This is a genomic window from Kitasatospora sp. NPDC051702 (assembly GCF_040681575.1).
Taxonomy (GTDB): Bacteria; Actinomycetota; Actinomycetes; order Streptomycetales; family Streptomycetaceae; genus Kitasatospora.
Genome location: NZ_JBFAZB010000031.1, coordinates 1 through 57,671 on the forward strand (window position 1 = coordinate 1; position 57,671 = coordinate 57,671).

Here is a 57,671-nt window from a genome sequence, read left to right on the forward strand (position 1 = left end):
TTGTTACTCAATAGATCGTGATCTTTCGCTAAAGCCGGGCACGGTAGCTGCCGAAGCAGACTGTGACCCTTTCCGAACGAGGAACGTTCCTCCTGAGCCGCCGCGGCGGTCCGGTCCGATCGGCTCAGTGGATGATGCCGGTGCGCAGGGCGACCGCGACCATGCCGGCCCGGTCGCCGGTGCCCAGCTTGCGGGCGATCCGGGCGAGGTGGCTCTTCACGGTGAGGGCGGAGAGGCCCATCGCCACGCCGATGGCCTTGTTGGACTGACCTTCGGCGACCAGCCGCAGCACCTCCACCTCACGGCCGGACAGTTCGCGGTAGGCGGACTGCTGGGTGCCCGGTGCACCGGGGGCCCCGTGGGCGCCCGGCGCACCGGTGGCGCCCGGCACGCCCGGCATGCCCGGACGGCGCATCCGCCCGGCCAGTCCGGCGGCGCCGAGCGGCAGGCCCGGGCGGCCGGGCATCGCGACGTTGGTGCGGGTGCCGGTGACGACGTAGCCCTTCACCCCGCCGGCCAGCGCGCTGCGGACCGCGCCGATGTCGTCGGCGGCGGACAGCGCCAGCCCGTTGGGCCAGCCCGCGGCGCGGGTCTCGGCCAGGATGGTCAGCCCGGAGCCGTCCGGCAGGTGCACGTCGGCGACGCAGATGTCGCGCGGGGTGGAGACCCGGGGGCGGGCCTCGGCGATCGAGGACACCTCGATCACGTCCCGGACGCCGAGCGCCCACAGGTGGCGGGTGACGGTGTTTCGGACGCGGGGATCGGCGATGACCACCATGGCGGTGGGCTTGGTCGGCCGGTAGGCGACCACGTTTGCGGGGTGCTCAAGAAGGACCGACACCAGGCCTCCTGCGGGGAGTGGCGGACGGAACCCCGATGGGGGCGGTCGGAGTGTTCCGCGTTCGGAAAGGGTCACAGTCTGCTTCGGCAGCTACCGTGCCCGGCTTTAGCGAAAGATCACGATCTAGTGAGTAACAATACGGACAAATCGCGCATATGACTGATGCGACATGCCTGGTATTCGCACAAAATCGATCAGATTCGTCATGAATCGGTCGGTTTCGGCCGGGTAATTGACGCAGAGCGCGACGGAAGTCACACGCTGTCAGCCCTGGGGGTGGCGTCGGACCGGCCGGTGCCGTCCGGGCCGGACGCCACTCGTCAGTGCGAGCGCGGGCGTCGCCGTGCGGGCATCGGGACCACTCCGCCGAGTGACGGCACGTCCGCCGGCGCCTGCGGGGCCGGGGTGACCGGCGGCAGGCCTGCACTGGTGCACAGCAGGTCCCCCCAGGCCGCCAGGTGCCGCTCGAACCGGCCGTCGGCCGGCGTCCAGGACGCCCGGATCTCGATCTCGGTCGAGGAGGGGCGGTCCGCGAGGCCGCCGAAGTACTGCGAGGCGCAGCGGGTCACCGTGCCGGACGGCTCCGCGTACCCGGCGCCGTGCGTCTGCAGGGCGTCCAGCAGCCAGGCCCAGCCGACCTCGGAGAGCATCGGGTCGCCGGCCATCTCCGGCTCCAGCTCCGCGCGGGTCATCGTCACCACCCGGAACTCGCCGTTCCAGGCCTCCTGCCCGGCCGGGTCGTGCAGCAGCACCAGCCGCCCGTCCGCGAGCTCCTCGCCGTCCACCTCCACCGAGGCGGTCACCGCGAACGCGTACGGGGCCAGCCGGCGCGGCGCCGGGGCGGGGGAGAGCTGGACCTCGGGCCGCAGTCGGGCCCCGTCGAGGGCCTCCACGGCGGCCCGGAACTCGCTCGGCGCCCCCTCCCGACCAGTTCCGCCACCTGCTCCGCCACCCTGTGCGGGGTGCCCGCCGACCGCTGCCATGACCCGAAGACTAGGTCGAGAACCCCGGTTAACGCCGCAACTTCCGTCCGAGCGGCGTGCCGGAACGGCAAACCGGGCCACATCTTGGAGGAACCGACGAGCCGGCCCGGAGAGAGCGCCCCGGGGCGCGTGCGAAGATTTGACCCGTGAGCGAGACTACGGCAGACACCACGGCGGCCGCCCTCGACGGCCGAACCACCCCCGCGCGCCGCGGCGCCGCGCACGACTCCGCGTTCCTGCGCGCCTGCCGGCACGAGCCGGTGCCGCACACCCCGGTGTGGTTCATGCGCCAGGCCGGCCGCTCGCTGCCCGAGTACCTGAAGGTCCGCGAGGGCATCCCCATGCTGGAGTCCTGCATGCGGCCCGAGCTGGTCAAGGAGATCACCCTCCAGCCGGTGCGCCGGCACGGCGTGGACGCGGCGATCTTCTTCAGCGACATCGTGGTGCCGCTCAAGGCGGTCGGCATCGACGTCGACATCAAGCCCGGCATCGGGCCGGTCATCGCCGACCCGATCCGCACCTTCGCGGACCTCGAGCGGCTGCGCCCGCTGGAGCCGGACGACGTCCCCTACATCACCGAGGCCGTCGGCCTGCTGGTGGACGAGCTCGGCGGGACGCCGCTGATCGGCTTCGCCGGCGCGCCGTACACCCTGGCCAGCTACCTGGTCGAGGGCGGGCCGTCGAAGAACCACGAGAACACCAAGGCCATGATGTACGGGCAGCCCGAGCTGTGGGCGGCCCTGGTCGACCGGCTGGCCGACATCACCTCCGCCTTCCTGAAGGTGCAGATCGAGGCCGGCGCCTCGGCGGTCCAGCTCTTCGACTCCTGGGTCGGCTCGCTCGCCCCGGCGGACTACCGCCGCTCGGTCATGCCGTCCAGCACCAAGGTCTTCGACTCCGTCGCCTCCTACGGCGTGCCGCGGATCCACTTCGGCGTCGGCACCGGCGAGCTGCTGGGCCTGATGGGCGAGGCCGGCGCGGACGTCGTCGGCGTCGACTGGCGGGTGCCGCTGGACGTGGCGGCCGAGCGGGTCGGCCCCGGCAAGGCCCTGCAGGGCAACCTCGACCCGGCCGTCCTGTTCGCGCCCACCGAGGTCGTCGAGAGCAAGGCCCGCGAGGTCCTGCGGGCCGCGGAGGCGCTCGGCACCAGCGGCCACGTCTTCAACCTCGGCCACGGCGTCATGCCCTCGATGGACCCGGACGCGCTGAGCCGTCTGGTCGCCTTCGTGCACGAGGCCAGCGCGCGCTGACCCCGGAACGGGCGAAGGGCCCGCCCCCCTCGGGGGGACGGGCCCTTCCGTCGTTCCGGTGGACCGCTACGGGTTCACGGGAAGGACCGGGGTGCTGACGGTCGGGATGCTCCAGCGCTGCGCGGTGGTGCCGTTGCAGGTGAAGAGCTGGAGGGTGGTGCCGGCGTTGCTGTTCGCCCAGGGGACGTCCAGGCACAGGCCCGACTGCGGGTTGTAGATGCTGCCGTCGGCCCGGTAGCGCCACTGCTGGCCGCCCTCGCCGAGGCAGTTCCAGAGGATGATCTGGGTGCCCACCGCGGTGCCGTTGGCGCTCGCGGCCACGCACTGGTTGTTGATGGTGAGCGTGCCGTTGGCGTTCAGGCTGTAGCGCTGGGCGTCGGTGCCGTTGCAGTCCCACAGCTGGGGGTGCATGCCGTTGCCGGTGTTGTTGTTCGGCGCGTCCAGGCAGCGGCCCATGTGTGCGGAGAACCGGACCGGGCTGTTCACGGTGGTCGCCGCGACCGCCGAGTTGTAGACCGCCAGGTCGCTGATCCGCCCGGTGAGGAAGTTGGACGGCGCGCTGGCGGCGCGGTAGCGGCCGAGCACCAGGTTGCCGTTCGGGGCCGGGCTGGTCGAGGCGTTGTGCTGGCCGGTGCCGGCCAGGCTGCCGTTGACGTACAGGTTCATCTGTCCGGTGGCGGCGTTGTAGCTCGCGGTCAGCTGCGTCCAGGTGTTGAGCCGGTACGCGCCGGCGGGGCCGGTGGCGTTGTCGTAGTCGTAGGGCCACTGGTCGTTGTCGCCGTTGGCGATCGCGAAGCGCCAGGCGCCGTGGTCGGCGTAGATCATGAACGAGCTGCCGTGCTGGGTGTCCTGGCTGACCACCACGCCGGAGTCGTCCTTGGCCAGGTAGGCCCAGGTGCTGATGGTGAAGCTCTGGCGGGCGTCCACCGCGTTCCGGGCACCGGTGACGGTGGACTTGTTGGCCCCGGTGCCGTCGAACACCGCGACCTTGGTGGTGCGGCCGTCGACGGTGTCGTCGGCGAAGGACACGTTGGCGGCGGTGCCGTTCTGGGCGGCCGGGTTGGCCTTGGCGTCGCCGGTCAGCGGGAACTGCACGAACGGCGCCTGGGTGGTGCCGCGGAAGTGGTCGCCGGCGTAGCCCGTGACCTGGCCGTTGGTGACGGCCGACGGCCAGACGTGGATCGTCCCGGACTGGTCGACGCCCCAGAGGTCGGGCACGTCGTCACCGGTCAGGTCGCCGTCGGCGCCCATGGTCGGGAAGCCCGTGCCGTTGACGCCCCAGCCGATCCTGGCGGCGGGGCTGGCCGTGACGGCCGTCACCGTGGTCGAGCCGTCCGGCCGGGCGGCGGTGGTCAGCGCGTACTGGAAGATGTCGCCGTTGGTCCGGTTGCGCACCCACAGGGCCGGGGTGGTGGCCGTGGCGGCACCGATGGCGAGGGTGTTGCCGGGGACCATCAGGTCCTTGTCGTCCCAGTTGCCGGTGGAGACCAGCGACGGCGCCGCCAGGGTGTGGTTGGTCTTGACCGGGTAGAACCAGAGGTTGCCCGAGTCGATCGCGAAGACGCCGGTGGCGTCGGTCACCTGGCGGCTCGGGGTGCGGGTGTCCTTGGCCGAGCCGATCGGGGTGATCTGGCGGGCCTGGGACCAGCTGCCGCCGTCGTGGTGGCCGGCGCAGGACGTGGCGTACGCGGTGTCGCAGTCCGGGCGGTCCAGCGGGGTCATCGTGCCGCGGGTGAAGCGGCCCGGGTCGGACAGGGTGTTGGAGTAGTAGTAGAGGGCGTCGTCACCGTCGCCCGCGCCCGGGCCGCTCGGGTCCTTGTGGACGAACAGGTCGTCCAGGTTGGTCGTCGGGTCCACCGATCCGCGGTGCGCGACGCGGTAGTCCTTCCACGTCCGGGGGTTGGTGGCGGCGTCGGCGCCCGGGGCCTGGGCGGCCGGTGCGGCGGTGCCGGTGGGCGGCACGCTGGTGTTGCCCGGGTCGGTGGCCCGGCCGTGGGCGATCAGGTTGCCGGCGGTGTCGGCGAGCAGGATGTCCGGCCGGGCGTCGCCGGTGGTGTCGCCGAAGGCGACCGGGCCCGGCGCCCACGGCACGTAGAACGAGTAGGAGACGGTCTGGGAGGAGTTCCCGGCCTCGTCGATCGCCCGCGCGTACAGGGTGTTGGTGCCCCAGTGGGTCGGCTTGGTGGTGATGTCGCCGATCGACAGCGTGCCGCCGTTGCCGCAGGTCTGCTGCGCGCCGGAGAGCTGCGGGTCGTAGCCCCACTGGACGCACGCCAGGCCCGAGGAGACCAGGCCGGCGCCCGGGCTCGGGTCGGAGGCGACCACCGGGATGTGGCCGGTGTCGCCGAGCCGGAGCTTGGTGGTCTGGCCGTTGCCGGCCGGCGGGAACTGGGTGGCCGGGTCGGTGAAGGCGCCGAACGTGAACACCGGCGGGGTCATGTCGACGGCGAAGTGGCAGACCGTCGAGGCCGGTCCGCGCAGCAGGCCGTCGTCGCCCTGGGTCTGCCAGCCGTAGTAGTGGCCGTCCTGGAGGGTGCCGACCGGCAGGTCGTACGAGGCCTCGCTGCCCGTGCCGACGAAGCCCGACCAGCCGTTGTTGACGGTGTTGCCGCCGGTGGTGTTGTCCCAGATGCCGACGTACTCGGTGAGCTGGCCCTGGTTGGGGCTGCTGACCGTGGACTTGAGCGTGGTGTTGGTGGCGGTCACGTAGCCGTACGAGGAGACCGGCACGTCCGCGCAGGAGTCGGTGTCGGAGCTGGTGACCCGGTGCGGGGTCGGGTAGGTGTGCGGGTTGCCGGGCACCCGCGGCGGGAAGTCGTACTGGCTGCTGAGCGTCGCGTCGTACGAGTACCGCTTGAAGCCCATCCGCTGGCCGCTGCCCTCCTGGCCGAGCACGGCGAAGGCGAGCGGCACGCCGGTGTTGCGGATGCCGTCGCGCAGGGCGTTGGTGATGTTGAAGTCGATCGGCAGGTCGTTGTAGCACTCGGAGAGCGTGCCGTTGCCCGCGACGTTCTTGCCGTCGAGCCACTCGCGGACCTCGTGGTTGTTCCAGGACACCGAGGAGTCGAACTCACGGGCCCGGTAGAGGTTGACCGGGTAGGTCGTCGAGCAGGAGTGGTCCGAGGAGATGTACTGGTTGATCCGCAGGTTGGCGTAGTTGATCGTGGCGCCGGCGTAGCCGTTGAGGTCGAACTCGAACAGCGCCCGCTCGATCCCGTACGGGGACTCCCAGCCCTGGTAGCCGGAGCCGGGGCGGTCGCGGTCGTTGGAGCCGGTGCGGTCGAAGTTGCCGGTCGTGTTGTGGGCCTGCATCACCCAGGCGTGGTGCTGCTTGCCGCGGGCGTCCTGGCCCCAGGACGGGTCGACGTAGATCGGGTACGAGGTGCTGGCACCGTCGAGCAGGTCGGGGCTCGGGGTCAGGGTGATCGCGCCCTTGCCGTTCCCGCCGGCCTGGGCCACCTTGGCCTCGGCCACCGGGATGTCGGCGACGGTGGCGAGTGAGCCGGGACCGGCCGTGGTGCTCGGGGCGTCCGGCGCGGTGCGGGTGGCGGCGCCGGCGGCGGCGTCCTGTCCGGCGGCCGGGGCGGCCGGAGCGGCCGCGCGGGGGGCCGCGGCGAACGCGGGCTCGGCGGCGGCGGACTTCGCGGCGGCCCGGGCGGCCGGGGTGCGCGCCTCCTTGGCGGACCACATCTGCGGGGTCGGTGCGGTGAACACCGGGGTGCCGCCGGCGGAGGCGGTCAGCGCGCCGGTGGCGTCCTTGCCGAGCTCCAACCCCTTGGTGGTGGTGGGGAAGACGAGGTTGCGCGCGGCCGGGTTGGCCGCGGCGGCGGGCGTGCGCAGCACGACCACGGTGGTGTAGCCGCCCCACTTGGTGGCGGTGACCTCGAGGTCGGTGTCCGGCGCGACGCCGCTGAACAGCGCCGTGTTGCCGGTCAGCTTCGGGGCGGGGAGCCTGCCGGGGAACGGCGAGGAGACGGCGAGCTGCTTGCCGTCCTTGGTGGTCATGGTGGCCAGCGGGCCGTCGCCGCCGCCGGAGATGACCAGGTCGCCGCTGGCGGTGGTGGGGGCGACGGTGCCGTCGCCACGCTTGACCAGGGTGTCGTCGAGGGGGGCCCAGGAGCCGTCGGTCCGCTTGGCGCGTTGCGCGAGCTCGTGCTGCTCCGAGCGCAGCTTGCCCTCGGCCGTCGCGACCACCGTGGTGTACTCGTCGGTGAGTTCGGGGACGGGGACGTCCTTGCCCTCGCGCTTGGCGCGTTCGACGGCGCTCTGGATCCGGTCCGGCGTCGGGCGGGTGGGCTGCCCGGAGGGCGCGGTGGCCGGCGCGGTGGGGGCCGGTGTGCCGGTGGCGGCGTGGGCGGCGAACGGCGCGGCGGTGAACAGGCCGGTCGTGAGGACCAAGGAGACCGCGGCGGCGGTCGACCGTCTGGTCGGCCTGGCGGGTCTGGGTATGCGTGGCATCGGGCTCCCCCGGGTGTGCGACGCGCTCCGCGAGTGCGGATACGCAGAGGTCAAGCGCACCCTGGCAGTTCTCACGCCTCGTCGACAAAACCTTCGCAAGGGCCGTGTCGGGATTTTGGCGCAAAAAGAACCGAATGGCCGGTCAGTGAGATGGATCACCCCGCCTGCCGGACGCTTTCTCGCTGGTGGGGCGACATACCCGGCTGCTAGGTTCCGCAACCGACTGTGCCGATGACCAGTCAAATCTCTTTCAAGAAAACGGGGGTGGGAACGTGTCAATTCCGGACAGACCCGATCGCAGGGGAATTCCCTGGCGATGGATAGCCGGGCCGATCGCCCTGGCGGTGGCCGGTTCGCTGCTCGGACCGGCCGCGCAGGCCGCGAGCGGACCCGACTTCTCCAAGGTGTGGCAGCCGCCCGGCACCCCGCTGCCCGGCACCACCTCCGTCAAGGTCACCGACGCCGCCAAGGCCGCCGCGGTTGCACCGCACTACCCGGTGCCGCAGCGGGCCGGCAGGGCGCCCGCGGTGGCGCCGGCGGTGCACGGGTCCGCCACCGCGGACCTCGCCGCCGCGCGGCCGGACGCCCCCGTCAAGGCCGGCGCGCTGCCGGTCTGGGTCGCCCCGAAGCCGGAGGCCGCGGCGTCGGCCGCGGCGGTGACGGTGGTCCAGAAGGACGGCGCGAGCGCCCGGGTGTCCGGCGTCGACGGGCTGGTCTTCAGCCTCACGGCGCAGCGGGCGGCCGGTGCGGCCGCCGACGGGCGGGGCGGTGCCGAGGAGGCCGTGCCGGTCACCGTCGGCGTCGACTCCGCCGCGCTGGACGCGGCCACCGGCGGCGAGTTCGCCTCCCGCGGCCGCCTGGTCACGCTGCCCGCGTGCGCCGCGACCACCCCCGAGCTCCCCTCCTGCCAGGTCCGCACCCCGGTGCCGGCCCGCTACGACGCCGCCGCCAAGCGGATCGTCGCCGAGGTGTCGCTGCCCGCCGCGGGCGACCCGGCCGTGCCGGCCGGCGGTGCCGTGAAGGCCTCCTTCGCCGCGTCCGCGAGCGGGGCCTCGGCCCAGGCCCCCGCGGCGGCCCCGCTGCTGCTGGCCGCCGAGACCACCTCCTCGGGCGGCGGCGGCAGCTACAACGCCTCCACGCTGACCCCCTCCTCCGCCTGGGCGGCGGGCAGCTCCTCCGGCGCCCTCACGTACAGCTACCCGGTCCAGGTGCCGCCGTCGCTCGGCGGCCAGCCGCCCGCGGTCGCGCTCTCGTACAACTCCTCGACGGTGGACGGGAAGACCTCGGCCACCAACGCCCAGGCCTCCTGGGTCGGTGACGGCTGGGAGCTCAACCCCGGCTTCATCGAGCGCAGCTTCAAGCCCTGCGACAAGGACGGCATCAAGGGCTCCGGGGACCAGTGCTGGGCCGGCTTCAACGCGGCCCTCTCGCTCGGCTCGCACTCCGGCCAGCTGGTCCGGGACCGCAACGCCGGCTCCTCCGGCGCCACCACGGACGCCGCGACCGGCGTCTGGCACCTCAAGGACGACGACGGCACCAGGATCGAGTTCGGCTCGGGCGCGGGCAACGACGCCCGGGACGGCGCCTACGCGAAGGTCACCGACTCCTCCGGCACGGTGTACTACTTCGGCCTGAACCACCTGCCCGGCGGCGACAAGAGCGATCCGGCGTCCAACTCGGTCTCCACCGTGCCGGTCTACTCGCCCGACAGCGGCGACCCGTGCTACGACTCCGGCCAGGGCAAGGCCTCCTGGTGCCAGATGTGGCAGCGGCTCTCGCTGGACTACGTGGTGGACGCCCGCGGCAACCTGACCACCTACACGTGGTCGCCGGAGACCAACTGGTACGCCCGTGGCGGCGGCCAGAACAACGGCAACGGCACCCGCACCTCCTACACCCGGGCGAACCTGCCCGCCACGATCGCGTACGGCCAGCGCCTCGACGAGCAGGTCGCGGCCAAGGGCGGCCTGCAGCCCGCCGCGAAGGTCGTCTTCTCCACCGCCGAGCGCTGCGTGGACACCGCGAACTGCGACCCGTCCCAGCGCACCGAGGCCAACAAGACCAACTGGCCCGACGTGCCGGTCGACCAGGAGTGCAAGCAGGACGGCACCTGCACCCACTACGGCCCGAGCTACTTCACCACGAAGCGGCTCTCCGGCGTCGCCACCCAGGTGCGGGTCAACAACGCCTGGCAGGACGTCGACTCCTACCAGCTCAACCACTCGTTCCCGAACCCGAACGACAACACCAGCCAGAAGGCCCTGTGGCTGGACTCCGTGGTGCGCACCGGCAAGGCCGGCGCGACCCAGCTCAGCACCCCGGCGGTGAGCTTCACCCCGGTGATGCTGCCCAACCGGGTGGACGGCACCGACCTGGTGCCCGCGCCGCCGCTGATGAACCGGCCGCGCATCCAGCAGATCCACAACGAGACCGGCGGCGTCCTCAACGTCGACTACAACCTGCCGGCCTGCTCCCGGATCAACAAGGTGATGCCGGCGGCCGAGGACGACAACAGCCTCGGCTGCTACCCGGTGCGCTGGCTGCCGCCGGGCTCGGTGGCCGGGTCGGACCCGGTCCTCGACTGGTTCAACCACTACACCGTCGCCTCGCTGACCGAGAACGACACCGCCACCGACGCCCCGCAGAAGATCACCAAGTACGCCTACGCCAAGCCCGGCTGGCACCGCGACGACGCCGAGCTCACCGAGGCGAACGCCCGCACCTGGGGCGACTTCCGCGGCTTCGGGGTGGTCACCACCACCATCGGCAGCGGCAACGACGGCCCCAGGTCGCAGAGCCGCGCGACCTACCGGCAGGGCATGGACGGCGACGTCCGCAAGGACGGCAGCACCCGCAGCGTCCACCTGACCGACGCGCTCGGCCGGGACGTCGTGGACGTCGACTGGCTGGGCGGCCAGGTCCTGCAGACCGAGGTGTTCGACCAGGCCGACGGCAAGGTCACCTCGCGCACCGTCAACGCGGCCTCCGGTGAGGTCGCCACCGCGACCCACCCGCGCGGCAACGGGCTGCCGGACCTCGTGGCGCGCTACACCGCGACCACCCGCTCGACGACCACCCAGGGCCTGAAGGCCGACCAGACCTGGCGGACCACCACCAAGACCACGGTGTCCGACAGCGACCACGCCAACCGCGCCCGCAGCGTGCTCGACCAGGCCGACGGGCTGCCCGACGTCTGCACCCTCACCGCGTACGCGCAGGGGCCCGACCCGGTCCGCACCGACCTGGCCGCCGAGACCCTCACGGTCTCCGGCGCCAACGCCTGCACGGCCACCGCCAACGCCGGGAACACCGTCTCCCGCAACCGCGTGCTGTACGACAACCTGCCGTACGGCCAGGCCGCGGCCACCGCCAACCCGAGCGGCTCCCAGGAGCTGGAGCGCTACGAGGCCGACGGCAGCGCCACCTTCACCACCACCACCAACGTCACCTTCGACAAGTACGGCCGCACCGATTCCGTCACCGCGCTGACCGTCAAGGACGCGCAGCACCCGGGCGGCGCGACCACCAGGACCTCGTACGCGGCCGCCGCGGCCGGCGAGATCCCGTCCACGCTGACCTCCTCGGCACCGGTGCCCGGCGTGGCCAACGCCACCTGGGACACCGTCACCACCATCGACCCGCGCCGCGGCAACACGCTGACCGTCAAGGACCCGAACAACAAGGTCAGCACCCAGGCCTGGGACTCCCTCGGGCGCCTCACCGGGGTCTGGCTGGCCGGCCGCACCCCCGGGGCCAACCCGAACCCCAACGTCAGCTACGCCTACAACCTGTCCAACCAGACCGGTGTCCCGTCCTCGGTGACGACCCTGGTGCTCAAGCGCGACCTGAGCACCCCGGTCCAGACCCGCAAGATCGACATCCTGGACGGCTTCGGCCGCACCCGGCAGACCCAGACCTCGCCCGCCAACCCGGCCTACACCGGCCGGATGCTCTCCGGGACCCGCTACGACTCGCAGGGGCGGGCCAAGACCGCCGACCCGGCCTGGTACAACAAGGACTCCGGCCCCACCTCGACCCTGGTGACGGCCGACGACTCGACCGTCCCGCTGCAGACCCGGACCACCTACGACGGGCAGAGCCGCGCCGTGGTGGTCGCCTCCTGGTCCCTCGGCGTCGAGCAGAACCGCACCACCACGACGTACGCCGGCGTGGACCGGGTCGACCTGCTCCCGCCCGCCGGGACCTGGCCCACCAGCGCCGTCTCCGACGCCCGCAACCACACCGTCGAGCGCTGGCAGTACAACACCCCGACCGCCACCGGCAACCGCGCCGACGCGGTGGTCTCCACGTACACCTACACCGTCGACGGCCGGCCCGAGTCGCGCACCGACGCCGCGGGCAACCGCTGGTCCTTCGGCTACGACCTGCGGCACCGCCAGGTCTCCGCGACCGACCCGGACACCGGCAGCGTCGTGCAGACCTACGACGAGGCCTCGCGGGTGGCCACCACCACCGACGGCCGCAGCCGCCGGCTCGCCTTCACCTACGACCTCACCGGCCGCAAGACCGGTGAGTACGACGGCACGGTGGCCCCGGCCAACCAGCTGGCGGGCTGGGTCTACGACACCGTCGTCAAGGGCAAGCCGACCTCGTCCACCCGCTACGTCGGCGGCGCGACCGGCCAGGCCTACACCACGGCGGTGACCGGCTACGACGACGCCTACCGGAAGACCGGGGCGACGGTCAGCATCCCGGGCAGCGAGATCGGCCAGACCGGCACGTTCACGTACACCAGCACGGCGACCTACGACAAGATCACCGGCAACCTGAAGGAGAGCATCCTCCCCGCCCTCGGCGGCCTGCCGGTCGACGACGTCGCGTTCTCGTACAACGACTACGGCCAGATGTTCAAGTACGCGGGCGCCACCACGTACGACACCCAGACCGAGTACGACGCCTACGGCCGGGTCGTCCGCTCCACCGTCAACCCCTGGGCCACCCAGGTCGTCGTCACCAACGACTACGACCAGGCCACCGGACGGCTGCGCAACCAGTTCCTGGACAAGCAGACCTCCACCACCGGCGCGGTCCAGCAGACCGGCTACACCTACGACGACTCCGGTCGCGTCACCTCCATCAACACCGTCCCCGACAACAACCCGGCCGCACGCGACCTGCAGTGCTTCGGCTACGACAGCCTCGGCCGGCTGACCACCGCCTGGACCGACACCGGCACCGTCACCGTCCCCGACCCGCAGCAGCACCAGACCCTGGACCAGGGCCGCTGCACCAACACCAGCCCGACCAGCGGCGCCGTCGCACCGGCGCTGACCACCGTCGGCGGCGGCAACCCGTACTGGCAGGAGTACGGCTACGACGTGACGGGCAACCGCACCCGGTTCGTCCAGCACGACACCGGCGGCGACTCCACCAAGGACACCGTCACCACCCAGACCTTCCCGGCCCCCGGGACGGTCAACACCTCCGCCGGCAACGGCGGCCCGCACGCGCTCACCGGCACCGGCACCACGGTCGGCGCCGCCACCACCGTCTCCGGCCGCGACACCTACGACGCCGGCGGCAACACCACCTCGATCTACACCTCCAGGACCGGCACCGCCGACCTCACCTGGAACACCGAGGGCAAGCTCGACGCCTACGCCCAGGCCGGCCCGGTCACCGGCGTCGGCGGCAAGTGCCTGGACATGCGCGGCGGCAGCTCCGCCAACGGCACGGTCGTGCAGATCTACACCTGCGGCACCGGCGGCGGCCAGCGGTTCTCCACCGCGGGCAGCCTGCTCAAGGTGTTCGACAAGTGCCTCACCGCCACGGGCACCGCGGCCGGCTCCGCCGTGCAGCTCCAGCCCTGCGACGGCGGCGCCGCCCAGAAGTGGACGCCGCGCGCCGACGGCACGGTCCTCAACGCGGGCGCGGCCCGCTGCCTGGCCGTCCCCGGCGACGTCAGCACCAACAGCACCGCCCTCGTGGTCAACGACTGCGGGTCGACCGTCCCGGCCGGCCAGAAGTGGAGCGCCCCGAGCCAGACCACCAGCTACGTCTACGACGCGGACGGCAACCAGCTGGTCCGCCGCAACCCCGGGAAGACCACCGTCACCCTGGCCGGCGACGAGCTCGTCTACGACTCCGTCGCCAAGACCCTCACCGGCACCCGGTACTACCCCGTCCCGGGCGGGCTCACCATGGTCCGCGTCGGTGCCGGCGGGATGACCGTCCAGCTCGCCGACCACCACAACAGCGGCCTGCTCACCGTCGACGCCACCAGCCTCGCCGTCACCCGGCGGGCCATGGACCCCTTCGGCAACCCGCGCGGCTCCCAGCCCGCGGCCGGCGTCTGGGCCGGCGACAAGGGCTTCGTCGGCGGCCTCAAGGACGACGTCACCGGACTGACCAACCTCGGCGCGCGGCAGTACCAGCCGAGCACCGGACGCTTCGTCAGCCCGGACCCGGTCCTCGTCCCCGACGACCCGCAGCAGTGGAACAGCTACGGCTACTCCCACAGCGACCCGGTCAACCGCAGCGACCCGTCCGGCCTCTACGACCCCGACCTGCGCGAATGGCAGATGCAGCAGGAGCGGGCCAAGCGGCAGGCCGAGGCCAGCACCCCGGAGACCGCCAGCGACGACGTCGAACCCGGGGACCTCGGGGACGACGAGCCGGCGACGGAGGAGGAGTACAAGTGGTGGAAGGTCTGGACGCCGCGGCACGACACGGCCGTCCTGATGGCCACCGCCTACCTCAAGGCGCAGCGCCCGTACGACGACTTCGACAACGACGTCTTCGTCCGTGAGGGCTCGTCCAAGGGCAACAAGAAGCCCGGCTACGCCGACATCGTCGAGTGGGGCAAGGACGAGGTCCTGGTCTGGGAGGTCAAGCACGAGGGCGGTGGCGCGGAGGCCGCCGGACCGGCGCAGCTCGCCCGCTACGTCCGCCAGCTCCAGGTCATGCTGATCGCGAGCGGCGACACCCGGACGGTGAAGGCCGGCGGCAGGCTCGGCACCGAACTCGGTCCGGTGCCCAACATGGCCAACCCGGCCGAGTTCATCACCGCCAAGGACGGCAAGTCCGACGGCATCATCACCTACAAGTGGTCGAAGGAGGACAACCGGGGCGGCGAACCCGACCCCGTCCCGCACCCCGTCCCGGTGCCGCAGCCCTCGCCCGTCCCGCTCAGCGAACGCGGGCGCAGGCCCGGCTGGACCACCACCCGGCCGATCACCGGGGCGACGGCGAACACCGCCCCGGCCACACCGGGCGAGATGCCGCACGCCCCCACCGCGGGCAGCGGTGACGGCGGCGGCGGGTTCGAGGTGCACGGTCCGATCATGACCAGGCAGCAGGAGACCAACTTCGGAGCGGCCGTGGTCTTTGTCATAGGCTTCATCGCCTACTGCGCCACGGCCGGCACCGCCGAACCGTAGACCGGACCGGTCGAGAAGGAACGAAGAGCCCATGCACACGATCCGCTGCGAGATCGACACCGAGTACGCCGGCGCCGAGGCGCTGGCCGACCTCGCCCGGCGCTGGCTCGTCGAGGGTGCGGAGCGCCTGGAGGGTCCCACCCTCCAGGCGGTCCTCGACAGCACCGACCTGGCCGAGGACTCGCTGACCAAGGCGGTGCCCTGCGGCCCGGCCGGAGCCCTCTGGGGCTTCGTGTCGGCCGACACCGTCAACCGCAGGACCGGCCGGATCACCCACCGCGCCAAGGTCCTGACCCGGAAGAACCTGCCCAAGCTGCAGACCTGGCTGGCCGGGGACGTCCAGCTGGCGGAGCTCGCGCTCTACCGGCTGGACGGCGAGGGCCTGCCCGGCGAACCGCTGCTGCGGATGGGCGTCGCCCGGGACGAGGACTGCGAGGACTGGGTCAGGCTCTCCGCACAGGCGCCCGAGGGCCGCTTCGGGCCGGCCGAACAGGCCGGCTGGACGGAGCTGCTGCGGGACTTCGCCCGCGAGGTCGACCCGTCCTACGCGCAGATCGGCTACGCGCGGACGCTCGGGCGCACCGAGCACGAGGAGCGGGTCGGGCCTCCGCTGCCCGGGATGACGCTGCCGCAGTCGCGGCGGCTGCTGCGCGGGTACGAGTGGCTGACGGTCGTCCCGCGCGAGATCGCCCGCGAGCTCGGCGGCACCGCGGCCCTCGCCGCGGGGGGCTTCCACGAGGTGGCCGAACTCCCCGGCGGGGCGGTGCTGATCCGGGTGACGCCGGAGTTCGACGGCTTCACCGGTGAGGCCGTCGAGCGGACCTGGCGGGTGCTGAAGCCCGCGCTGCGGCCCGGCGTGCCCAAGCGGTTCAGCGCGGCCACCGAGGCCGGCGAGCCGCCGAGCCGGATCTGGTACGCCGACACCGTCTGATCCGCACACCACCACCGGCGGGGCCGGGGCGGGACCACCCTGCGGGGTGCGTCCGGCCCCGGCCCCGCGCCGTTCCCCGGGGGCGCGGTACGGGCCCGCGCGGGCGGTTCCGGTGGGGTGCTCCGGCCCGCGCCGGTGGCCGGGCGTGCAGCGGATTGAGGACTCCGGGTAAAGACCTGCGAGACTGCGGAGCATGTCGGATGCACACGTCGTCGTCATCGGTGGTGGGATCGCCGGCCTGGCCGCGGCCGCCTTCCTGAGCGGGGCGGCCGGAGGGCCGGCCCGGGCCCGGGTCACGCTGCTGGAGGCGTCGGAACGGCTCGGCGGCAAGCTGTGGGGCGGCGAGGTCGGCGGGGTCCGGGTGGACCTCGGAGCCGAGTCGGTGCTGGCCCGGCGCCCGGAGGCGGTGGAGCTGGCCCGGGCGGTCGGCCTCGCCGACGCGCTGGAGCCGCCGACCACCGCGAAGGCCGCGATCTGGACGCGGGGCGCGCTGCGCCCGCTGCCGGGCGGCCAGGTGATGGGCGTCCCCGGCGACCTCGACGCGCTGGCCGCCTCCGGGGTGCTCACCGCCGAGGGGCTGGACCGGGCCCGGCACGAGCGCACCACCGAGGTCGGCGAGGACGTGGCGATCGGCCGTTACGTCGCCGACCGGCTCGGCCAGGAGGTCGTCGACCGGCTGGTCGAACCCCTGCTCGGCGGCGTCTACGCCGGGCGGGCCGAGGAGATCTCGCTGCGCGCCGCCGTACCGCAGCTGCTGCCGATCGCCCGCGGCGGCGGCTCGCTGGTCGAGGGGGTGCACCGGCTCGCCTCGCGGCCCGCGGTGGTCGGCACCCCGGTCTTCCAGGGCCTGCGCGGCGGCATCGGCACCCTGCCGGAGGCGGTCGCCGCGGCGTGCGCGAAGGCCGGCGCCGACCTGCGCACCGACACCCCGGTGACGGAGCTGCGCCGCACCCCCGACGGCTGGCGGGTGCTGACCGGCGACGGCACCGCGCTGCACGCGGACGCCGTGGTGCTGGCCGCCCCGGCATCGGCCGCGGCCCGACTGCTGCGCACCGACGCCCCCGCGGCCGCCGCCGGGCTGGACGCCGTCGAGTACGCCGGGATGGCCCTGGTGACGATGGCGTTCCGCCGCTCCGACCTGGCCGGGGCGCCGGCCGGCAGCGGCTTCCTGGTGCCGCCGGTCGACGGGCGGCGGATCAAGGCCTCGACCTTCTCCTCCAACAAGTGGGGCTGGCTGGAGCGCTCGGCACCGGACGCGTTCCTGCTGCGCACCTCGCTCGGCCGCCACCGCGAGGAGGAGGCGCTGGAGCTGCCCGACGAGGAGCTGGTGGCCCGCTCGCTGGCCGACCTCGGCGAGGCCGTCGGGCTGACCGCACGGCCGTACGCCACCGCCGTCTCACGCTTCCGGGCCGGCCTGCCGCAGTATCCGGTCGGACACCTGGACCGGGTGGCCCGGGTGCGCTCGGCCGCGGAGCGGGTCGGTGCGCTGGCGCTGTGCGGCGCCGCCTACGACGGGGTGGGCATCCCGGCGTGCATCGGATCGGCGGCCGCCGCGGTGGCGGCCCTCGACGGACTGTTGACCCCGGCGACCGGGGAAGGACCCACGGAGAGGAGAATGGGCGCATGACTGAGACCGTTGAGCAGCAGCCGGAGCAGCAGCCCGAGAAGAAGAAGGCACGCGACCTGAACCAGGTCATCCGCTACACGATGTGGTCGGTGTTCAAGCTCGAGGGCGCGCTGCCCGAGGACCGCACCGCCCTCGCCGCCGAGGTGGACGAGCTCTTCGCCCAGCTGGCCGCGAAGGACGTCACCGTGCGCGGCACCTACGACGTCTCCGGTCTGCGCGCCGACGCCGACATCATGGTCTGGTGGCACGCCGCCGACTCGGACGACCTGCAGGAGGCGTACAACCGCTTCCGCCGCACCGCCCTGGGCCGCCGGCTGGAGCCGGTCTGGTCGAACATGGCGCTGCACCGCCCGGCCGAGTTCAACAAGTCGCACATCCCGGCGTTCCTCGCCGACGAGCGCGCGCGCGACTACGTCTGCGTTTACCCGTTCGTCCGCTCCTACGAGTGGTACCTGCTGCCGGACGCCGAGCGGCGCGCGATGCTCGCGGAGCACGGCCAGATGGCGCGCGGCTACCCGGACGTGCGGGCCAACACGGTGGCCTCGTTCGCGCTCGGCGACTACGAGTGGCTGCTCGCCTTCGAGGCGGACGAGCTGCACCGGATCGTCGACCTGATGCGCGACCTGCGCCCCTCCCGGGCCCGGCTGCACGTCCGCGAGGAGGTGCCGTTCTTCACCGGCCGCCGCAAGCCGGTCAGCGAGCTGCTGGGCGGCCTGGCCTGACCTGCGGCTCGTCGTGTCCGGAGGCCGGTTCCCGCTCGGGGAGCCGGCCTCCGGTCCGTCCGGGGTCCGTCCGGTGGGACCGTGCGCCGTCCGGCCGACGGGCCCGCGGGTTCAGGTGCGGTGCGGGCGCAGCGCGGCGCGCAGCCGCGGGTCGGCGAGGGCGGCGGGGCCGTTCATGGCGACGGCGGTGAGCAGTTCGCGCTCCTCGTCGTCGGCGAGGCCGCGCTGGCGGGCCGGGCGCACCTCGCGCAGCACCTCCTGACCGATCGGGGAGGCCCAGCGGGTGTAGGGGTAGACGTCCACCCGGGCCATCAGCAGCGTGCCCGCGGTGAGCACCAGCGGCAGCGAGAACCAGGCGAGGGGGGCGAGCGCGTCACCACCGGTGAAGCCGCTGAGCGCCAGCGCGGCCGCCAGCAGGACCAGCGTCAGCAGCAGTGCGTGCCGCACCTGCCGGACCACCAGGACGGTGCTGCGCTGGATCAGGGCCGGAGTCGCCAGGCCGGCCAGCGAGAGCCGGGCGCCCATCTCCAGCACCGTCGGGTGCCCGGCCATCGCCCGGCGCAGCTCGTCGGTGCGGCACTGGCCCTCGGGGCCGACGGTGGCGACGATCGCGCGCTCCAGGCGGCTGCGGCCCCGGGGGTCGACCACCGTCGTCCACCCCGTGTGCGCCAGGTGCAGCCGCCCCCGGCCGGCCATCAGGACGAGGGCGAGCTCGACCACCCGGTCCGGTCCGCCGGCCAGGTAGGCCGTCTCGTACAGCCCGATCCCGACGGCCTCGGGCGGGCGCAGCCCGTCCTGCTCGGCCAGGGCGTCGGCGGTCGCGGTCGTCCGCACCAGCCGGAGGCAGGACAGCACCGCCGCGACGCACGCCGGTATCAGGAACAGCAACCACATGGGCTTGTTGTATGCCTGGTCCGACGGCCCGGGGAACGGCTTCCCGGTGCGCGATACCGAACTGTGACGTCAGGACCCGCAGCCGCCGCCACCGCCGCAGCTGCTGGACGAGGAGCCGCAGCTGGACGAGGACGACCCGCAGCTGCTGGACGAGGAGCCGCAGCTCGACGAGGAGGACCCGCAGCTGCTGGACGAGGACCCGCAGCTCGACGACGACGAACCGCAGCTGCTGCTCCCGCCGCAGCCGGACGAACCGGACGAACCGGAGTCGGAGGAGGAGCCGCACCAGGTGGTGGTGGAGGCGCAGGAGGAACCCGACGAGGAGGAGGACGAGGAGGACGAGGACGCGAAGGCGCCCGCGGACGCCTGCCGCATCGCCTCCTCCTCGGCCGAGGCCTCCAGCATCGCCGCCTCCAGCTCCTGGTCGTCCAGCCCGGCCGCGGCCAGCCCGCCGAGCGCGAGCGCGCCCAGCAGCGCGCCGCCCGCCAGCGCGGGGGACAGCCCCGCGCTGGGCCGCCACGGGGTGCTGCCGTGCATCAGCGCCAGCTGGCGCCGACCGGCCGGGGTGATCCGGCCCCGGTGCGGCCGGGTGACGGCCAGCGCCACCAGGCCCACCAGCAGCAGGAACCCGGGGACCCAGAACGAGACGCGGTCGTAGCCGGGCTCGCCGTCGTCGAGGACCACGGCGAGGACCGTGAAGGCCAGCACGTCCAGCACCGCGAGCCGGAGCAGCAGGTGCGCGGTCCGGGCCCGCCGCAGCCGGTCCGGGCGGCGCATCAGCCCGCGGTCGGAGAGCCGGTCGCCGATCTCCTGCACGGCGGCCGAGCGCATCACCTCCCGGCGCAGCGCGGCGATCTCCCGGCTGCCGGTCGGGCCGACGGCGTCCATCACGGCCTGGTCGACCGCGTCGTACGGCCGGCGGTCGACCAGGGTGACCAGGCCGGCGCGGCTGATCACCACCCGCTCGGCCATGTGCATCCGGACCAGTGCGGTGTCGAAGACCCGGCCCGGACCGCCGGCCAGGAACGCGGCGTCCAGCAGCGGCAGGCCGCGCCCGGGCAGGCCCATGGCCCGCGGCACGTGACCGACCCGCTGGCGGGTCTGCGAGGCGTACAGGACGGCCGCCGCCAGCAGGGCGGCGGGGATCAGGAAGTAGGTGTCGTGCCACATGGGCGTTCCCCCGGAGTGTGCGGTGTCGTGCTGTGGAGAAGGACTGTCAGCGCCGCAGGGCCCGGCGCAGGCGGGCGAGCGGGCCGGACGGCCGCTCGTCGGCCGGGCGGAGCCACTGCTCCAGCGCCCGGCGGTGCTCGGCGGCCGGCGGGCCGCCGTCGGTGAGCACCCACTCGGCGAAGGCCCGGGCGTCGGCCCGGTAGCCGCCGGTCTGCGGGTGGGTGCGGGCGTACGCGAGGAACAGCGGCCCGTACCGGTCGCCGAGCAGGCGGGGCAGTTCGGGCGCCACCTTGGCGGCGGTGTCGCGCCGCTTGGTGGCCAGCCCGGTGGACTGGGCGCGGACCTGCGCCGGGTCGAAGCCGGCCGGGACGGGCCCGCCGGCCACCAGGGCGGCCAGCAGCTCCTCCTGCCGGCGGCGGAGGTTCGCGCGCTCGCCCGGGAGCGGCGTTTCGGTGCGGGTGTCCGTGCGCCCGCTCCGCCGCGGTGCCCCGGTCCGGGTGGCGGCCGGGTGGGCCGTCCGCGGGGTGCTCCCCTCCAGCACCCCGCGGATGGCGTCCAGTTCGCCGGCCAGCTCACTGGGCGGCGGGAAGCCGGCGTCCCGTTCGAGCAGGACGCCGGGAGGCGTGATCCGGGCGCAGAGTTCGGCCAGGACGTCCAGGACCGGCTGGGTGACCGGGTGGGCGTGGGTGTCGTGCCAGACGCCGTCGACCATCCGGCCGCCGGCGACGTGCACGTAGGCGATCGCCTCCAGCGGGAGCCGGTCGAGTTCGGCGGCCGGGTCGATGCCGAGGTTGACCCGGTTGGTGTGCAGGTTGGCGACGTCGATCAGCAGCCGGACGCCGGTGCGTTCGACGAGTTCGGCGAGGAACTGCCCCTCGGTCAGTTCGTCCCCGGGCCAGGCCAGCTGGGCGGCGATGTTCTCGAGGGCGAGCGGCACCGGGAGCTGGTCCTGGGCGATCCGGACGTTCTCGGCGATCACCCGCAGGGACTCCCGGGTGCGCGGGACGGGCAGCAGGTGGCCGGCCTCCAGGCCGCCGGCCCGGACGAAGGCCAGGTGTTCGGTGACCAGTGGGGAGCCGAGCGCGAGGGCCGCCCCGGCGAGCCGGGCGAGCCGGTCCGGGTCGGGTCGGTCGGCGCCGCCGAGGCCGAGGGCGACGCCGTGCGGGACGACGGTGACGCCGCGGGCGCGCAGTGCGGTGAGGGACTCGGGGAGGTGGTCGGCGCAGATGTTCTCGGCGACCACCTCGACCCAGTCGAGGCCCGGTTGGCGTTCGACGACGGTGTCGATCTCGCTGCGCCAGCCGAGGCCCACGCCGAGGGTGACGTCCGGGCGGGTGCCCGGGCGGCTCGGGGCGGCGGTGCCGGCGGCTGCCCGTGCGGGCAGGTCAAGTGCAGGGGAGGTCATCGGTTCGCCCCCTTCGGAGGGCTGGGTGGGAACGGCCGTCGGACGGTGCGGGCGTCGTCGCCAGGACCGCGCGGCCGTGATGCTGAGGATGTCCCCGGGCGGGGTGGCTGCCAAGCCTCGACCGGTCTTCTCAGAGCATTATTTGAGCTTGGGTTCTGACGCGGTAGGACTGTAACCCCCGGATCCTGACGTCCTCGCAGGTGGGGGGCGGTCCCGGGGGTGGGCGGGGGCGCGCGACGGCGCACCGCGGACGGCCCGCGAACCCCCGGCCCGGTGGATCCGGCGCCCGCGGGGAGGAGTTCGGATCTTCCGGCGGGTCGAATTGCGGTGGTGTGGGTATTTCCGGCCGCGGGCGGGGATTTACCTGACGGGACACAGTTCGTGGCCGAGTCTTCCCCCGGGGGATCATATGGAGATCCTGCTCCAGGTTCTGATCGCATCGGTCCCGGCCGTGATCGGGTTCCTCGCGGCCCGCTCCCTCGCCCGGACGAGGCTGTTCCTGCGGTACGGATTCCTGCGGGCGCTGCTCGCCCCGTACGGCCGGGTGCAGATCGTCACGCCCAGCCTGGAGGTCGCGGAGTTCGCCTACGCCTCGGACGGCTGCCGGCTGACCAGCCGGGAGCCCAAGAACGTGCTGTTCATGCCGATGGCGGAGGCCCGGGCGATAGCGCAGCTGATCGACCTGCTGCGGAAGGTCAACCGGAAGGCGACGATCGAACTGGTCGTGGCCGGTGCGCAGGATCCGCGGATGCCGACCTTCTCGATCGGCGGACCGGGCGTCAACTCCTACTCCGGCGGCGTACTGGAATCGGTGTTCCCGGACTTCCGCGTCGAGTACCCGGACGCGGCCCGCGCCCGGTGGGGCGGGATGACCTTCGAGGCGCTGTACAACGCGGCCGGGGAACTGATCCGGGACCACGGGTTCATCTTCGTCACCCGGACGTCCCGGCAGGCGCCGTGCATCGTGCTCTGCGGGGTGTTCGCCTTCGGTTCCGCGATGGCGGTGGAGGCGCTGGCGGGGGCGGGCCGCAAGTCCGCGCTGGCCGCGCTGTTCCGCTCGGGGGAGAAAGGATTCGTCGCGGTGGAGGGGCGGGTCATCGGTCTGGACACCGTGGACGTCACGGTCGAGGTGTGTCGCGTCCTGCCCCCGCTCTGAGCCGGGATCCGCCCTGAGTGTCCACGAATCGTCCGGACAGTGAGACGATTGGTCTCGACCACGAGGGTCGAATCCGGACAGCTCGGGAGAGTCTGGGGCATCAACTCCTGCAGTGCGTGCAGGTTTTGCCGCGTTGTCGAGTCGGCATGGGCATAATCGCGCACATGACGATCAACCGTGCGAACGTGAGCGCGATTGCCGAGGACCTGTACGTGTGGCTCCCCCCGAAGCGGGGCTGGGGCCTGGCCAACTGCGGGCTGCTGGCCTCGGAGAAGACCGCGCTCTGGATCGACACACCCTACGACCCCGCCCTGGCCGGCGAGTTCCTCGCGGCCAGCCGCCGTCTGCTGCCGGCCGGGGTCGGGATCGACCGGGTGGTCGTCACCCACGCCAACGGCGACCACCTGTGGGGCGCCGGAGTCGTGCCGGACGCCGAGGTGATCGCCACCCGCGAGGCGCTGGAGCACATCCACTGGGAGCCCACCCCCCGGCAGCAGCACGCGCTGGTCACCGGCAGCGACCCGGACTCCGCGCTCGGCGGCTACCTGAAGGAGCACTTCGGGCGGTTCGACTGGTCCGACACCGATCCCGTCCGCCCGGACACCGTCTTCACCGGTGAGCTGGAGCTGCGGGTGGGGGACTACCCGGTGCAGATCTCCAGCCTCCCCGCCGCCCACACCGGCGGCGACCTGATGGTCCACCTCCCGCACCAGCGCGCCGTGTTCACCGGCGACGTGATCTTCAGCTCGACCCCGGAACAGCCCGGTGACCACCCCTCGCACTGGGCCGGGCCGCTGGAGAACGTCATCGGCGCCTGCGAGCAGGCGCTGGCCACCGGCGCCGAGATCTTCGTGCCCGGCCACGGCCCGGTGCTCGACCGCGACGGCGTCCGCGAGCACATCGGCTACCTCGCCCACGTCCGGGAGCGGGCGCACGCCCTGCACGCCGCCGGAGTACCCGCGCTGGACGCCGCCCGGCGGGTGATAGCCGAGCGGCGCCACCCGGAACTCGGCCTGCCCGAGCGGCTGGTGCTCACCGTCGCCGCCGAGTACCGGCACCTGGACGGCACCGAGGTGCCCGACGTCCTGGAGGCCATGGGCCAGGTCGCCCAGGTGGCCCGGGAGCTCGCCGAGGACGCCGCCCGCATCCCGCGCCCGCGGACCGGCCGGGACTGACGGCCCGCCGGGGCGGCCGCCGGCGGTGCCGCCGCCCGCCCCGCGCCCCGGCCCGGCGCCCGCCCGCCCGCCCGCACCCGCCCCACCGAGGACTCCCGAGGACTTCGATGACGCAGATCGTGCTGACAGCCCTGGCACTGCTCGCCGCCCTGGCGGCGGCCGTCCTCGCCCGCGCCCGGGCCGGAGCCGTCACCCGGGCGGCGGCCGCCGAGGCCGCCCGCGCGCACGCCGAGGAGCGCGTGCGCGTCGCCGACGCCCGCCTGGTCGAGGCCGAACGGCGGGTGCGGGAGGCCCAGGAGGGTGCCCGGGAGGCCAGGGGCGAGGCCCGCGAGGCCGATACCCGCGGCCGGGCCGCCGAGGAGCGCGCCCGGGTGGCCGACGGCCTGGTGCGCGAGGCCGAGGACACCGTCCGCGCGGCCCGGGACGCGGCCCGCGCCGCGCAGGACGACGCCCGGGCCGCCGAGGAGCGCACCGCCGTCGCCGCGGCCGGGGCCGAGGCGGCCGAACGCGGGCTGGCCGAGGCCGAGCGGCGCACCGCGGCGCTGCTCGCCGAGATCGGCCACCTCGCCCAGGAGCGGGTGGCGGCCACGGCCGTGCGGCTCAGCCACGCCAACGCCCCGCTGGTCGGCCCGCTGGACCCGCAGGCCGTCGGCCCGGAGGCGGTCCGGGCGCTGCAGTCCGTGCTGGACGCCGCCACCGCCGCCCTCACCGACGAGCGCGAGCGGGTCGACGCCGCCGCCCGCGCCGCGATGCGCGGCGCCACCTCCCGGATCCAGACCCTGCTCTACCAGATCCAGAGCCTGGTCCAGCAGCTCCAGCACGACAACGACGACCCGCGGCTGCTCGAGGTCGACTTCCGCAACGAGGTCGCGCTGCGCCGGATCCAGACCGTCGCGGTGCTCTGCGAGGCCTGGCCGGGGCTGGCCCGCACCGACTCGCCGCTCGCCGAGGTGGTCGTCGGCGCGCTCTCCCGGGTGCCCGGCTACGCCCGGATCAAGGTCGCCAACCACCTCCGCGAACAGCGCCTCGCCGTGGTCGCCCGGGCCGCCGAGCCGCTGGCCATCACGGTCGCCGAACTCCTCGCCAACGCCTCGGCCTACTCGCACCCGGAGACCGACATCCCGGTCACCGTCCAGCAGGGCGGCCGCGGCGCCCTGGTGATCATCGACGACAGCGGCATCGGCATGGACGAGGACCAGCTGCGCCGCGCCCGGCGGCTGCTGGCCGGCCCGCCCGACGTCCTGCTCACCGAACTCGGCAACCCGCCCAAGACCGGCTTCGCGGTGATCGGCAAGCTGGCCCGCCAGTACGGGTTCTCCTGTCACATCGAGCCCTCGCCGTACGGCGGCATGCGGACCATCCTGCGCATCCCGGCCGCGCTGGTGACGGTCGTCGACGACGAGCAGCCGCTGTCGGTGCTCACCCCGCTGCCGCTGCGGGCCGGTGCCGGCCCGGCTCCGGCACCCGCCGTCCACGCCGTCCCGCCGATGCGGGACGCCGACGAGGGCGGGGCGCCGGTGCTCGCCGACCGGCACCACCAGCCGGGCCCGCACGCCGCGCCGGCCATCCACGTGGTGCCGCGGACGGCGGCCGACCCGGTCGACGACGGCACCGGCCTGCCCAGCCGGCGCCGCCGCAGCCCGCTCGCCGCCGACGGCCCGGGAGCCCCCGCGGCCGCCCCGCAGGCCGGGGCCGCGGTGACCGCCACCGTGCGGTCCGCGGCGGCCGCGGCGCCCGCCCGCACGCCCGAGCGGGCCGCCGCCCACTGGGAGGCGCTGCAGCAGGGCACCGACTCCGGCCGCGCCGCCGTGGCGCGGGCCGCCGGCCGGACCGGCGCGACCGACCCGGCCGACCCCACCGACCCGACCGGCCCGCCCCGCACCACCGACCCGTCCAGCACGGCCGGCGACAGCGGTGTCCACACCACCGCCCGTCCGCCCGCCCCGACCCCTGAAGGAGCCGAGCAGTGAGCAGCTCGCCCAGCCAGACCGCCACCGACGAGATCTCGTGGGTGCTGACCCCGCTGCTGGAACTGCCGGGAGTGCTGCACGCGGTCATCGCCACCGGCGACGGCCTCGTCGAGGGCGCCTCGGACGGGCTCGACCGGGCCTCCGCCGAGCGGGTCGCCGCGATGACCGCCACCGTGCACGCCGCCGCCCGCGCGTTCACCGGTGCGTTCACCGGCGCCGAGCGCCCCCGGCTGGACCAGACCGTCGTGGAGTCCGACCTCGGCTACGCCATCGTCGTCCCGGCCGGGGAGAACACCTCGCTCGCCGTCTTCACCTCCCCGGAGGCCCAACTCGGCAACGTGGCCTACCAGATGCAGGTGCAGGTCGCAGCGCTGGGCCGCGCGCTCGCGAGCCCGACCCGGCAGCAGGACGCCACCGACCGGTCATGACCGCCGTACCCCGCAGGCGGATGGTGCCCGCCTACCTGGCCACCGGCGGCCGCAGCCGCCCCGGCACCGCCGGCTTCGAGCGGCTCACCGTGCTCTTCGCGGACCGCGCCGAACCGCCGGGCGACCTGGAACCCGAACACCGGCGGCTCTGGGAACTGCTGCGCCCCGGCGCGCTGACCGTGGTGGAGGCCGCCGCGCACCTGCGCCTGCCGGTCAGCGCCACCGTCTTCCTCGCGGCCGACCTGGTCGAGGCGGGCAGCCTGCGCGCCCGCGCACCGATCCCGCCCGCCCAGCAGACCGACCGCTCCATCGTCGAGAGGCTCCTCGTTGGACTCCGTGCGCTCCGGTAGCCCGGCCGACCGGCCGAGCCGGGTGGGCTACCTGCCCGACCGGGACCAGACGCTGATGAAACTGGTGGTGGCCGGCCCGTTCGGGGTCGGCAAGACGACGCTCATCCGCACCCTCTCCGAGATCGCCACCCTGCACACCGAGGAGGCGATGACCGAGACCGGGCGGCCGGTGGACGACCTGGCCGGCCTGCCGGAGAAGGCCACCACCACGGTCGCCGTCGACTTCGGCCGGCTGACCCTGCCCGGCAACGTCGTGCTCTACATGTTCGGCACCCCGGGCCAGCGCCGCTTCTTCCCGCTCTGGCACGACATCGCCCGCGGCGCCCTCGGCGCCCTGGTGCTCGCCGACACCCGCCGGCTGGCCGACTCCTTCGAGATCATGGACATGGTCGAGGAGCAGGGACTGCCGTACGCCGTCGCCGTCAACTGCTTCCCGGACGCGCCGGTCCACCCGGTGGAGGTGCTGCGCACCCACCTGGACCTGCACCCGACCACCCCGCTGCTGCTCTGCGACGCCCGCGAGCGCGGCGCCAGCCTCGACGCGCTGATCGCCCTGGCCGAGCACGTCCTCGACGGGCTGCCCGCCACGGCCGACCCCGCCGGCCCGTCCGCCGACCCCGCCACGGCCGACCCCGCCGGCCCGTCCGCCGACCCCGCCGGCCCGTCCGCCGACCCCGCCACGGCCGACCCCTCCGCCGCGTCCGCCGTCTCCGCCGCCGAGGAGCGCCCGTGAGCACCGACCCCCGCCCGACCCCGATCTACGGCCCGGTCTTCGCCGCCGACCCGCAGCTGGTCTACGACCGGCTGCGGCGCCACGGCGCGGTGGCCCCGGTCGAGCTGGCACCCGGCGTCGAGGCCCTGCTGGTCACCGACTACCAGGCCGCCCTGGACCTGCTGCGCGACACCGACACCTTCTCCAAGGACTCCCGGGAGTGGCAGCGCACCGTCGCGCCGGACAACCCGCTGCTGCCCGTGCTCGGCTACCGCCCGACCGCCCTGTTCAGCGACGGCGAGGTCCACGAGCGCTACCGTGCGGTGATCACCGACGGCCTGGCGCTGCTCGAACCCCACCGGCTGCAGCGCCGCGTCGCCGAGGTGGCCCACCAGCTGATCGACCGCTTCGAGGGGGCGGGCACCGCCGACCTCATCGCCGAGTACGCCCGCCAGCTGCCGGCCTTCGTCCTCACCACCTGGTTCGGCGTGCCCGACGAGCACCGCACCCGCCTGGTGGCCGGGATCGCCGGGATGATCGAGTCCACCGAGAAGGCCGTCGCCGCGTACGGGGACCTCGTCGCGGTGGTCACCGCGATGGTCGCCGAGCGCCGCGAACGGCCCCGGCACGACCTCACCTCCTGGTTCGTCACCCACCCGGCCGGGCTGGAGGACGACGAGGTGATCCGGCAGATCACCCTCACCATGATCGCCGGGCACGAGCCGACCACCAACCTGATCGGCAACGCCCTGCTGCGCCTGCTCACCGACGCCCGCTACGCCGGCTCGCTCATCGGCGGCGCGATGACCGCCTACCAGGCGATCGACGAGGTGCTCTGGCACGAGCCGCCGCTGGCCAACCTCTCCGCCCACTACCCGCGCTACGACATCACCTTCCACGGGCGGGAGGTCCCGGCCGGCTCGCTGATGCTGGTCTCCTACGCGGCCGCCAACTCGCAGGCCGCGCCGCCCACCGACGGCACCGAGCTGCGCAGCGGCGAGAGCGCCCACCTGGCGTGGGCGGCCGGCCCGCACGCCTGCCCGGCCCGCGACCCGGCGCTGCTGATCGCGATCACCGCGATCGAGCAGCTCACCAGCCGGCTCAGCGACCTCGAACTGACCGCGCCGGCCGACGGGCTGCTGTGGCGGCCCGGGCCCTTCCACCGGGCGCTGGTCCACCTCCCGGTCCGCTTCGCCCCGGTGGTGGGCTGAGCCGGGCGCGGCCGGGCGCCGCCGGTCCACGCCGGATGCACGAGGGCCCGGGCACCCTTCGGTACGGGTGCCCGGGCCCTCGTGCGCGTCCGGTGCGCCGCCCGTCAGTCCTCGGCGGGCTTCAGGGTCAGCGAGATGCTGTTGATGCAGTACCGCTGGTCGGTCGGGGTGCCGTAGCCCTCGCCCTCGAAGACGTGGCCCAGGTGCCCGCCGCAGCGGGCGCAGCGCACCTCGACCCGGCGCATGCCGAGCGTGGTGTCCTCGATGTACTCGACCCGGTCCTCGGCCAGCGGCGCGTAGTAGGACGGCCAGCCGCAGTGGCTGTCGAACTTGGTCGTGGAGCTGAACAGCTCCGCGCCGCAGGCCCGGCAGCCGTAGACGCCGACCGTCTTGGTGTCGGTGTACTCACCGGTGAACGGGCGCTCGGTGCCCGCCTCGCGGAGCACGTGGTACTCCTGCGGGCTGAGCTGCTCCCGCCACTCGGCCTCGGTCTTCTCGATCTCGTAGCTCATCACGGCTCCCGGTCGGGGTACGTCAGACGTTGGTGGCAACGTTCGCGAGCTGCTCCAGAATTTCGGGCCCCAGGTTGGTGACGTCGCCGGCACCCATGGTGAGCAGCAGGTCGCCCGGGCGGGCCAGGCCGGCCAGCAGGGCGGGAGCCGCGGCGAAGGAGTGCTCGGGGGTGACGTCGGCGCCGGCCCGGCGGGCCGCGTCGACGATCAGCTCGCTGGTCACGCCCGGGATCGGGTCCTCGCGGGCCGGGTAGATGTCCAGCACCACGGAGGCGTCGGCCAGCGCCAGCGCCCGGCCCATCTCCTCGGCGAGCTGCTGGGTGCGGCTGAACAGGTGCGGCTGGAAGACCACCAGCACCCGGCCCGCGCCGTCCAGGCCCTCCCGGATCGCCTCCAGGTCGGCGGTCATCTCGGTCGGGTGGTGGGCGTAGGAGTCGATCACCTGGACGCCGGCGGCCTCGCCCTTGAGCTGGAGGCGGCGGCGCACGCCGGTGTAGGCGCCGAGCGCCTTGGCCAGGTCGGCGGCCGGGACGCCCAGCGCGACGCCGGCGGCCAGCGCGGCGACCGCGTTGTGCGCGTAGTGCCGACCGGGCACCGAGACGGTGAAGACCAGCTCGGCGCCGTCCAGCTCCACGGTGACCTCGCTGGTCATGCCGTGGGCGACCACCGAGCGCACCCGCACGTCGGCGTCCTCGGCGGAGCCGACGGTCACCACGTTCAGGCCCTCGCGGCCGGCCACCCGGGCGGTCAGCTCGCGGGCGCCGTCGTGGTCGGCCGAGACGACCAGGGTGCCGCCGGGGGTGATCCGGCCGACGAAGGTCTCGAAGGACTCGTGGATCTCGTCGATCGAGGCGTAGTTGGCGTGGTGGTCCAGCTCCACGTTCAGCACGATCGCCACCTCGGGCGCGTACTTGTGGAAGCTGCGGTCGCTCTCGTCGGCCTCGGCGACGAAGATCTCGCCGGTGCCGTGGTGGGCGTTGGAGCCGGGCGCGTCGAGGTCCCCGCCGATCGCGTAGGACGGGTCCAGGCCCAGCTCGCCGAGGGCGACGGCGAGCATGCTGGTGGTGGTGGTCTTGCCGTGGGTGCCGGCCACGGCCAGCGCCCGGCGCCCGCCCATCAGCGCGGCCAGCGCGTCGGAGCGGTGCACCACCGGGATGCCGCGCTCGCGGGCCGCGGCCAGCTCCGGGTTGTCGGCGCGGATCGCGCTGGAGACCACCACGCTGCTGGTGCCGTCCGGCACGTGCTCCGCGGCGTGGCCGACGTGCACCGTCGCGCCGAGGGCGCGCAGCGCGAGGACGGTCTCGGACTCCTTGGAGTCGCTGCCGGAGACGCTGGCGCCGCGCACCGCGAGGATCTTCGCCAGGCCGGACATCCCGGCGCCGCCGATGCCGATGAAGTGCGGGGCGTGCAGGTCGTGCGCGGCGTCGTTCAAGGCGGGGCTCCGTAGGACGATGGGCCCCTCCTGCCCGGCGGCGGGCGAGGAGGGCGGGACAGGGCGGGCGGACGCATGGGAGTCGTCCTCGCGGGCGGACCGCAAGGACGATTCTGCACCACCGGCCGCCGGAGCTAGGAGTCGCTGGCGAACAGCCGCAGCACCGGGACCCCCACCTTGTGCCGGGCCTGGGAGGCCCAGTCGCGGTGGAAGAACTCCTCCACGAAGTGCGGGGAGGTGAGCACCACCACCTCGTCCGCGCGGTGCTCCTCGACCGCCGCGCGCAGCCGGTCCAGGGGTTTCTCCTCGACCAGTTCGCCGATCGCCTCGGCCCCGGCCGCGCGCAGGTGGCGCAGGCTGTGTTCGAGCGATTCGGTGGCGACGGTCGGGCCGGTCTCGGACTCGTCGTGTTCGTGCACCACCTTGTCGAGGTGGCCGAGGGCGACGTCGTCCAGCGCCCGCAGCAGTTCGTCCTGCTTGCCGCGCGGCTGCATCAGGACGACGAAGGAGACCTTCTCCTCGCTGTGGAGCGTGGTGACCAGCTCCACGTCGGCGTCGGAGAGAGCCTTTTCGATCATCAGTACCGTCTTGAACACGTGAGTCCCTTCCAGTGGCCGGCCCGGGGCCCCGGCATCGCATAACGGCATCACGACCGGTGGGTCACGGGATCGTCCGGACCCGGGCGACGCAGGTAGCGGGTGAAGAGGAATCCTTTCTGCTCGATCAATGAGACCAGCCGCATCCGCCGCACGTCAGGCATTTCCGCATCGTGGATGATGCGCGGCGCGTCCCCGCCGGTGAGCAGCGGGGCCACCGACAGGCACAGCTCGTCCAGCAGGTCGGCCGCCGCCAGCTGCCCCAGCAGCCGCGGGCCGCCCTCGGTCAGCAGGCGCGTCCAGCCCCGCTCCGCCAGCGCCGCCACGGCCGCCCGCGGGTCCACCGAGCCCTCCCCGGCGACCACCAGGTCGGCCACCTCCGCGACCGCCCGGCGGCGCTCGGCGGGGGAGTCCGCGGTGGTGACCACCACCGTCCTGACCAGCGGCCCGGTGAACAGCGGGGAGGCGAGGTCCAGGGCCAGCGAACGGCTCACCACCGCGATCGCCGGAACCGGCGCCTGCCCGGCCGCCGCCCGCGCGGCCGCGAAGCCGGCCCCGACCCTGGCCGGCCCGTAGCCCTCCGCCCGGACGGTCTCGGCGCCCACCAGCACCACGTCCGCCAGCGCCCGCAGCACCCCGAAGATCCGCTTGTCGGCGTCCCCGGACAGGCCCTCGGAGAGGCCCGCCAGCTTCGCCCCGCCGTCCAGGCCGGCCACCATGTTGGCGCGCAGCCACGGGCGCCCGTGATTCACCTGGTCGGGGTACGCGTAGACGGCGGAGAGCGCCTCGGTCGAGGCCGGATCGACGGCCGGTCCGTCCAGCGGGGTGATCAACTGATGCATGCCCCCAGTGTTCCACCGTGGGCCGTTCGGAGGCGGTCGGGACCAGGCGTACCCTCTACTAACGTGCCCGCAGCTCCCCGCCCCGCCACCGCGACCGAGTCCATAGCCCCCGCGAGTGCGGCAGGCTCCCCGATCGCGCTCGCCGACCGCCGCCCCGTCGTGCCCGCCGAGCGGCTCGTCGCCGAGATGGTGCCTCCGCCCCGGTTCTCCGACGTGAGCTTCGGGACGTACATCCCGGACCGGACCCAGCCCAGCCAGTACGAGGCCGTCCAGGTCCTGGAGCAGTTCGCCGCCACCCTCGGCCGGGGAAACGGTTCCGCACCCAAGCGCAGCTGGTTCCGCCGCTCCGCCCCCGCGCCCACCGGCCCGGCCGGCGTCTACCTCGACGGCGGCTACGGCGTCGGCAAGACCCACCTGCTCGCCTCGCTCTGGCACGGCGCCCCCGGCCCCAAGGCCTTCGGCACCTTCGTCGAGCTGACCAACCTGGTCGGCGCGCTCGGCTTCCAGCAGGCCGTCCAGACCCTCTCCGGGCACACCCTGCTGTGCATCGACGAGTTCGAGCTCGACGACCCGGGCGACACCGTCCTGGTCTCCACCCTGCTCGGCCGCCTGGTCGACAACGGCGTCAAGCTCTGCGCCACCTCGAACACCCTGCCGGAGAAGCTCGGCGAGGGCCGCTTCGCCGCCGCCGACTTCCTGCGCGAGATCCAGGGCCTGTCCGCGCACTTCCGCCCGATGCGCATCGACGGCCAGGACTACCGCCACCGCGGCCTCCCGGACGCCCCGCCGCCGTACCCGGACGAGACCGTCGACGCCGTCGCCGCCCGCACCCCGGGCGCCTCCCTGGACGACTTCGACACCCTCCTCGGCCACCTCTCCGCCGTCCACCCCAGCCGCTACGGCGCGCTCCTGGACGACGTCACCGCCGTCTGCCTGCGCGGCGTCCGCCAGGTCGACGACCAGTCCACCGCCCTGCGCCTGGTCGTCCTCGCCGACCGCATGTACGACCGCGAACTCCCCATCACCGCCTCCGGCCTCCCCTTCGACCGGGTCTTCCCCGAGGACATGCTCCGCGGCGGCTACCGCAAGAAGTACCTCCGCGCCGTCTCCCGCCTCGTCGCCCTCGCCCGCGACAGCGCCAAGGGCCGACCGTAACCCCCGCCCGGGCCGCTCGTTACCCCTTCGCCGAGGTGAGGGGGACGGATGGCCGGTGGCGGGGCCCGGGCGGCGTACGCGATCGAGATCGAGCCCGAGGTCCGGGAGTGGCTCCGGACCTGCTCGCTCGCCGAGTACCGGGCGGCGGAACGCGCAGCCGACCGGCTGGCCGAGGACGGTGAGCTGCTGCCGTTCCCGCTCGCCAGCCACCTGGGCGGGCCGCTCCGGGAGCTGCGGATCGGGCCGATGCGCATCACGTACTGGCTCGCACCCGGCCGGAGGGCTGTGCTGCTGACGGTCTTCCGCAAGACTAGGGACCGCGAGACCGACGAGGTCGAGCGCGCCCGCCGCGCCCAGAAGGCGTGCGAGGCGGAGCACCCGCCCGCCGGCGACCACCGGGTCTACGACAGGGACGAGGAGGAGCGATGAGCAGCGGCTACCACACCCGTTGGGTCGTGCCGCCGGAGCACCGCGAGAGCGAGGAGTACCGGGCGGCCGGGCGGCGGATGGCGCTCGCCGAGGCCGTGTACGCCCGCCGCTCCGCCCTGGGGTGGACGCCGGCCGAGCTGGCCGAGCGGGCCGGACTGGACGAGGAGACGGTCGAGGGCATCGAGGAGAGCGGCGTCGACCCGACCCTGCCGCTGATCGAGCGGCTCGCCGCGGCGTTCGACTCGGCGGTCCGCATCGATCCTGCCCGGGACCCCGCCATCAGGTTCGAGGCGCACGCGGCCTGAGCCGACCGGCCCCCGACTGTCGGTGGGGGGTCGTACGGTGGACCCGTGCGACCCATCACGAGTATTGAGCGGTCAGTGGCGCCCTTCGAGGTCGTCAGTCCCTTCCAGCCCAACGGGGACCAGCCGGCGGCGATCGCCGAGCTGGAGCGGCGGATCAAGGGCGGGGAGAAGGACGTCGTCCTGCTCGGCGCCACCGGTACCGGGAAGTCGGCCACCACGGCCTGGATGATCGAGCGGCTGCAGCGGCCCACCCTGGTGATGGCGCCGAACAAGACGCTGGCCGCGCAGCTGGCGAACGAGTTCCGCGAGCTGCTGCCGAACAACGCCGTCGAGTACTTCGTCTCGTACTACGACTACTACCAGCCCGAGGCGTACGTCCCCCAGACGGACACCTACATCGAGAAGGACTCCTCGATCAACGAGGAGGTCGAGCGGCTGCGGCACTCGGCCACCAACTCGCTGCTGACCAGGCGGGACGTGGTGGTGGTCGCGTCGGTGTCCTGCATCTACGGCCTCGGCACCCCGCAGGAGTACGTGGACCGGATGGTCCCGCTGAAGGTCGGCCAGGAGATCGACCGGGACGTCCTGCTGCGCCGCTTCGTCGACATCCAGTACGCCCGCAACGACGTGGCCTTCTCCCGCGGCACCTTCCGGGTCCGCGGCGACACCATCGAGATCTTCCCGGTCTACGAGGAGCTGGCCGTCCGGATCGAGATGTTCGGCGACGAGATCGAGGCGCTGTACACCCTGCACCCGCTCACCGGCGAGATCATCAGCCAGGACGAGTCGGTCTACGTCTTCCCCGCCTCGCACTACGTGGCCGGCCCGGAGCGCATGGAGCGGGCGATCACCGGCATCGAGCAGGAGCTGGAGGGGACGCTCGCCAGGCTGGAGAAGCAGGGCAAGCTGCTGGAGGCCCAGCGGCTGCGGATGCGCACCACCTACGACATCGAGATGCTGCGCCAGATCGGCACCTGCTCGGGCGTCGAGAACTACTCGATGCACTTCGACGGCCGCGAGCCGGGCTCCCCGCCGAACACCCTGCTCGACTACTTCCCGGAGGACTTCCTCCTGGTCATCGACGAGTCGCACGTCACCGTGCCGCAGATCGGCGCGATGTACGAGGGCGACGCCTCGCGCAAGCGCACGCTGGTGGAGCACGGCTTCCGGCTGCCGTCCGCGATGGACAACCGCCCGCTGAAGTGGGAGGAGTTCCTGGGGCGGATCGGCCAGACGGTGTACCTGTCGGCGACGCCGGGCCCGTACGAGCTGTCCCGCGGCGACGGCCAGGTCGAGCAGATCATCCGCCCGACCGGCCTGATCGACCCCGAGGTGATCGTCAAGCCGACCGAGGGCCAGATCGACGACCTGGTGCACGAGGTCCGCAAGCGGGTGGAGCGCGACGAGCGCGTCCTGGTCACCACGCTGACCAAGAAGATGGCCGAGGACCTCACGGACTACATGCTCGGCCTGGACATCCGGGTCCGGTACCTGCACAGCGACGTGGACACCCTGCGCCGGGTGGAGCTGCTGCGCGAGCTGCGGGCGGGCCGGTACGACGTGCTGGTCGGCATCAACCTGCTGCGCGAGGGCCTGGACCTGCCCGAGGTGTCGCTGGTGGCGATCCTGGACGCGGACAAGGAGGGCTTCCTGCGCTCCGGCACCTCGCTGATCCAGACGATCGGGCGCGCGGCCCGCAACGTCTCCGGCCAGGTGCACATGTACGCGGACCGGATCACCCCGTCGATGGAGAAGGCGATCGACGAGACGAACCGCCGCCGGGCGGTGCAGCAGGCCTACAACAAGGAGCACGGGATCGACCCGCAGCCGCTGCGGAAGAAGATCGGCGACATCCTGGACACCCTCGCCCGCGAGGACGTGGACACCGACGAGCTGCTCTCGACCGGCTACCGCGGCGCGGCGGGCAAGGGCAAGGCGCCGGTGCCGGCCCTGGGCGCGGAGCGCAGGAAGGGCGAGAGCCTGCCGGCGGCCGAGCTGGCGGAGCTGATCCAGTCGATGACGGACCGCATGCACGCGGCCGCGGCCGACCTCCAGTTCGAGGTGGCGGCCCGGCTCAGGGACGAGGTCAAGGAGCTGAAGAAGGAGCTGCGCCAGATGCGGGAGGCGGGCGTGGCGTAGCCGCACCACCGGGGCGCGCCTTTCCCCGTTCCCGCGGCGGTCAGTCGCCCCGCGGTGTCTCAGACTCGCCACAAAGCGGGGGACGCGGGGGAGGCGGGGGTGCCGCAGGCCCTAGGCTGGCCTGCGGCATCGCCCTCGGGACGGGGGCGCGGCAACAAGAGGGGGCCTCAGCCGGGGGACGGCACGGGGTGTTCCACCGTGGTGCCGCGCGGGGACCGACCGCGCGGCCGGGCAGAGAGGACGACGCCGTGTCCGTGAACCTTGCCAAGGGCCAGCGGGTCAGTCTGCAGAAGGGCCAGGGCGGCACGCTGACCGTGGTCCGGATGGGGCTCGGCTGGCAGGCGGCGCCCAAGCGGGGCCTGTTCGGCAGCCGGACGAGGACCATCGACCTGGACGCCTCGGCGCTGCTGTACGCCGAGCACACGCCGTCCGACGTGGTGTTCTTCCAGCACCTGGAGAGCACGGACGGCTCGGTCCGGCACACCGGGGACAACCTGGAGGGCGGCTCGGGTGCGGAGGACGACGAGGCGATCCTGGTGGACCTGATGCACGTGCCGCCGCACATCACCCAGGTGGTGTTCACGGTGAGCTCCTACACCGGGCAGACCTTCGCGGAGGTGCGCCAGGCGCACTGCCGGCTGGTGGACGAGACCACCGGTGAGGAACTGGCCCGGTACGAGCTGGCCGGCGGGGGGCCGCACACCGGCCAGGTGATGGCGAAGGTGTTCCGGGACGGCGCGGGCGGCTGGGAGATGCAGGCGATCGGGGCGCCGGCGAAGGGCCGGACCTTCCAGGACCTGCTGCCGGCGATCGAGCCCTACCTCTGACGGCTCCGCCCTGACGGTTCTTTACCTTCTTTACCTTCCCTTGGCCGCCCTGTTACTCTCGATGGCAGCGGAGGGGAGTATTCCTCGACAGCCGACCCCGTCATCACGGGTGCCCGTCTTGGCACCCCGGGGCGGCGGCCCGACGGGCGGAAGAGACCTCCGGCAGTGACGATGACTGTCTCGCCTACCTGCCGGAGGAGCAGTAGTGGACGTTTCCATGACCATGTGGGCCACCACGATCGGTGTGCTGATCGCACTGATCGTGGCGGACTTCTTCATCGGGGGTCGCAAGCCGCACGAGGTCTCCCTCAAGGAGGCCGGCACCTGGACGGTCGTCTGGGTCGTGCTGGCGCTGATCTTCGGTGGTTTCCTCTGGTGGCACTCCGGCGGCCAGCCGGCCGGTGAGTTCTTCGCCGGGTACATCACCGAGAAGTCGCTCAGTGTCGACAACCTCTTCGTCTTCATCCTGATCATGGGCAAGTTCGCGGTGCCGCGGATCTACCAGCAGCGCGTGCTGATGTTCGGCGTGATCATCGCGCTGGTGCTGCGGGCGGTGTTCATCGCCGGCGGCGCGGCGCTGGTGACCCAGTTCTCCTGGGTGTTCTTCATCTTCGGCGGCTTCCTGATCTGGACGGCGTGGAAGCTGATCAAGGAGGCCCGGGCCGACGAGGAGGACGAGGAGTTCGAGGAGAACCGCCTGCTCAAGTCGATCGAGCGGCGCTTCCCGTCCACCGACACGTACCACGGCACCAAGCTCTTCATCCGGGAGAACGGCCGCCGGCTGATGACCCCGATGCTGATCGTCATGCTGGCGATCGGCACGACGGACGTGCTGTTCGCGCTGGACTCCATCCCGGCGATCTTCGGCCTCACCCAGGACCCGTACATCGTCTTCACCGCCAACGCCTTCGCCCTGATGGGTCTGCGCCAGCTGTACTTCCTGATCGGCGGCCTGCTGAAGAAGCTGGTCCACCTGTCGTACGGCCTGTCGGTGATCCTCGGCTTCATCGGCGTGAAGCTGGTCCTGCACGCCGCCCACGAGGCCGGCGCGAACGTCCCGGAGATCGGCATCCCGTTCTCGCTCGGCTTCATCGTGGTCGTCCTGGCCGTCACCACGGTGACCAGCCTGCGCGCCTCGAAGAAGGCCGAGCGCGCCGAGCGGGCGGAGGCCGAGAAGCTCGACGCCTGACCGCGCCCCGCACGCCCGGAGCCCCCGCGACCGCACCGGTCGCGGGGGCTCCGGCCGTCCGCGGCTCACCAGCCGCGCTCGCGCCACTCCGCGAGGTGGGGGCGCTCGGCGCCGAGGGTGGTGTCGTTGCCGTGGCCGGGGTACACCCAGGCCTCGTCGGGGAGGGCGTCGAAGATCTTCTCGTTGACGTCGCGGAAGAGGGTCCGGAAGGCCTCCGGGTCGCCCCAGGTGTTGCCCACGCCGCCGGGGAAGAGGCAGTCGCCGGTGAACACGTGCGGGTGGCCCTGCGGGTCGTCGTAGACCAGCACGATCGCGCCCGGGGTGTGCCCGACCAGGTGCCGGACGGTCAGCCCGACCTGGCCGACGCGCAGCACGTCGCCGTCGGCGAGCAGCAGCTCGGTGGGCACGTCGACGCCCTCGGCGTCGTGCTCCCCGGCCGCGGTGCGGGCGCCGGTGGTGGCGACCACCTCGGCGAGCGCGCCCCAGTGGTCGTGGTGCCGGTGGGTGGTGACCACGGTGGCCAACTGGTCCCCGACGGTCTCCAGCAGCACCGGGGCGTCGGCGGCCGCGTCGATCAGCAGCTGCTCGTCGGTGGCCCGGCAGCGCAGCAGGTAGGCGTTGTTGTCGTACGGGCCGACGGCCACCTTGGTGATGATCAGGTGGGCCAGCTCGCGCACGTCCGGCGGTCCGCCGACCTTGACCGCTCCGTGGTACGTCATCCGTCCGCTCCTCGTCCGGGGCCAGCTACAGGGTTCAGGGTCATCCTCGCGCCGTCAGCCCATGGGGGGAAGCTGGGGGAGGGGCGCGTCGGGCGCGTGCCGCAGGCCGTCGCCGTCGGAGCGGCCGGAGAGCCAGGCGGTCAGGGCCCGGACGGGGCCCCCGACGGTGGGCGCGGGCCCTCCGGTGCCGATCGTGGCCCGCTCCCCGGTGCCGTCGACGACCAGGGCGACGGCGGGCAGGTCGGCGCCGGCCAGCCTGCTCGCGAGCCTGCGGAACTCGACCGCCGCGAACTCCTCCGGCCAGTGCGCGGGGGTGCGGCCGGCGTCGAGGTCGACCAGGTGGTACTCGACCTCGGCGAGGCGCTTCCAGACGAGGTCGCAGGCCGGGAAGACGGCGCCGGAGCGGTGGCGCACCTCGGTCGCCCAGTCCTCGGCGGTCATCTGCCCGGCGGCCTCGGCGAAGCGCAGGTGGGAGTCCCGCAGGTCGGCGAGCTGGACGTCCAGCGGGCGGCCGGCGCCCTCCTCGATGCCCTGGTCGCGGGCCTGCTCGCTGGAGTACTGCGGGATGTCGGTGCGGGTGCGGGCGCCGGTCAGCAGGTTGACCAGGGAGTCGGCGTTGCGGGCGAGGTGGGCCAGCACGTGGCCGCGGCTCCAGCCGGGCAGCGCCGAGGGCTCGGCGAGGGCCCCGGGCGCCAGGGCGGCGGCGGTGTCCAGCAGGTGCTCGGTGCTCTCCTCGACCAGGGCCAGGTGCCGGGCGGCGGTGGCGGCGGCGGACTGCGGGTCGGTCATCGGATCGGCCTTCCGTGGGCGACGGCGCGTTGCCCACGGGGGGCCTCGCTCGTTGACCAGCCGACGCTACCGCCGAACGCGCGCCCTGAGCAGGGGTGTTTTCGGTCCGTGTGCGGACGGCGCGGCGGACGCTCTCACTCGTTCGGGTGGACTCCGCTGGACAAAGTCGATATTCGAACGTCTGAGCTATAGGCTGGCTGCCGCATCCTGGAAGAAGCACACCTCTCACACCGCAAGCCCTCTCGTCCGGAGAAAGGCGCCAGAAGCAGTGGCCGACCGCCTCATCGTCCGCGGTGCTCGCGAGCACAACCTCAAGAACGTCTCGCTCGACCTGCCCCGCGACTCCCTCATCGTCTTCACGGGCCTCTCCGGTTCCGGCAAGTCCTCGCTCGCCTTCGACACGATCTTCGCCGAGGGCCAGCGCCGCTACGTGGAGTCCCTGTCCTCCTACGCCCGCCAGTTCCTCGGGCAGATGGACAAGCCCGACGTGGACTTCATCGAGGGCCTCTCCCCGGCCGTCTCGATCGACCAGAAGTCCACCAACCGCAACCCCCGTTCGACCGTCGGCACGATCACCGAGGTCTACGACTACCTGCGCCTGCTGTTCGCCCGGATCGGCAAGCCGCACTGCCCGCACTGCGGCCGCCCGATCGCCAAGCAGTCGCCGCAGGCGATCGTCGACAAGGTGCTGGAGCTCGCCGAGGGCACCCGCTTCCAGGTGCTCAGCCCGGTGGTGCGCGAGCGCAAGGGCGAGTTCGTCGACCTCTTCGCCGACCTCCAGTCCAAGGGCTACTCGCGCGCCCGGGTGGACGGCGCCACGATCCAGCTCGCCGAGCCGCCGAAGCTCAAGAAGCAGGAGAAGCACACCGTCGAGGTGGTGATCGACCGCCTGACGGTCAAGGAGAGCGCCAAGCGGCGGCTCACCGACTCGGTGGAGACGGCCCTGCGGCTGTCCGGCGGCATGGTCGTGCTCGACTTCGTCGACCTCCCCGAGGACGACCCGGAGCGCGAGCGGATGTACTCCGAGCACCTCTACTGCCCGTACGACGACGTGTCGTTCGAGGAGCTGGAGCCGCGCTCGTTCTCCTTCAACTCGCCGTTCGGCGCCTGCCCGGACTGCTCGGGCCTGGGCAACCGGATGGAGGTGGACCCGGAGCTGGTGGTGCCCGACGCCGAGCGCTCGCTGGACGAGGGCGCCATCCACCCGTGGTCGGCCGGGCACGCCAAGGAGTACTTCCAGCGCCTGATCGACGCGCTCGCCGGGGAGCTGGGCTTCCGCACCGACATCCCCTGGGCCGGTCTGCCGGCCCGGGCGAAGAAGGCGCTGCTGTACGGGCACAAGCACGAGGTGCAGGTCCGCTACCGCAACCGATTCGGCCGCGAGCGCTCGTACAGCACGGGCTTCGAGGGCGCCGTGCCGTTCATCCAGCGCCGGCACACCGAGGCGGAGAGCGACAGCAGCCGCGAGCGCTTCGAGGGCTACATGCGCGAGGTGCCCTGCCCGACGTGCCAGGGCACCCGGCTCAAGCCGGTGGTGCTGGCGGTGACGGTCGAGGAGAAGTCGATCGCCGACGTCTCGGCGATGTCGATCAGCGACTGCGCCGAGTTCCTGGGCGCGATGAAGCTCAACGACCGGGACAAGCAGATCGCCGAGCGCGTCCTCAAGGAGGTCAACGAGCGGCTGCGCTTCCTGGTCGACGTCGGCCTGGACTACCTCTCGCTGAACCGGGCGGCCGGCACGCTGTCCGGCGGCGAGGCCCAGCGCATCCGGCTGGCCACCCAGATCGGCTCCGGCCTGGTCGGCGTGCTGTACGTGCTGGACGAGCCGTCCATCGGCCTGCACCAGCGGGACAACCACCGGCTGATCGAGACGCTGGTGCGGCTGCGCGACATCGGCAACACGCTGATCGTGGTCGAGCACGACGAGGACACCATCAAGACCGCGGACTGGGTGGTCGACATCGGCCCGGGCGCCGGCGAGCACGGCGGCCGGGTGGTGCACTCCGGCTCGCTGAAGCAGCTGCTCGGCAACAAGGAGTCGCTGACCGGCCAGTACCTGTCCGGCAAGCGGTCCATCCCGATCCCGGCAAGTCGCCGCGAGCGGGACAGGAAGCGCCAGCTGACCGTCCACGGCGCCCGCGAGCACAACCTCAAGGACGTCACGGTCGGCTTCCCGCTGGGCACCTTCACCGCGATCACCGGCGTCTCCGGCTCCGGCAAGTCGACGCTGGTCAACGACATCCTCTACACCCACCTCGCCCGGGAGCTGAACGGCGCCCGCAGCGTGCCCGGCCGGCACACCCGGATCACCGGCACCGACCAGGTGGACAAGGTGGTGCACGTCGACCAGTCACCGATCGGGCGCACCCCGCGCTCCAACCCGGCGACGTACACCGGCGTGTTCGACCACGTCCGCCGGCTCTTCGCGGAGACGCAGGAGGCCAAGGTCCGCGGCTACCTGCCGGGCCGGTTCTCCTTCAACGTCAAGGGCGGCCGCTGCGAGAACTGCTCGGGCGACGGCACCATCAAGATCGAGATGAACTTCCTGCCCGACGTCTACGTGCCGTGCGAGGTCTGCCACGGCGCCCGGTACAACCGGGAGACGCTGGAGGTCCACTACAAGGGCAAGTCGATCGCCGAGGTGCTGGACATGCCGATCGAGGAGGCGCTGGCCTTCTTCGAGGCAGTCCCGGCGATCGCCCGGCACCTGCGGACGCTCAACGACGTCGGCCTCGGCTACGTCCGGCTCGGCCAGTCCGCGCCGACGCTGTCCGGCGGCGAGGCGCAGCGCGTCAAGCTCGCCTCCGAGCTGCAGAAGCGCTCCACCGGGCGGACGGTCTACGTGCTGGACGAGCCGACCACCGGTCTGCACTTCGAGGACATCAGCAAGCTGATCAAGGTGCTCAGCGGCCTGGTGGAGAAGGGCAACACGGTGATCGTCATCGAGCACAACCTCGACGTCATCAAGACCGCCGACTGGGTCGTCGACATGGGCCCCGAGGGCGGCTCCGGCGGCGGCACGGTCGTCGCCGAGGGCACCCCGGAGCAGATCGCGGCCGTCCCCGAGAGCCACACCGGCAAGTTCCTTCGGGACATCCTGCCGGGGGACTTCGCGGACGCCCCGGTCGCCGCCCCGGCCAAGCGGGCGCCGCGCAAGCGCGCCGCCGCGGCGAAGAAGTAGGCCCGCCCGCCCGGCCGCGCCCGGCCGTTCCCGTCGCCCCCGGAGGGCGGGAGCGGCGGGAGCGGCCGGGCGCGTGCGGCATAGAATTCCGTGGTCCCTCGCAGCAGCAGCAACCGTAGGAGCACACCGATGTCCGAGGCCCCCGAGACCAGCCCCACCGCCTCCCGCCGCACCCTGCTCTGCGGGGCCGCGGCCGTGCTGGCGACCGGCGGCGCCGTGGCGGTCACCGGCTGCGGTTCGTCGTCCTCCTCCTCCGGCGGCGGCAGCGCCAAGGGCCCGGTGGACCTCGGCGCGGCCTCGGCGGTGCCGGTGGGCGGCGGAAAGGTCTTCCGCGAGCAGAAGATCGTCGTCACCCAGCCGACCGAAGGGCAGTACAAGGCCTTCAGCGCCAAGTGCACCCACGCCGGCTGCATCGTCGACCAGGTGAAGGACCAGCAGATCGACTGCCCCTGCCACGGCAGCCGGTTCTCCGTCACCGACGGCGCCGTGCTGGACGGCCCGGCCCCCACCCCGCTGCCCGCCTACGCCGTCACGGTCGAGGGCGGGAACCTCAAGGTGACCCCGAGCTGACGCAGTTGACCTCCCCGTCGATCACCCCTCCGCAGCACCGGCCCCACTCGGTACGGTGGACCCATGGCTGACCCGAGCACCTACCGCCCGGCTCCGGGCGCGATCCCCACCTCACCGGGCGTCTACAAGTTCCGCGACGCCCACGGGCGGGTCATCTACGTCGGCAAGGCCAAGAGCCTGCGGCCGCGCCTGTCGTCCTACTTCCAGGACCTGGCCGGCCTGCACCCGCGGACCGCGACCATGGTCACCACCGCGGCCTCGGTGGAGTGGACGGTGGTCGACACCGAGGTCGAGGCGCTCCAGCTGGAGTACTCCTGGATCAAGGAGTTCGACCCGCGGTTCAACGTCAAGTACCGCGACGACAAGAGCTATCCGGAGCTCGCGGTCACCCTGAACGAGGAGTACCCGCGGGTCCAGGTGATGCGCGGGGCGCACAAGAAGGGCGTGCGCTACTTCGGCCCGTACGGGCACGCCTGGGCGATCCGCGAGACGGTCGACCTGCTGCTGCGCGTCTTCCCCGTCCGCACCTGCTCCAACGGCGTGTTCAAGCGCGCCCGCCAGGTCGGCCGGCCCTGCCTGCTCGGCTACATCGGCAAGTGCGCCGCACCCTGCGTCGGCAAGGTCTCGGCGGACGAACACCGGGCGCTCGCCGAGGACTTCTGCGACTTCATGGCCGGGCGCACCGGCAACTACCTGCGCCGGCTGGAAGACCAGATGCGCGAGGCCGCCGAGGAGATGGAGTACGAGCGGGCGGCCCGGCTGCGCGACGACATCGGCGCCCTCAAGCGCGCGATGGAGAAGAACGCCATCGTGCTCGCCGACGCCACCGACGCCGACCTGCTGGCCCTGGCCGAGGACGAACTGGAGGCCGCCGTCCAGATCTTCCACGTCCGCGGCGGCCGGGTGCGCGGCCAGCGCGGCTGGGTCACCGACAAGGTCGAGGACGTCGACACCGCCGCCCTGGTCGAGCACGCCCTCCAGCAGCTCTACGGCGGGGCCGGCCAGGACGAGCGCAACGAGTCCGTCCCGCGCGAGGTGCTGGTGCCCGCGCTGCCCGAGCCGGCCGCGCCGGTCCGGGAGTGGCTGAGCGGCCTGCGCGGCAGCCAGGTCGACCTGCGGATCCCGCAGCGCGGCGACAAGCGGGACCTGATGGCGACGGTGCAGCGCAACGCCCAGCAGGCGCTGGCCCTGCACAAGACCAAGCGCGCCTCCGACCTCACCACCCGCAGCCGCGCCCTGCAGGAGATCGCCGACGCCCTGGAACTGGACTCGGTGCCGCTGCGCATCGAGTGCTTCGACATCTCGCACCTCCAGGGCGAGGACGTGGTCGCCTCGATGGTCGTCTTCGAGGACGGCCTGGCCCGCAAGAGCGAGTACCGGCGCTTCCAGATCAAGGGCTTCGAGGGCCAGGACGACGTCCGCTCGATGCACGAGGTGATCAGCCGCCGCTTCCGCCGCTACCTCCAGGAGCGCGAGCAGACCGGCGAGTGGGCCGTTCCCGAGGAGGACGACCCGGGCGCCGCCGGGGACGACCACCGCACCGAGGACGGCCGCCCCAGGCGCTTCGCCTACCCGCCGCAGCTGCTGGTCGTCGACGGCGGCCAGCCGCAGGTCGCCGCCGCCCGGCGGGCCCTGGACGAACTCGGCATCGACGACGTCGCGCTGTGCGGCCTCGCCAAGCGGCTGGAGGAGGTGTGGCTGCCCGGCGAGGACGACCCGGTCGTCCTGCCGCGCTCCAGCGAGGGCCTCTACCTGCTCCAGCGGGTCCGCGACGAGGCCCACCGCTTCGCGATCGGCTACCAGCGCAGCAAGCGTTCCAAGCGACTCACCGCCGGGGAACTGGACTCCGTCCCGGGCCTCGGCGAGACTCGCCGCCAGGCGCTGCTCAAGCACTTCGGCTCGCTGAAGAGGCTCCGGGCCGCCACCGTCGACGAACTCTGCGCCGTACCCGGCATCGGACGCCGCACGGCGGAGACTGTTGCGGCGGCGTTGTCGTCCCGTACACCCGCCGCACCCGCGGTTAACACCGCGACCGGCGAGATCATCGAGGACGGGGCCGACCACGCCGCCGAGCCGGCGGCCGCAGCACCCCAGACCGCACCATCCCAGGAGACGCCATGACGGCCGACGCCGCCCGTCAGCCGGCGCGCCCGGCCCCCGCCCGCCCGTCCGGGCCGGGGAAGGTCGGCCGCGCCCCGCGCGTTCTCCCCAGCAGAAAGACCGAGAGCGGGGAACCGAAGTGACCGTGTCAGACGTGGCCGAGAACGCGCCGGAGCTGGTGATCATCTCCGGCATGTCCGGAGCCGGCCGCTCCACCGCAGCGAAGTGCCTGGAGGACCTGGGCTGGTTCGTGGTGGACAACCTGCCGCCGGCCCTGATCCCGACGATGGTCGACCTGGGCGCGCGCTCGCAGGGGAACGTCGCCCGGATCGGCGTGGTCGTGGACGTCCGCGGCCGCCAGTTCTTCGACGACCTGCTCACCTCGCTCGACGAGCTGGAGAAGCGCGGCGTCCGCCTCCGGGTGGTCTTCCTGGACTCCTCCGACGAGGCGCTGGTGCGCCGCTTCGAGAGCGTGCGCCGCCCGCACCCGCTCCAGGCCGACGGCCGGATCGTCGACGGCATCGCCCAGGAGCGCGACCTCCTGCGGGACCTGCGCGGCGAGGCCGACCTAGTGATCGACACCTCCAACCTCAACGTGCACCAGCTGCGGGCCAAGCTCGACGCCCAGTTCGCCGACCACGACGAGCCCGAGCTGCGCGCCACCGTGATGTCCTTCGGCTTCAAGTACGGGCTGCCCGTCGACGCCGACCTCGTGGTGGACTGCCGCTTCCTGCCCAACCCGCACTGGGTGCCCGAGCTGCGGGCCCGCACCGGCACCGACGCGGACGTCGCCGACTACGTGTTCCAGCAGCCCGGGGCCAACGAGTTCCTCAACGGCTACGCCGAGCTGCTGCGCATCGTCACCGAGGGGTACCGGCGCGAGGGGAAGCGCTACATGACGCTTGCCGTAGGCTGCACCGGTGGCAAGCACCGCAGCGTCGCGATGTCCGAGCGCCTGACCAAGCGTCTCATCGCGGACGGAGTGGAAACGGTGCTCGTCCACCGTGACATGGGACGGGAGTAACCGCCGCCTCCCTGCCGGGCCGCCGGCGAGGACCGGTGGCGGCGACGAGGAACGCGAGGTGAGTGTGGCGGGATACGTGCCCGGGCGGCAGCCGCAGAACAGGAGTGCCGACCGGGCGGGTGGCCCGCCCCGGCCGTCGGCCCCGAGCCGGCCGCGCAGCAGCCCCGCCCGGGCCAACCCGGCCCCCAGGATCACCGCGCTCGGCGGCGGCCAGGGGCTGTCCGCCTCGCTCTCCGCGCTGCGCCGCCTCACCAGCGACCTGACCGCGGTGGTCACCGTCGCCGACGACGGCGGCTCCAGCGGCCGGCTCCGCGCCGAGCTGGGCGTGCTGCCCCCCGGGGACCTGCGCAAGGCGCTGGCCGCGCTGTGCGGGGACGACGACTGGGGCCGCACCTGGTCCGAGGTGATCCAGCAGCGCTTCACCGGCAGCGGCGACCTGGGCGGTCACGCGGTCGGCAACCTGCTGATCGTCGCGCTCTGGGAGAAGCTGGGCGACCCGGTGGCCGCCCTGGAGTGGGTCGGCCGGCTGCTGAACGTCCAGGGCCGGGTGCTGCCGATGTCGGCGGTGCCGCTGGACATCGAGGCCTCCGTGCGCGGGCACGACCCGGAGCGGCCTGGCGAGGTGTCGGCCGTCCGCGGGCAGGCCAGCGTCGCGGTCACGCCGGGCACCGTGCAGTCGATCAGGCTGCTCCCGGACGAGCCCCCGGCCGTCCCGGAGGCGGTCACCGCGGTCCGCGAGGCGGACTGGGTGGTGCTCGGGCCCGGCTCCTGGTTCACCAGCGTGCTGCCGCACCTGCTGGTGCCCGAGCTGGCCAAGGCCCTCACCGAGACCCGCGCCCGGCGCCTGCTCACCCTGAACCTGGCCCCGCAGCCGGGCGAGACCGAGGGCTTTACCCCGCAGCGCCACCTGGAGGTGATCGCGGACCACGCTCCGGAGCTCGCCGTGGATGCGATCCTGGTGGACGAGCGCGCCGTCACCGGCGGCGCCTTCGGCCAGGCGGACCTGGCCGGTCTGGAGAAGGCCGCCGAACGGATGGGGGCCGCTCTGGTGCTCGGCCGGGTGGCCCGCACCGACGGCACCCCGCGACACGACCCGGAGCTGTTGGCAGCCGCGTACGACCGGATTTTCCGGACACATGGAAGGATCGGGCCATGGCGATGACTCCAGCGGTGAAGGACGAGATCAGCCGGCTCCCGGTCACCAGGGCCTGCTGCCGCAAGGCGGAGGTGTCGGCGATCCTGCGGTTCGCGGGCGGGCTGCACATCGTGAGCGGCCGCATCGTGATCGAGGCGGAGCTGGACACCGGCGCGGCCGCGCGACGGCTGCGCAAGGACCTGCTGGAGATCTTCGGTCACTCCTCCGACCTCGTGGTGATGGCCCCCGGCGGGCTGCGGCGCGGCAGCCGCTTCGTCGTGCGGGTGGTCAAGGACGGCGAGCTGCTCGCCCGCCAGACCGGTCTCGTGGACGGTCGCGGCCGACCGATCCGCGGGCTGCCCCCGGCGGTCGTCTCCGGCGCCACCTGCGACGCCGAGGCGGCCTGGCGCGGGGCCTTCCTGGCGCACGGCTCGCTCACCGAGCCCGGCCGCTCCTCCTCGCTGGAGATCACCTGCCCCGGCTCCGAGGCGGCCCTCGCCCTGGTCGGCGCGGCCCGCCGGCTCGGGATCCCGGCCAAGGCCCGCGAGGTGCGCGGCGTGGACCGGGTGGTGATCCGCGACGGTGACGCGATCGGCGCGCTGCTGACCCGGCTCGGCGCGCACGAGTCGGTGCTGGCCTGGGAGGAGCGCCGGATGCGGCGCGAGGTCCGGGCCACCGCCAACCGGCTGGCCAACTTCGACGACGCCAACCTGCGCCGCTCGGCCCGCGCGGCCGTGGCGGCCGGTGCCCGGGTCGCCCGGGCCCTGGAGATCCTCGGCGACGAGGTGCCCGAGCACCTGGCCGCGGCGGGTCAGCTGCGGATGCAGCACAAGCAGGCCTCGCTGGAGGAGCTGGGCGCGCTGGCGGACCCGCCGCTGACCAAGGACGCGGTGGCCGGCCGGATCCGCCGCCTGCTGGCGATGGCCGACAAGCGCGCCTCCGAGCTCGGGCTGCCGAGCACCGAGGCCAATCTGACCGACGAGATGGCGCTCAACTGACGATCACGCACAGTGACCGCTCGTGGTGAGCGATTTGCGGCCGGTGTCCGGATTGCGGGCACCGGCCGTCCTCGTCTCCGGGACCCGAAATTGGTCGAGACCACTGGCCCGGGACCAACTGCCCGGGCGGGCAAGGACGGTCGGCCTGAAATCGGGTTTACGCCGCGCCACGCCCCGTCTTGGCACGTGGCGCGATGTGCCCGGAAAGGCCCGGGAGGGGTAGGGTCATAGGCGGTCGGGGACTTCCCAAATCTCACCCCCGTCGGCTTAGCTCCGGCGTACCTAACGAGGAGATCGGTTCGTGACGATCCGGGTAGGCATCAACGGATTCGGCCGCATCGGCCGCAACTTCTTCCGCGCGGTCAAGGCCCAGGGCGCGGACATCGAGATCGTCGGTGTCAACGACCTGACTGACACGAAGACCCTGGCTCACCTGCTCAAGTACGACACCACGCTGGGCACCTTCCCCGGCCAGGTCTCGCACACCGAGGACAGCATCACCGTCGACGGCCACACCTTCAAGGTGTCCGCCGAGCGTGACCCGGCCAACCTGCCGTGGGCCGCCCTGGGCGCCGACATCGTCGTCGAGTCCACCGGCATCTTCACCAAGGCCGAGGCTGCGAAGAAGCACCTCGCCGCCGGTGCCAAGAAGGTCATCATCTCGGCGCCCGCCACCGACGAGGACGTCACCATCGTGATGGGCGTCAACGACGACAAGTACGACGCCGCCAACCACGACATCATCTCCAACGCCTCCTGCACCACCAACTGCGTGGCGCCGATGGCGAAGGTGCTGAACGAGAGCTTCGGCATCGTCAAGGGTCTGATGACCACGGTGCACGCGTTCACCAACGACCAGGTCACCCTGGACTTCCCGCACAAGGACCTGCGCCGCGCCCGCGCCGCGTCGCAGAACATCATCCCGACCTCGACCGGCGCCGCCAAGGCGACCGCCCTGGTCCTGCCGGAGCTGAAGGGCAAGCTGGACGGCACCTCGCTGCGCGTCCCGGTCCCGACCGGCTCCATCACGGACCTGGTCGTCACCCTCGAGCGCGAGGTCACCAAGGACGAGGTCAACGCCGCCTTCCAGAAGGCCGCGGAGGGTCCGCTCAAGGGCATCCTGACCTACACCGAGGACCCGATCGTCTCGTCGGACATCGTCAACGACCCGGCCTCCTGCATCTTCGACTCCCAGCTCACCATGGTCCAGGGCAACCAGGTCAAGGTGCTCGGCTGGTACGACAACGAGTGGGGCTACTCGAACCGCCTCGTCAACCTGACCGCCCTCGTCGGCGGGCAGCTCTGACGCAGTGGGAGCTGACGTGAGGTGAGGGCCAGGGCCCGGGCGGCGCACCATGCCGACCGGGCCCTGGTCATGCGTACAAGGACTTCTCAGGCGGCCCCTGCGCCGTGCCGCCTCTGCGCACCAACCATGTCCCCAGGAGACCGAAGAACCCGTGAAGACCATCGAAGACCTCGACGTCGCCGGCAAGCGCGTGTTCGTCCGCGCCGACCTGAACGTCCCGCTGGACGGCAGCACGATCACCGACGACGGTCGGATCCGTGCGGTCGCCCCGACCATCGCCAAGCTCGTCGAGCGCGGTGCCAAGGTCGTCGTCGCCTCCCACCTCGGCCGCCCCAAGGGTGAGCCGGACCCGCAGTACTCGCTCGCGCCGGCGGCCGTGCGCCTCGGCGAGATCCTCGGCAAGGACGTCGCCTTCGCCACCGACACCGTGGGCGAGAGCGCCAGCGCCGCCGTGGCCGCGCTGGCCGACGGCGGGGTCGTGCTGCTGGAGAACCTGCGCTTCAACGCCGGCGAGACCAGCAAGGACGACGCCGAGCGCGGCGCCTTCGCCGAGCAGCTCGCCGCCCTGGCCGACCTGTACGTCGGCGACGGCTTCGGCGCCGTGCACCGCAAGCACGCCTCGGTGTTCGACCTGCCGGCGCTGCTGCCGCACGCCGCCGGCGACCTGATCGCCACCGAGGTCGGCGTGCTGAAGAAGCTCACCGACGAGGTCGCCCGCCCGTACGTGGTCGTACTCGGCGGCGCCAAGGTGTCGGACAAGCTCGGCGTGATCGACAACCTGCTGAAGAAGGCCGACCGGATCCTCATCGGCGGCGGCATGGCGTACACCTTCCTCGCGGCCAAGGGCCACGAGGTCGGCATCTCCCTGCTGCAGAAGGACCAGATCCCGACCGTCCTGGAGTACCTGGCCGAGGCGGAGAAGCGGGGCGTCGAGTTCGTCCTGCCGGTGGACGTCCTGGTCTCCGCCGAGTTCCCCGACCTCAAGACCAAGGCCCCGGCCAACCCCACCGTCGTCGCCTCGGACGCCATCCCGGCCGACCAGGAGGGCCTGGACATCGGCCCGGCGACCCGCGAGCTGTACGCGGCCAAGCTGGCCGACGCCGGCACGGTGTTCTGGAACGGCCCGATGGGCGTCTTCGAGCACCCCGACTACGCGAACGGCACCAAGGCCGTCGCGCAGGCCCTGCTGGACAGCGACGCGTTCACCGTGGTCGGCGGCGGCGACTCCGCCGCGGCCGTCCGCATCCTGGGCTTCGACGAGAACGCATTCGGACACATCTCGACCGGCGGTGGCGCGAGCCTCGAGTACCTGGAGGGCAAGACCCTCCCCGGTCTCGCCGCCCTGGAAGGCTGAAGCAATGACTGAGCGTCTCCCGCTGATGGCGGGCAACTGGAAGATGAACCTCAACCACCTCGAGGCCATCCAGCACACCCAGAAGCTGGCGTTCGCGCTGGCCGACAAGGACTACGAGGCCGTCGAGGTCGCGGTCCTGGTCCCGTTCACCGACCTGCGGTCGGTGCAGACCCTGGTCGACGGCGACAAGCTGAAGATCAAGTACGGCTCGCAGGACATCTCGCAGCACGACTCCGGTGCCTACACCGGCGAGGTCTCCGGCCCGATGCTGGCCAAGCTCAAGTGCACCTACGCGGTGATCGGCCACTCGGAGCGCCGCCAGTACCACGGCGAGGACGAGGAGATCGTCAACGCCAAGGTCAAGGCCGCCTACCGGGCCGGGGTCACCCCGATCCTGTGCATCGGCGAGCCGCTGGACGTCCGCAAGGCCGGTACCCACGTCGAGTACACCCTGGCCCAGCTGGACGGCGGCCTGGCCGACGTCCCGGCCCACCAGGCCGAGTCCGTCGTGGTCGCCTACGAGCCGGTCTGGGCGATCGGCACCGGCGAGGTGGCCACCCCGGAGGACGCGCAGGAGGTCTGCGCCGCCATCCGGCAGCGCCTGGCCGAGCTGTACGACGCCGAGCTGGCCGGCAAGGTCCGCGTGCTGTACGGCGGTTCGGTGAAGTCGTCGAGCGCGGCCGGCCTGATGGCCAAGCCCGACGTCGACGGCGGCCTGATCGGCGGCGCCTCCCTGGACGCCGACGAGTTCGTCAAGATCGTGCGCTACCGTGAGCAGGCAGTAGGCTAACGCCGCTGCAGCAACGTAGGCTTTGGGGCCGGACCGCCGTACGCGGCCCGGCCCCTTCGCCGAAGATACGAGAGAGTTGGTCCCGTCGTGGTTCTCGGGTTCTCGATTGCCCTGATCATCTTCAGTCTGCTGATGATCCTGCTGGTGCTGCTGCACAAGGGGAAGGGCGGCGGCCTGTCGGACATGTTCGGTGGCGGCGCCATGTCCACCGGTGGTGGTTCGGCGGTGGCGGAGCGCAACCTGGACCGCATCACGATCGTGGTCGGTGTCGGCTGGTTCGCCAGCATCATCGTGCTGAGCCTGGTGCTGAAGTACAAGAGCTGACGTAACCCTGACGCCCCGTCGCCCGAGCGCCTATCCTGGGACGGTCGGGGGGCGGAGGCGATGGCGGTGGACGCTTAACTCCTGCTTACACTAGGACGACTTTCGCCACCGACGCGCACCGCGGCGGGTCGGCGCACCAGCACGCAGGGAGTCAGACCGTGGCAAGTGGCAACGCCATCCGTGGCAGCAGGGTCGGAGCCGGCCCGATGGGCGAGGCGGAGCGCGGCGAGTCCGCCCCCCGCAACCGGATCTCCTTCTGGTGCGCTAACAAGCACGAGACCCGTCCGAGCTTCGCCGCCGAGGCCGTCATCCCGGACACCTGGGACTGCCCGCGCTGCGGTTTCCCGGCCGGGCAGGACGAGCACAACCCGCCCGCGCCCTCGCGCAACGAGCCCTACAAGACCCACCTCGCGTACGTCCGCGAGCGGCGCACCGACGCCGACGGCGAGGCGATCCTCGCCGAGGCGCTGGCCAAGCTGCGCGGCGAGATCTGAGGTCGGACCGACCCGCGGGCCGCGGGCCGAGTGCTGAGAAGGGGCGCCACCGTCATCGACGGTGGCGCCCCTTTCGCGTCGGCGGCCGCTGCCGGCCCCCGTCCGCCGGACAGGGCCTAGGCGGAGGCCGGCGGGTACAGCTGGGGCGGGATCCGCTCCGCCGCGGCGCGGTCCAGCAGCCACAGGGTGCGGCTGCGGCCGTAGGCGCCGGAGGCCGGGGCCTGCAGCTCGCCGGGGCCGGACAGGGCCAGCGCGACCGCGCCCGCCTTGTCCTCGCCGGCCGCCAGCAGCCAGACCTCGCGGGCGGCCCGGATCGCCGGCAGGGTGAGCGAGACCCGGGTGGGCGGGGGCTTGGGGGCCCCGCGCACGCCGACCACGGTCAGCTCCGTCTCCCGCACGCCCGGGTGACCGGGGAAGAGCGAGGCGACGTGGGTGTCCGGGCCGACGCCGAGCAGCAGCACGTCGAAGGCCGGGACGCGGAGCCGGTCGCCCGGGCCGGCCGCCTTCGCCAGCTCCTCCGCGTAGCGGGCCGCGGCGGTCTCCACGTCCGAGCCGTCCACGCCGTCCGAGGCGGGCATCTCGTGCACCCGCGCCGGGTCGAGCGGGACGGCGTCCAGCAGCTCGGCCCGCGCCTGGACGGCGTTGCGGTCCGGGTCCGCGGCGGGGACGAACCGCTCGTCGCCCCACCAGAGGTCCAGCCGCGCCCAGTCGACCGCGTCGCGCGCCGGGGAGGCGGCGATCGCGGCCAGCAGGGCGTTCCCGTTGCGGCCGCCGGTGAGCACCACCGAGGCGCTGCCGCGGGCGGCCTGGGCGTCCACGATCCGGGTGATCAGGCGGGCCGCGGCCGCCTGGGCCATCAGCTCCTTGTCCCGGTGGACGACCAGCTGCGGGGTGGCGTTGGTCATGCGCTCCCCTTGGGGGCGCGCTTGGCGGGCTTCTTGGCCGGGGCCTTCTTCGCCGCGGCCTTGCCGGTCGCCGCCTTGCCCGTCACGGCCTTGCCGGCGCCGGCCTTGCCCGGTACGGCCTTGCCCGCCGTGGACGTCCCGGCGGCCTTCGGCTCCTTGTGCGCGGTCGCGGCCTCGCCCGCGGCCTCGGCGAGGGCCTCGGTGGGGACCTTGACCGTCACCCGGGCCGGTTCGGCCACCACGGCGTCCGCGACCTGGGCCCGGGCGGCCCGCTCGGCCGCCGCGGTCTCCGCGCCGTCCGGCTCGCGCAGCCGGTCGACGGGCGTGCGCACGGCCGTCGCGTAGATGTCGTCCGGGTCGAGCCGGCGCAGCTCCTCGGCGATCAGCTCCGCGGTCTCGCGGCGCTTGAGCGCCACCTGGCGGTCCGGGGAGCCGGGCATGGAGAGCGTGCCCATCAGGCCGTCCGGGCGGTCCAGGGTGATGTCGCCGTCCTTGGTGCGCAGGTGCACCGCGGTGATGCCCGGGCCGCCGGTGACGACCCGCTCGACCGGCACGTGCAGCCGGTTGTGCAGCCAGAGGCCGAGCAGCTCGACGCTGGGGTTGTAGGACTCGCCCTCGACCACCGCGGAGGTGAGCTGGGACGGGCGCTGGTCCAGCGCGGCGGCCAGCATGGAGCGCCAGCCGGTGATCCGGGTCCAGGCCAGGTCGGTGTCGCCCGGGGTGTAGCTCTGGGCCCGCTGGGCGAGCTGGCCGACCGGGGACTCGGCGGTGACCGCGTCGGTGATCCGGCGCTGGGCGATCGAGCCGAGCGGGTCCTGCGCGGGGTGCAGCGGCGCGTTGTCCGGCCACCAGACCACGACCGGGGCGTCCGGCAGCAGCAGCGGCAGGACCACCGACTGGGCGTGCGCGGCGAGTTCGCCGTGCATGCGCAGGATGACCGTTTCTCCGGAGCCGGCGTCGGAGCCGACCAGGATCTCGGCGTCCAGCCGGGTCTCGGCGCGGGCCCGCGGCGAGCGACCGGCGCGCTTGATCACCGCGAGGGTGCGCGAGGGGTGCTCGCGGGAGGCGTCGTTGGCGGCCTTGAGGGCGTCGTAGGCGCTGCCCTCGTCGGTCACGATCACCAGGGTGAGCACCATGCCGGCGGCGGTGGAGCCACTGGCCCGGCGCGCCTCCATCAGCGCGGCGTTGATCTTGCTCGACGTCGTGTTGGTGAGGTCGATCTTCATGGCCGGCGCCAGCTCCTGCCGTCTCGTGCGAGCATCTCGTCCGCCTCGACGGGGCCCCAGGTCCCCGCCGCGTACTGGGCGGGCTTGCCGTGGGTGTCCCAGTACCTCTCGATCGGGTCGAGGATCTGCCAGGAGAGCTCGACCTCCTGGTGGCGCGGGAACAGGTTGGCGTCGCCGAGCAGCACGTCGAGGATGAGCCGCTCGTACGCCTCCGGGCTGGACTCGGTGAAGGACTCGCCGTAGGCGAAGTCCATCGTGACGTCCCGGACCTCGAAGGAGGTGCCCGGCACCTTGGAGCCGAACCGCACCGTCACGCCCTCGTCCGGCTGGACCCGGATGACCAGGGCGTTCTGCCCCAGCTCCTCGGTCGCGTAGGAGTCGAACGGCAGGTACGGGGCGCGCTGGAAGACCACCGCGATCTCGGTGACCCGGCGGCCCAGCCGCTTGCCGGTGCGCAGGTAGAACGGGACGCCCGCCCAGCGGCGGTTGTTGATCTCCAGCTTGATGGCCGCATAGGTGTCGGTCTTGGAGTCCGGGTTGATGCCGTCCTCGTCCAGGTAGCCGACCACCTCCTCGCCGCCCTGCCAGCCGGACGCGTACTGGCCGCGCACGGTGTGCCGGCCGAGGTCGGCGGGGAGCTTGACGGCGCTGAGCACCTTGAGCTTCTCCGCCACCAGCGCCTTCGGGTGGAAGGACGCCGGCTCCTCGATGGCGGTGAGCGCCATCAGCTGCAGCAGGTGGTTCTGGATGACGTCGCGGGCGGAGCCGATGCCGTCGTAGTAGCCGGCCCGGCCGCCGATGCCGATGTCCTCGGCCATGGTGATCTGCACGTGGTCGACGTAGGACCGGTTCCAGATCGGCTCGAACATCTGGTTGGCGAAGCGCAGCGCCAGGATGTTCTGGACCGTCTCCTTGCCCAGGTAGTGGTCGATCCGGAAGACCTCGTCCCGGGGGAAGACCTCGTGGACGACCTTGTTGAGCTCCTGGGCGCTCTCCAGGTCGTGACCGAAGGGCTTCTCGATGACGGCGCGCCGCCAGGAGCCCTGCGGGGGGTCGGCCAGACCGTGCTTCTTCAGCTGCTGGACGACGGTCGGGAAGAACTTCGGCGGGACGGACAGGTAGAAGGCGAAGTTGCCGCCGGTGCCCTGGGCCTTGTCCAGCTCCTCGATGGTGGCGCGGAGCTTGTCGAAGGCGTCGTCGTCGTCGAAGGTGCCCTGGACGAAGCGCATGCCCTTGGCGAGCTGCTGCCAGACCTCCTCCCGGAACGGGGTGCGGGCGTGGTCCCGGACCGCGTCGTGGACCTCCTTGGCGAAGTCCTCGTCCTCCCACTCGCGGCGGGCGAAGCCGACGAGCGAGAAGCCCGGCGGCAGCAGGCCGCGGTTGGCCAGGTCGTAGATGGCCGGCATGAGCTTCTTGCGGGAGAGGTCGCCGGTGACTCCGAAGATGACCAGGCCCGACGGCCCCGCGATGCGCGGGAGCCGTCGGTCTGCCGGGTCACGAAGCGGGTTGACGGGCGCCGGCGGGAGATCGTCCGCGTCCGACTCCGACGTCAACTCGGGGAAATCAGTGCTCACTTGATGGGCTCCGCTTTCGTGCGCTGGCTGTGTGAGCGAAAGGTCACTTCTCGTCGGCGAAGGAGGCGAGCGAGGCGGTGACGGTGTCGAGCAGCTCGTTCCAGGACTGCTCGAACTTCTCCACGCCCTCGTCCTCCAGCACCTGGACCACGTCGTCGTAGTCCACGCCGGCGGCGGCGATGGCGTCCATGACGGCCTTGGCGTCGGCGTAGTTGGGGACGATGGTGCCGCCGGTGACCACGCCGTGGTCCGCGGTGGCGTCCAGGGTGGCCTCGGGCATCGTGTTGACGGTGCCGGGGGCGACCAGCTCGGTGACGTACAGGGTGTCCGGCAGCGCCGGGTCCTTGACGCCGGTGGAGGCCCACAGCGGGCGCTGGGCCTTGGCGCCGGCGGCCTCCAGGGCCTTCCAGCGGGCGCTGCCGGCGGTCTTGCCGTCGACCGAGCCGAAGACCTCCTCGTACGCCTGGTAGGCGAGGCGGGCGTTGGCCAGGGCGGCCTTGGAGCGCAGGTCCCGGGCGTCGCCGCCGATCTTGTCCAGGCGCTTGTCGATCTCGGTGTCCACGCGGGACACGAAGAAGGAGGCGACCGACTCGATCTGGGAGAGGTCCAGGCCCTTGGCCTTGGCGGCCTCCAGGCCGGTCAGGTAGGCGTCGATGACGGCCTTGTAGCGCTCCAGCGAGAAGATCAGCGTGACGTTGACGCTGATGCCCTTGCCGATCACCTCGGCGATCGCGGGCAGACCGGCCTTGGTGGCGGGGATCTTGATGAACACGTTCGGGCGGTCCACCAGCCACCACAGCTGCTTGGCCTCGGCCACGGTGGCCGCGGTCTCGTGGGCCAGCCGCGGGTCGACCTCGATGGACACCCGGCCGTCGCGGCCGTTGGAGGCGTCGTAGACCGGGCGCAGCACGTCGGCGGCGTCGCGCACGTCCGAGGTGGTGATCATGCGGATCGCCTCGTCGGTGGTGACCTTGCGGACGGCGAGGTCGCGCAGCTGGCCGTCGTACGAGTCGTCGCCGCTGCCGCCGATCGCCTTCTGGAAGATGGTCGGGTTGGTGGTGACACCCACCACG

Annotated in this window: 44 protein-coding genes and 1 pseudogene (1 of these 45 running past the window's edge); 29 read left to right on the forward strand and 16 right to left on the reverse strand. The window is 73.0% G+C overall.

Annotated features, from left to right (window positions below; translation table 11 throughout):
- Positions 1-124: 124 nt before the first annotated feature.
- Together AB0N04_RS24195 and AB0N04_RS24200 are read right to left on the reverse strand one after the other, a co-directional pair.
- Complete coding sequence (locus tag AB0N04_RS24195; RefSeq protein WP_360215939.1) at positions 125-841, reverse strand: response regulator transcription factor; 717 nt, start codon at positions 839-841, stop codon at positions 125-127.
- A gap of 320 nt (positions 842-1,161) precedes the next feature.
- Positions 1,162-1,824 carry a DUF3000 domain-containing protein gene (locus tag AB0N04_RS24200; RefSeq protein WP_360215942.1) on the reverse strand — a complete coding sequence of 221 codons (663 nt, stop codon included), beginning with the start codon at positions 1,822-1,824 and terminating at the stop codon, positions 1,162-1,164.
- Positions 1,825-1,970: 146 nt separating this feature from the next.
- Between AB0N04_RS24200 and hemE the strand changes: the two genes are divergently transcribed.
- A complete protein-coding gene (hemE, locus tag AB0N04_RS24205) occupies positions 1,971-3,074 on the forward strand; it encodes a uroporphyrinogen decarboxylase (protein ID WP_360215945.1) in 1,104 nt (367 codons plus the stop codon).
- 66 nt (positions 3,075-3,140) lie between these two features.
- Here hemE and AB0N04_RS24210 read toward each other — a convergent pair whose 3' ends face one another.
- Complete coding sequence (locus AB0N04_RS24210) at positions 3,141-7,532, reverse strand: ricin-type beta-trefoil lectin domain protein (protein ID WP_363365245.1); 4,392 nt, start codon at positions 7,530-7,532, stop codon at positions 3,141-3,143.
- A gap of 344 nt (positions 7,533-7,876) precedes the next feature.
- Here AB0N04_RS24210 and AB0N04_RS24215 point away from each other — a divergent pair, with 344 nt between their 5' ends.
- The 4 genes from AB0N04_RS24215 to hemQ all read left to right on the forward strand — a co-directional run bounded on the left by AB0N04_RS24215 (position 7,877) and on the right by hemQ (position 18,212).
- Positions 7,877-14,932, forward strand: a complete 7,056-nt coding sequence (locus AB0N04_RS24215; protein WP_360215951.1) for a ricin-type beta-trefoil lectin domain protein — start codon at positions 7,877-7,879, stop codon at positions 14,930-14,932.
- Positions 14,933-14,963: 31 nt separating this feature from the next.
- Entirely contained in the window at positions 14,964-15,863 is a 900-nt protein-coding gene (locus AB0N04_RS24220; RefSeq protein ID WP_360215954.1) for a hypothetical protein, read from the forward strand.
- A 193-nt stretch (positions 15,864-16,056) separates the two neighbouring features.
- The gene (hemG, locus tag AB0N04_RS24225; RefSeq protein WP_360215957.1) at positions 16,057-17,490 is read left to right on the forward strand and encodes a protoporphyrinogen oxidase; all 1,434 of its coding nucleotides are present in this window, start codon (positions 16,057-16,059) and stop codon (positions 17,488-17,490) included.
- Entirely contained in the window at positions 17,487-18,212 is a 726-nt protein-coding gene (hemQ, locus tag AB0N04_RS24230; RefSeq protein WP_360215960.1) for a hydrogen peroxide-dependent heme synthase, read from the forward strand. The genes hemG and hemQ overlap by 4 nt, the downstream gene beginning before the upstream one ends.
- A gap of 111 nt (positions 18,213-18,323) precedes the next feature.
- Here hemQ and AB0N04_RS24235 read toward each other — a convergent pair whose 3' ends face one another.
- The 3 genes from AB0N04_RS24235 to AB0N04_RS24245 all read right to left on the reverse strand — a co-directional run bounded on the left by AB0N04_RS24235 (position 18,324) and on the right by AB0N04_RS24245 (position 21,681).
- A complete protein-coding gene (locus AB0N04_RS24235) occupies positions 18,324-19,106 on the reverse strand; it encodes a TIGR04222 domain-containing membrane protein (RefSeq protein WP_360215963.1) in 783 nt (260 codons plus the stop codon).
- Between the two features lie 69 nt (positions 19,107-19,175).
- Positions 19,176-20,276, reverse strand: a complete 1,101-nt coding sequence (locus AB0N04_RS24240) for a TIGR04222 domain-containing membrane protein (RefSeq protein ID WP_360215966.1) — start codon at positions 20,274-20,276, stop codon at positions 19,176-19,178.
- 46 nt (positions 20,277-20,322) lie between these two features.
- Complete coding sequence (locus AB0N04_RS24245) at positions 20,323-21,681, reverse strand: DUF692 domain-containing protein (protein ID WP_360215969.1); 1,359 nt, start codon at positions 21,679-21,681, stop codon at positions 20,323-20,325.
- 409 nt (positions 21,682-22,090) lie between these two features.
- On the opposite strand from AB0N04_RS24245, the gene AB0N04_RS24250 reads away from it, so the two are divergent.
- From AB0N04_RS24250 to AB0N04_RS24280, 7 genes and pseudogenes are all read left to right on the forward strand, one after another.
- Positions 22,091-22,837, forward strand: coding sequence for a hypothetical protein (locus AB0N04_RS24250; RefSeq protein WP_360215972.1), 747 nt, complete (start codon positions 22,091-22,093; stop codon positions 22,835-22,837).
- A gap of 164 nt (positions 22,838-23,001) precedes the next feature.
- On the forward strand, positions 23,002-24,012 hold the full coding sequence (locus AB0N04_RS24255) for an MBL fold metallo-hydrolase (protein ID WP_360215975.1): 1,011 nt from the start codon (positions 23,002-23,004) through the stop codon (positions 24,010-24,012).
- A gap of 107 nt (positions 24,013-24,119) precedes the next feature.
- Complete coding sequence (locus AB0N04_RS24260; RefSeq protein ID WP_360215978.1) at positions 24,120-25,982, forward strand: ATP-binding protein; 1,863 nt, start codon at positions 24,120-24,122, stop codon at positions 25,980-25,982.
- Complete coding sequence (locus tag AB0N04_RS24265; protein WP_360215981.1) at positions 25,979-26,410, forward strand: roadblock/LC7 domain-containing protein; 432 nt, start codon at positions 25,979-25,981, stop codon at positions 26,408-26,410. Before AB0N04_RS24260 ends, AB0N04_RS24265 begins: the two co-directional genes overlap by 4 nt.
- Complete coding sequence (locus AB0N04_RS24270; protein ID WP_360215984.1) at positions 26,407-26,760, forward strand: DUF742 domain-containing protein; 354 nt, start codon at positions 26,407-26,409, stop codon at positions 26,758-26,760. The genes AB0N04_RS24265 and AB0N04_RS24270 overlap by 4 nt, the downstream gene beginning before the upstream one ends.
- A gap of 55 nt (positions 26,761-26,815) precedes the next feature.
- Positions 26,816-27,343: pseudogene (locus AB0N04_RS24275) on the forward strand (ATP/GTP-binding protein); the annotation flags it as partial.
- 146 nt (positions 27,344-27,489) lie between these two features.
- Positions 27,490-28,683, forward strand: coding sequence for a cytochrome P450 (locus tag AB0N04_RS24280; RefSeq protein ID WP_360215987.1), 1,194 nt, complete (start codon positions 27,490-27,492; stop codon positions 28,681-28,683).
- A gap of 104 nt (positions 28,684-28,787) precedes the next feature.
- Here AB0N04_RS24280 and msrB read toward each other — a convergent pair whose 3' ends face one another.
- The 4 genes from msrB to AB0N04_RS24300 all read right to left on the reverse strand — a co-directional run bounded on the left by msrB (position 28,788) and on the right by AB0N04_RS24300 (position 32,065).
- A complete protein-coding gene (gene msrB / locus AB0N04_RS24285; RefSeq protein WP_360215990.1) occupies positions 28,788-29,195 on the reverse strand; it encodes a peptide-methionine (R)-S-oxide reductase MsrB in 408 nt (135 codons plus the stop codon).
- Between the two features lie 22 nt (positions 29,196-29,217).
- Positions 29,218-30,627, reverse strand: a complete 1,410-nt coding sequence (gene murC / locus AB0N04_RS24290) for a UDP-N-acetylmuramate--L-alanine ligase (RefSeq protein WP_360215993.1) — start codon at positions 30,625-30,627, stop codon at positions 29,218-29,220.
- Between the two features lie 134 nt (positions 30,628-30,761).
- The gene (locus tag AB0N04_RS24295) at positions 30,762-31,223 is read right to left on the reverse strand and encodes an indole-3-glycerol phosphate synthase (protein WP_360215996.1); all 462 of its coding nucleotides are present in this window, start codon (positions 31,221-31,223) and stop codon (positions 30,762-30,764) included.
- 50 nt (positions 31,224-31,273) lie between these two features.
- Positions 31,274-32,065: a pyrimidine reductase family protein gene (locus AB0N04_RS24300; RefSeq protein WP_360215999.1), complete on the reverse strand. Its 792-nt coding sequence runs from the start codon at positions 32,063-32,065 to the stop codon at positions 31,274-31,276.
- Between the two features lie 102 nt (positions 32,066-32,167).
- Here AB0N04_RS24300 and zapE point away from each other — a divergent pair, with 102 nt between their 5' ends.
- From zapE to AB0N04_RS24330, 6 genes are all read left to right on the forward strand, one after another.
- Entirely contained in the window at positions 32,168-33,220 is a 1,053-nt protein-coding gene (gene zapE, locus AB0N04_RS24305; RefSeq protein WP_360216065.1) for a cell division protein ZapE, read from the forward strand.
- Positions 33,221-33,268: 48 nt separating this feature from the next.
- A complete protein-coding gene (locus tag AB0N04_RS24310; protein ID WP_360216002.1) occupies positions 33,269-33,649 on the forward strand; it encodes a type II toxin-antitoxin system RelE/ParE family toxin in 381 nt (126 codons plus the stop codon).
- Positions 33,646-33,954 (forward strand): helix-turn-helix transcriptional regulator, encoded by a 309-nt coding sequence (locus AB0N04_RS24315; protein WP_360216005.1) that lies wholly within the window; start codon positions 33,646-33,648, stop codon positions 33,952-33,954. Before AB0N04_RS24310 ends, AB0N04_RS24315 begins: the two co-directional genes overlap by 4 nt.
- 45 nt (positions 33,955-33,999) lie before the next feature.
- The gene (gene uvrB, locus AB0N04_RS24320) at positions 34,000-36,093 is read left to right on the forward strand and encodes an excinuclease ABC subunit UvrB (protein ID WP_360216008.1); all 2,094 of its coding nucleotides are present in this window, start codon (positions 34,000-34,002) and stop codon (positions 36,091-36,093) included.
- A 248-nt stretch (positions 36,094-36,341) separates the two neighbouring features.
- Positions 36,342-36,920, forward strand: coding sequence for a TerD family protein (locus AB0N04_RS24325; RefSeq protein ID WP_360216011.1), 579 nt, complete (start codon positions 36,342-36,344; stop codon positions 36,918-36,920).
- 205 nt (positions 36,921-37,125) lie between these two features.
- Positions 37,126-38,109: a TerC family protein gene (locus tag AB0N04_RS24330; protein ID WP_360216014.1), complete on the forward strand. Its 984-nt coding sequence runs from the start codon at positions 37,126-37,128 to the stop codon at positions 38,107-38,109.
- A 65-nt stretch (positions 38,110-38,174) separates the two neighbouring features.
- Here AB0N04_RS24330 and AB0N04_RS24335 read toward each other — a convergent pair whose 3' ends face one another.
- Both AB0N04_RS24335 and AB0N04_RS24340 read right to left on the reverse strand, forming a co-directional pair.
- Positions 38,175-38,828: an MBL fold metallo-hydrolase gene (locus AB0N04_RS24335; protein WP_360216017.1), complete on the reverse strand. Its 654-nt coding sequence runs from the start codon at positions 38,826-38,828 to the stop codon at positions 38,175-38,177.
- A 54-nt stretch (positions 38,829-38,882) separates the two neighbouring features.
- The gene (locus AB0N04_RS24340) at positions 38,883-39,617 is read right to left on the reverse strand and encodes a maleylpyruvate isomerase family mycothiol-dependent enzyme (protein ID WP_360216020.1); all 735 of its coding nucleotides are present in this window, start codon (positions 39,615-39,617) and stop codon (positions 38,883-38,885) included.
- 268 nt (positions 39,618-39,885) lie between these two features.
- Between AB0N04_RS24340 and uvrA the strand changes: the two genes are divergently transcribed.
- From uvrA to AB0N04_RS24395, 11 genes are all read left to right on the forward strand, one after another.
- Positions 39,886-42,798 (forward strand): excinuclease ABC subunit UvrA, encoded by a 2,913-nt coding sequence (gene uvrA, locus AB0N04_RS24345; protein WP_360216023.1) that lies wholly within the window; start codon positions 39,886-39,888, stop codon positions 42,796-42,798.
- Positions 42,799-42,927: 129 nt separating this feature from the next.
- Entirely contained in the window at positions 42,928-43,368 is a 441-nt protein-coding gene (locus tag AB0N04_RS24350) for a Rieske (2Fe-2S) protein (protein ID WP_360216026.1), read from the forward strand.
- Positions 43,369-43,431: 63 nt separating this feature from the next.
- Positions 43,432-45,489 carry an excinuclease ABC subunit UvrC gene (gene uvrC, locus AB0N04_RS24355; protein ID WP_360216029.1) on the forward strand — a complete coding sequence of 686 codons (2,058 nt, stop codon included), beginning with the start codon at positions 43,432-43,434 and terminating at the stop codon, positions 45,487-45,489.
- 118 nt (positions 45,490-45,607) lie between these two features.
- The gene (rapZ, locus tag AB0N04_RS24360; protein WP_270143324.1) at positions 45,608-46,492 is read left to right on the forward strand and encodes an RNase adapter RapZ; all 885 of its coding nucleotides are present in this window, start codon (positions 45,608-45,610) and stop codon (positions 46,490-46,492) included.
- A 190-nt stretch (positions 46,493-46,682) separates the two neighbouring features.
- Entirely contained in the window at positions 46,683-47,654 is a 972-nt protein-coding gene (gene yvcK / locus AB0N04_RS24365) for a uridine diphosphate-N-acetylglucosamine-binding protein YvcK (RefSeq protein ID WP_360216068.1), read from the forward strand.
- A complete protein-coding gene (gene whiA, locus AB0N04_RS24370; protein WP_218199523.1) occupies positions 47,645-48,625 on the forward strand; it encodes a DNA-binding protein WhiA in 981 nt (326 codons plus the stop codon). Before yvcK ends, whiA begins: the two co-directional genes overlap by 10 nt.
- A 301-nt stretch (positions 48,626-48,926) precedes the next feature.
- Entirely contained in the window at positions 48,927-49,931 is a 1,005-nt protein-coding gene (gene gap, locus AB0N04_RS24375; protein WP_360216032.1) for a type I glyceraldehyde-3-phosphate dehydrogenase, read from the forward strand.
- 151 nt (positions 49,932-50,082) lie between these two features.
- Positions 50,083-51,285 carry a phosphoglycerate kinase gene (locus AB0N04_RS24380; RefSeq protein ID WP_360216035.1) on the forward strand — a complete coding sequence of 401 codons (1,203 nt, stop codon included), beginning with the start codon at positions 50,083-50,085 and terminating at the stop codon, positions 51,283-51,285.
- Between the two features lie 4 nt (positions 51,286-51,289).
- A complete protein-coding gene (tpiA, locus tag AB0N04_RS24385) occupies positions 51,290-52,075 on the forward strand; it encodes a triose-phosphate isomerase (RefSeq protein ID WP_360216038.1) in 786 nt (261 codons plus the stop codon).
- A gap of 87 nt (positions 52,076-52,162) precedes the next feature.
- A complete protein-coding gene (gene secG, locus AB0N04_RS24390; RefSeq protein ID WP_360216041.1) occupies positions 52,163-52,399 on the forward strand; it encodes a preprotein translocase subunit SecG in 237 nt (78 codons plus the stop codon).
- A gap of 158 nt (positions 52,400-52,557) precedes the next feature.
- The gene (locus AB0N04_RS24395) at positions 52,558-52,893 is read left to right on the forward strand and encodes an RNA polymerase-binding protein RbpA (RefSeq protein ID WP_035841977.1); all 336 of its coding nucleotides are present in this window, start codon (positions 52,558-52,560) and stop codon (positions 52,891-52,893) included.
- Between the two features lie 116 nt (positions 52,894-53,009).
- On the opposite strand, the gene pgl is transcribed toward AB0N04_RS24395, so the two are convergent.
- The 4 genes from pgl to tal form a co-directional block, all read right to left on the reverse strand.
- Positions 53,010-53,798 carry a 6-phosphogluconolactonase gene (gene pgl / locus AB0N04_RS24400; protein WP_360216044.1) on the reverse strand — a complete coding sequence of 263 codons (789 nt, stop codon included), beginning with the start codon at positions 53,796-53,798 and terminating at the stop codon, positions 53,010-53,012.
- A complete protein-coding gene (opcA, locus tag AB0N04_RS24405; protein WP_360216047.1) occupies positions 53,795-55,024 on the reverse strand; it encodes a glucose-6-phosphate dehydrogenase assembly protein OpcA in 1,230 nt (409 codons plus the stop codon). The genes pgl and opcA overlap by 4 nt, the downstream gene beginning before the upstream one ends.
- Entirely contained in the window at positions 55,021-56,577 is a 1,557-nt protein-coding gene (gene zwf / locus AB0N04_RS24410; RefSeq protein WP_360216071.1) for a glucose-6-phosphate dehydrogenase, read from the reverse strand. The genes opcA and zwf overlap by 4 nt, the downstream gene beginning before the upstream one ends.
- Before the next feature lie 64 nt (positions 56,578-56,641).
- Positions 56,642-57,671, reverse strand: the 3' portion of a protein-coding gene (gene tal, locus AB0N04_RS24415; RefSeq protein ID WP_360216050.1) for a transaldolase. The gene runs 113 nt beyond the window's last position; 1,030 of the gene's 1,143 nt are visible here — the last part of the coding sequence; the start codon falls outside the window, past its right edge — the gene reads right to left on this strand; the stop codon is at positions 56,642-56,644.

Bases quoted from the DNA above. Each gene is read 5' to 3' on its own strand.
- AB0N04_RS24200 (WP_360215942.1), bottom strand. From the start codon at position 1,824: ATGGCAGCGGTCGGCGGGCACCCCGCACAGGGTGGCGGAGCAGGTGGC.
- AB0N04_RS24210 (WP_363365245.1), bottom strand. From the start codon at position 7,532: ATGCCACGCATACCCAGACCCGCCAGGCCGACCAGACGGTCGACCGCC.
- AB0N04_RS24220 (WP_360215954.1), top strand. From the start codon at position 14,964: ATGCACACGATCCGCTGCGAGATCGACACCGAGTACGCCGGCGCCGAG.
- hemG (WP_360215957.1), top strand. From the start codon at position 16,057: ATGTCGGATGCACACGTCGTCGTCATCGGTGGTGGGATCGCCGGCCTG.
- hemQ (WP_360215960.1), top strand. From the start codon at position 17,487: ATGACTGAGACCGTTGAGCAGCAGCCGGAGCAGCAGCCCGAGAAGAAG.
- AB0N04_RS24235 (WP_360215963.1), bottom strand. From the start codon at position 19,106: ATGTGGTTGCTGTTCCTGATACCGGCGTGCGTCGCGGCGGTGCTGTCC.
- AB0N04_RS24240 (WP_360215966.1), bottom strand. From the start codon at position 20,276: ATGTGGCACGACACCTACTTCCTGATCCCCGCCGCCCTGCTGGCGGCG.
- AB0N04_RS24245 (WP_360215969.1), bottom strand. From the start codon at position 21,681: ATGACCTCCCCTGCACTTGACCTGCCCGCACGGGCAGCCGCCGGCACC.
- AB0N04_RS24250 (WP_360215972.1), top strand. From the start codon at position 22,091: ATGGAGATCCTGCTCCAGGTTCTGATCGCATCGGTCCCGGCCGTGATC.
- AB0N04_RS24255 (WP_360215975.1), top strand. From the start codon at position 23,002: ATGACGATCAACCGTGCGAACGTGAGCGCGATTGCCGAGGACCTGTAC.
- AB0N04_RS24260 (WP_360215978.1), top strand. From the start codon at position 24,120: ATGACGCAGATCGTGCTGACAGCCCTGGCACTGCTCGCCGCCCTGGCG.
- AB0N04_RS24270 (WP_360215984.1), top strand. From the start codon at position 26,407: ATGACCGCCGTACCCCGCAGGCGGATGGTGCCCGCCTACCTGGCCACC.
- msrB (WP_360215990.1), bottom strand. From the start codon at position 29,195: ATGAGCTACGAGATCGAGAAGACCGAGGCCGAGTGGCGGGAGCAGCTC.
- AB0N04_RS24300 (WP_360215999.1), bottom strand. From the start codon at position 32,065: ATGCATCAGTTGATCACCCCGCTGGACGGACCGGCCGTCGATCCGGCC.
- AB0N04_RS24310 (WP_360216002.1), top strand. From the start codon at position 33,269: ATGGCCGGTGGCGGGGCCCGGGCGGCGTACGCGATCGAGATCGAGCCC.
- AB0N04_RS24315 (WP_360216005.1), top strand. From the start codon at position 33,646: ATGAGCAGCGGCTACCACACCCGTTGGGTCGTGCCGCCGGAGCACCGC.
- AB0N04_RS24335 (WP_360216017.1), bottom strand. From the start codon at position 38,828: ATGACGTACCACGGAGCGGTCAAGGTCGGCGGACCGCCGGACGTGCGC.
- AB0N04_RS24340 (WP_360216020.1), bottom strand. From the start codon at position 39,617: ATGACCGACCCGCAGTCCGCCGCCGCCACCGCCGCCCGGCACCTGGCC.
- AB0N04_RS24350 (WP_360216026.1), top strand. From the start codon at position 42,928: ATGTCCGAGGCCCCCGAGACCAGCCCCACCGCCTCCCGCCGCACCCTG.
- uvrC (WP_360216029.1), top strand. From the start codon at position 43,432: ATGGCTGACCCGAGCACCTACCGCCCGGCTCCGGGCGCGATCCCCACC.
- whiA (WP_218199523.1), top strand. From the start codon at position 47,645: ATGGCGATGACTCCAGCGGTGAAGGACGAGATCAGCCGGCTCCCGGTC.
- tpiA (WP_360216038.1), top strand. From the start codon at position 51,290: ATGACTGAGCGTCTCCCGCTGATGGCGGGCAACTGGAAGATGAACCTC.
- pgl (WP_360216044.1), bottom strand. From the start codon at position 53,798: ATGACCAACGCCACCCCGCAGCTGGTCGTCCACCGGGACAAGGAGCTG.
- opcA (WP_360216047.1), bottom strand. From the start codon at position 55,024: ATGAAGATCGACCTCACCAACACGACGTCGAGCAAGATCAACGCCGCG.